We start from the raw sequence: 57,671 nt of genomic DNA, 5'->3' as shown, positions 1-57,671 counted from the left end.
CTCACCGCCATAGAGGCCGAGCTGTTCCGGCGAAACGTAATTGTATTTGCCAGCGAACTTCCCGCCGATCAGCGTTTCACCGCCTGCGGCCGCCGATCGAGCGATGCCGAAATCGATGATCTTGGCGCGTTCCACCCGCCCGCCAGGCAGGATGATGTTGTCCGGCGAAAGATCGCGGTGAACCGCGCCCGCCTGGTGCACCGCGGCGAGCCCCGACGTCAGGCGATGGCAAAGCCGCCGCACATCTTCCCCCGGCATCGGTCCGCGACGCATCACGTCGAATAGTGATTGGCCGTCCACGAACTCCATCGCGAGATAGGGCCGGCCGATCCTCGGATCGATGGTGAAGACGTGATAGCGCACCACCGCGTCGTGCGACAGATGGTTGAGGATCGAGGCTTCCTTGCGGAACAGCGACAGGATCGTCTGGTCGCGGGCGAATTCGGGCAATACGATCTTGATCGCCACATGGTCGCCGGTTTGGATGTTGTGGCCGCGGTAGACTTCTCCCATGCCGCCGGATGCGATCCTCTCGTCGAGTTCGTAAATGCCGCTGAGCTGCGTGCCGACGCCAGCATAGGTGACGTCTGTCGATATCCGGGTCTTGTCGTCGTCGCTCATCTCGCCAGGCTCTCCGCTCCGGACCGATCCGAATGGGGCGCATCGCTGCGCCCGCCGCCGATCTTCACGAGTACGATGGTCACATTGTCGGTTCCGCCGCGTGCCAGCACAGTCTCCAACAGGTGCCGGCACGCCGCCTGCGGTGTTGCGGATCTCACCGCGGCTTCGATCTCGGCGTCGCTGACATGCGCCGTCAGTCCGTCGGTGCTCAGAACGAAAACATCCCCCGACATCAACTCGCCCTGCTGGAAATCGATCTCGAGCTCATCGCTGACGCCGACGGCATGGGTGATGACATGGCGGCGCGGCCAGGTAAGTGCTTCCTCAGCGCTGATCATGCCGCGGTCCAGAAGTTCCTGGACCTCGGTGTGATCCTTCGAGACCTGAAGGATCACGCCGTTGCGGACCAGATAGATGCGGCTGTCGCCGGCCCACAGGCCGGCGAACCGTCCGTCCATGGCAAGCAAGGCCGCGAAGGTGGAGCCGATGGTGATGCCGCGTGAGCGAGAGATGTTGCGGATCTCGGAATTGGCGCGGCTCAGCCGGTCTTCGAAGCGCGCGCGAAGGTCCGGTGCCGAGCTCGCGATGCCGATCGTCGCCAGATGATCGACGATGCTGGCCGATGCGACCTCGCCGGCCTCATGCCCGCCCATGCCATCGGCCACCACCCAGAGACCGGTCTGCGGCTCTATCAGGTAGTTGTCCTCGTTGTGGTCGCGCACGCAGCCCTTATGGCTCACGCCGAAGCTTTCGATGGGAAGGACGGCAGTGCTCAATTTGCCACCAAGCGCTTCGCGAGCGTCCTCTGCGACCAAGCATGGGCAGCGCGCCCAGGCTACTTTGCCACAAGCGCATAGATTAGAGTACCGAAATGAAGGCTGAAGCCGGCGGTGCGCTGGAACACAGGCATGTCAGAACGCCTTCGGACAGCTGAAGCTGGACAGGGCTGGCAGCAGGAAGGGATTGGTCCCCGGTCCGGCCTGGATCGTGTAGGCGACATCTCGTCCGCCGATCACGAAGCGGGCTTCGGTGTTGGCGCCATTGGCGGTGACGGTCGCCTTATCCAGCAGACGCTTCAAGGCCCACGGTCCCTCGAATTTAAGAGCGGAGTCGCGGCCCGGCATTTCCGGCAGCAGGGTGAGGCTGGCGGAAGCCGAGTCCGTGCTGTTCGGCCACGTCACCGTTCTTGGCGCGTTCCCCGTCTGGCTGCTCTGGACGGTCTGGCCGTCAATATCGAGAACCGCGTTGTCTGCGTCGCCATTCAGCGAAAAAGGCGTGATGGTGATCGAAACCGACGGCACCGAGCCGCCGGAAGGGAAGAAGGCGCTGCGGATTTCGGCTGCCGACTCAAATGATTTCAAGGTCGACTTCGCCAGGTCGCGGCTGGCGCGGGCATCCTGTCTCCAGGTCCATTCCTGGCCGGTCATATCGATCAGCGGCGCAAGGTTCTGCGCAAAGAAGCGGTCCATCAGCCCGCCCGGCGCGAAAAGCTTGGCGAAATTCGCTATCGATATCTCTTCCGGGCCGTCGCTGGCGAAGGGATAGCGACCGTTGACCACCTGCTCGCAGGCTTGCGTGACCGTCTGGTCGAGGGTCTTGTTGAGGTTGGCCACCGAGGCTTCGGCGACATTGCCCTCAAACTCGTCCGCTGCCGCATTGATCATGTGCGCAAGCGGCTTCGGAAGGCGCGAGACATTGGCGCGCAGCGTGGAGATCTGCAGCTGCAGGTTGGCGTTGAAGCGTTCGGTCTGTGAAGGGACATCGGCCGAAAGCTTCAGACTTTGAAAGATGTCGCGGAAATTCCGCGTCAACGCGTCGAGCGGCCGCCGTCCGCTGGCGCCGCTGACCAGGGACTGGAAGGATCGAAACTGTGCCTCGACGCTCGCGCCGGCATTCTGCGCAACAGCCGAGCCAGAGCCGGCACGGCTCTGTGACTTGCCGCCGGCGATCTGCAGGCCGATGCGTGCCAGACCCTTGGCCATGCTGGCGGGGTCCTCCCGCGCCGCGCTGCTCTCGCCTTCGGCCATGGTGCTGTCCTTCGTCAATGCGGTCTCATTGGCGACCGCCGTGAAGAGCTGATCGAGAGGCGAGTCCGGCGCGGCGAGGGCGGAAAGCGCCAGATATTGAGGCCTGTCCTTGAGCAACGCCTTGAACTTCAGCTGGTCGAGTACGCCGTTCCATGCGGAGGAGAATTCCTTGCCGTAGCGGTCGATCAGTTCGGGACCGAGCTTGGGCAGGTCCTGGTCGATGCCGCCCTGCTCGCCGCCGCCGCCTAGCACCCACTGGTCGTTGACGAGCATCTGCGCGATGCGCGAGAGCTGTGGCAGGAAGAAGCGGTTGAAGCCGGCGCGCGTGTAAAGCCCGGGAACGTTGAGTTCAGCGAGATCGCCGCCATCCATGCGTTCGAATAGGAGCCGCGCCTCAGGGCCGGCTTTCGCTTCGACGGAAAAGTTCTCCAGCCTTGCGGCGTAGACCGCCGACTTGATCAGCGCCGAAGCGCGGTCGGCAAGGCTCATGCGCCCAAGCGAGCGTTGCGCGGCTTCGATCAGCGGCTGGTTGAGTTCGAAGACGGGGTCATAGGCGTCGTCAAGCGCGAGCATTGCGCGCAGATGCTTTTCAAGCTGTAAGCGGCCCTCGCGGTTGTTCTCGCCGGGATAGCGGTTCTCTTCCCAATCCTGCCTCATCCAGGAAACGATCAGCTCTTCATCGACCTTCGGAGCCTTGCCGCCCAGCATCAGGTAAATCTTCAACGGCTCGTAGAGCGCGATTGGATCGGTCATCCTGGCTTGGATGGTCCGCTCGGCCTGCACTAGGAGCCGGGAGCGGAATGTCCGCTCGAGCGCTTGCCGATAGGCAGCCCTGGAGGCCGACAGCAGCCTCTCGCGCTGGCTAAGCCCGAACGTCTCCTCGATAGGCCTTCCCTGATCGCCGTTCTCGAACCCGGCCGGCAGGTTGCGCAGCTGGTCGAGCGGGCCGATGACGTTTTCCAGGTCGACATCGGTCACCGTCGTGCTCTTGAGCAGCGAATCCGCGCTGTCGCGATAGTGCGCCATGGCCTGCCTGGTGGAGGCGATCAGAGATTTGTTGGCAAAGAAGCTGAGGCCGAGCACGCCGAGCGCCGCCAGGGCCGCCAGCGTAATCGCGGCGAGACCGCCAAATCTGGCAAGCCTGGCGCGCCGTTCGGCCGTCCGGTCGAAGGATACCCAGCCCGATTCCGCGAAGATCACATTGGTCAGGAGATCGTGCAGGAAGAAGCTCTTGCCGGTGCCGGAAAGATGCGCCTGCGAGGCGCTGCCAAAGCTGCGGCCGATTGTGCCCAGCACCTGGTCGAACGGTGTTCCTTCCTGAGTACCGGAGGAGAAATAGAAACCCCGCAGGCTGACATTCACCCGCAATCGAGAGGCATCGAACAAACTGCCGATGAAATGCGTTATCCGGTTCCTGAGTACGCCAAACTGCGCCGGGAAGCCGAAGATGGCGATGCGCGCCACAGGGTCGGCCTCTTCCTGCAGGCGATCGACAACTTCTTCTGCCAAGCGCTTCGCCAGCCCGTCGAATTCGGCCGGTGCCTCGCCGGCCATGTTCCTTGTGCGATCGGCGGTCTGAAACGTCGCGCCCCACACCTTGCGCCTGCGCGCCTCGTCGAATTCACCGAAATAATCCATGAAGCCGGAGACGAGATCGGCCTTGGTGAAAAGCAGATAGACGGGAAACTGGATCTTCAGCATCTCGTGCAATTCGCGCAGGCGGTTTCTTATCTCGGCGACATGCGCGTCGATTTGCTGGTCGTCGAGGCCAATGAGATCAGCGAGGCTGATGGCGAGGATCACCCCGTTGATCGGTTGCCTGGCGCGGTTCTTCTTGAGCAATCCGAGGAAAGCAAGCCAGCTTGCCTTGTCGCGCTCGCGGTCCGATTCCTGCGTCGTGTAGCGGCCGGCCGTGTCGATCAGCACCGCCTCATCGGTAAACCACCAATCGCATGACCGTGTGCCGCCGACGCCAGCCACCGGCTGGGCATTGCCGGAGCCCGCAAGCGGAAATTTCAGCCCGGAATTGACCAGGGCCGTCGTCTTGCCGGCGCCTGGCGGGCCGATGATGATGTACCAGGGAATATCATAGAGGAAGTTGCGCCTGCCACTCGTCCGCTTCAGCGTCGCGATGGCTTCGCTCATGCGCGCTTCGAGCACCTGTGAATCGTCGTTCCGCTCGTCGCCGCGCACAATGGCCGTTTCGAGCGCCTTTTGCGCCTTGCGCCTTTGCCAGAAGCGAATGCCATAGAACAGCGCCAGCACCGCAATGGTCACGCCGATGATGACCGCCCTGAGCCACATGGGTCCAAACGGGCGGGTATCGGCGAAGCGGATCAGCGGTCCGGCATACCAGACGGCGGCCGAGAAGCCGGCCAAGGCAAGCATGCTGAATATCCGCAGCGCCCAGCGGATCACCCGCTCCTCGCCGCGTCCGCTCACAACGTCTCGTCCTTTGGGATCATCACGTCGACGCGGCGGTTCCTGGCGCGGCCATCCGCCGTCGCATTGTCGGCAATGGGCTCGTCTTCGCCCCTGCCGTCGACGCTCAGACGCGATGGATCCTTCAACTGCTTGGCCATCATGGCCTGCACCGCTTTCGCGCGCGCGACGGAGAGATCGAAATTCGATTTGAACGTGCTCGACTTCTTCGGCTTTACATTGTCGGTGTGGCCGACAATCCTGATAGGTCCGGGTTCGGCGTCGAGCGCCGTGGCGATATCCGCCGCGATGGGCTGGAACTGGGCCTTCAACTCAGCCTGGCCGGATGCGAACAAAAGCTGGTTGCTGATCTCGACAACGATAAAGTCGCCCTTCGTGCCGACGCTCAGTCCGCCAGCGGCGATCTCGTTGGCGAGTGCCGTGCGGATGCGGTCGATCTGCGTGGTGTTTGGAGGAACTGGTGGCGGCGGGTTGGCTTGCACCGGTTCAGCGGGTGCCGCCACACTGGCGCGTTCAATGGTAACTGGGGTGGAAGGATTGAGCGCCAGCAACTCGCCGGCGGTTGCATCGCCTTCATCGGTGATCAATATCCGTAGCCCGAAAAAGGCCGCCGTCACCAGGGTGGCCGCGGCAGCAGCGATCGCCCAGAGCGGCAGCCGCCTTCCTGGCTTGGCAATCGCCGCCGCCATGCCTTGCCAGCGCGGAGAAATGTCTTCGGCGGGGCGCTGCCTGAAATAGCGCAGCGTGTCGTAGACGTCGCGCCGGACGCGCTCGAGCATGTTCTGTCCGCCAGGCAATCCCCGATACTGGCCTTGGAATCCCAGCGACAGGCAGGCATGCATCAATTCGAGCAGGTCGTAATGCGCCTCAGGCTTGGCAAGGATATTGTTCAGCGCTTCGTAGAAGCCGGCTCCTGTCGGTTGCGTGTGGAAGAACTGCACCAGCAGACTGTGCTGGATCCAGCTTTCCTTGTTCGGCCAAGGGAGGTTGCCGACGAGATCGTCGGCGGTTTCGCAAAGCGCAAATTTCGCGATCCGCGCATCTTCTTCCTCGATGCCGGCTTTGGCCATGCTCCGGTCGAAGGTCTCGATCACGTCCGCGATATGCTCCGCCAAGGCTGCCGCTTGCCGTTCGACCGGGATCAGCCGCAACTGACCGAAAAGCAGGAGCAAAGGGCCCGCAGCGGCAAGGAGAGGATTTGCGGCGGCATACTCCACGCCAGCAGTGGCGTCGAGCAAGGCGTCCTGCTGCACTGCCGGTGCTGCGGGCACCATTCCGTGCTTGGCCTCCTGGACGACCACGGTTCGGGACGACCAGCCGGGCGGCACCTGCCGGCCGACGCCGGGGTCGAATACGGTCGATTCCCTGGCGGGCGGTGGAAGAGGTCGCACGCTTTGCGGACCGGAACCATCGGGAGACACCAGCGGCTTTTGCCTTGGCCGCGGCGCGCGGATGACGGTTTTGCCCGGCGGCTCGGAGGGGTCGTCCTTCGAGCTCATCGGCGCACCATCGTCGAGGTCCAACGAGCTTCTTTCAGGCCCGATGAAAGATGGGCACCGGGCTGAGTATCAACAACGAGCCGCACGGAAAGACTGATCTTGCCGAAACATGACATTCCTGCACACGCTCCAAGCCACGCCGCTTTGCCAGCCAGGCAAGCTCCCACGTGCTATCCTAGTCGCACGGCAAGCCGATTGAAATCGGAAAGCAGGATGACCAAAGAGGCGGATTTCCCACGAGGCCGGTCGCACAGCCTGCAAGAGCCGTGTTCGCGTCGTTTGCCGAGCACGACTATTTCTGCTTGCCGGCCTTGGCATAGGCGTCGGCGAAATAGGCAAGGAAGACATCCAGCATGCCGTTTTCGTGCTTGTCCTCCATCGTCCGCCACGTTGCGACGAGCGCATCCCAGGCTTGGCTTTTCCTGGATGAAAAGGATGCCGGCGGGATTCTTTTGGCGGTCGCCTCCGGCGACAGGTCGTCGAGCAATCGCGAGAGCGCGGCCTGCATGGCGGCGTAGGTCGCGATTTCGTGGGTCTTGAGGTCGCGGAAAGCGTCCTCGATGCTATGCCTGGCATCGAGATAGCCGGCCCGGCGCTTGGCAAACATGATCTCCAGTATGTCGTCGGTGCCCGGCACGAATTTCAGCGGGTTGTTGTCCTCGGCGCCGATCATCGTGCGGTGCGCGCTTTTGGCGAGCACCTTGGCCGCCGCGCGCGCCTTGAGCAGCAAGGACAGTTGCTCGACTGTCGTTCTCAAGACCGCGCCGATTTCGGCGGCAACGTCATGCGGGTCACGCGACTGCAACAACTCCGGCGATAAGCCGGCTGCCTTGGCGATATCGCGAAGTATCCCGTCCGCTTCCACTGGCTGCATGGCCGGGACAGCCGGGCTGGGCTGCAGTGCCGAAGACGTCGACAGCGGCGCTGCCTCGACGGGGCGCTGCCGCGCCGGATTGGGGAATTGCAGACTGCCGGGTTCAAGCGGCCTTCCCGTCGACGGTGGCAACTCGTGTTGCGTCGAACCGGTCCTGGCTTGCGGACGACCGGTGGTAACGCTCTCTTCGTCAATGGAAACGACGATGACATAACGGCCGATCAGCAGCCGGTCGCCTTGGGTTAGCCGGTGCGGCGCATTCATGCGCTGGCTGGAGCCGTTGACGAAAGTGCCGTTGCGCGAGACGTCAAAAAGCCAGAACGAGCCCGCCTGGTAGCGGACTTCGCAATGCCGGCCCGAGATGAACTTGTCGGGGTCGGACAGCGTCCAGTCGCAATTTTCGCGCCCGATTTCGAAGCCGCGGTCGCGGGCGCCGTAGCTCTTCGCGATGCCTGGCGGCAGCCTGTCAACATTGCTGATCTGGAGCGAAATGAACATTCGAAGCCACTGGCAATCCTGAATCCTGGACATTCTAGCAGCTTGCCAGCGCAGTGGGACAGGTGCGTTTCACATGAACGCACGCCATGGTTTAGCCCTTGCTCTTATTTGGCCTTCATCAAACATATGCTACGCTTGCAGCGATCCGATGCGGTGAATTCGAAAACCTTCCGAACGTGAGGGCGGGGCTTCAATCCATCACACTGGCCGCGTCGAGGAGGGGCACGACCCATGCCGAACGAACGTGCCACGGTTGTACAGACGCCCGTCGGCGCCGATGTGCTGACCTTTACACATCTCGTCGGTCGTGATGAGATCAGCCGATGTTTCGCCTATACCGTCGGGTTCGTCAGCAAGAGCCGTGACGTCGATCCGCTGAAGATGCTGGGCGGCGTCGTTTCCGTCGAAGGTGAATCCGATCCGAAGCGCTGGTTCAGCGGGCTGGTGTCGGATTTCAAGCTAACGCGCATAGAGGATCGGTTGGCCTATTACGAGGCCAGCGTCAGGCCATGGCTCTGGTTCCTCGGCAACACCACCGACTGCCGCATTTTCCAGAACATGACCGCTGTCGAGATCGTCGAAAAGATCTTTGCGAAATACGGCATCGCAAAGTTCGAGAAGCGACTGCAGGGTTCCTATCCGTCGCGCGAATACTGCGTCCAATATGACGAGAGCGACCTCGATTTCGTGCAGCGATTGTTCGAGCACGAAGGCATTTTCTATTTCTTCGAGCATGATGAGGGCAAGCACACGCTCGTGCTGTGCGATGCGATGAACAAGCTGAAGCCAGCGCCAGGCTACGAGAAGGTGCTTTATAATTTCGAGGGCCATGGCTCGCGACGCGATGTCGAATACATCACCGAATGGATTCCAGGCAGTGCGGTGCGTCCGGGCGCCTACGCTCATACGGATTATGACTTCGAGAAGCCTGGCGCCGACCTGATGGCGAAGTCCTCCCAACCCTTCAGCCACAAGGAGGCTTTGGGCGAGAACTATCGGCAGCCCGGAGCGCATCTGGATGTCGGGCGCGGCGACACGATCGCCGGCATCCGGCGTGAGGAACTGCAGGCCGTTCACCAGCACAACACAGCGGTTGGCACTGTGCGCGGCCTTTTTTCCGGCTGCAAATTCACGCTGGAAAGTTTTCCGCGCGACGACCAGAACCAGGAATATCTGGTGGTCAGCGCCGAATACCGGCTGTTCGATCCGGGTTACCGGACACAGAATGAGGCCCATAGCGAGAACTTCAAGGTGGTGCTCGGCGTTGCGCCGACCTCTCTGCCCTACCGGCCAGCGCGCATCACACCGCGACCGATCATGCGCGGCCCGCAGACGGCAACGGTGGTGGGCCCTTCGGGCGAGGAGATATTCACCGACAAATATGCGCGGGTGAAGGTACAATTCCATTGGGACCGCCTCGGCAAGAAGGACCAGAACTCGTCCTGCTTCGTGCGCGTGTCGCAGACCTGGGCTGGCAGCGGGTGGGGCTTCATCCAGATCCCGCGCATCGGCCAGGAGGTCATCGTCGATTTCATCGAGGGCGATCCGGACCTGCCGATCGTCACCGGCCGCGTCTACAATGCTTCCGAGATGCCGCCTTACGCGCTGCCGGGCAACGCGACGCAATCTGGCTGGAAGTCCAATTCCTCGAAAGGCGGCGGCGGCTACAACGAGCTGATGTTCGAGGACAAGGCTGGTTCCGAACTGGTCAATTTCCAGGCTCAGAAGGATCACCATCTGCTGATCAAGCACGACCGTAACAAGACTGTGCAGCACGACCAGTCCGATCGCATCGACCACGACGCCAAGCACTCTGTCGGCCATAACCTCGACGAGGACGTCGGCAACAACAAGACCGTCAAGGTCGGCGTCGACCAGACCACCCATATCGGCAGCAATGACACCGAAACGGTGGGCGCGAACCGCTCGCTGACCGTCGGCGCCAACGAGACGATCCATATCGGTGCGAACTCGACGGAAAATATCGACGCCAACCATTCCCAGACCGTGGCGATCGTCCAGACCATCACGGTGGGTGCCGCGCGCGTCGACACGGTGGGGGCTTCCGAGACGCGAAGTGTCGGAGCGGTGCAGACGAACACGATCGGGGCCTCGCGGAGCGTGACCGTTGGTGCGGGACAGAGCCACAGCATTGGCACATCGGACAGCTGGACGGTGGGGGCAAACCAATCGGTCGATGTTGGCGCAAACCAGAGCTTCAACATAGGTGGAGCGCATGCCTCCCAGATCGGCAAGGGACGGGACGCCAAGATCGCCGAGGACGATGCGACCGATGTCGGCGGTTCGCGGGCGTTGAAAATAGCCAAAGGCAGTCTGGTAGAGGTCGGCCAGGACGGAGCCATAAAGGTCGGCAAGACCCTGATCATTGAAGCTGGCGATGCCATCACAATTACATGCGGCTCGGCTGCGATCGCTATGAAGAAGGACGGCACGATCAACATTTCCGGCAAGGATATTACCGTCAATGGGTCGGGTAAGATCAATGTGAAGGCATCGAGCGACATCACCATGAAAGGCTCGGAGATAAAGCAGAACTGAGGGGCCTCGATGACAAAGATCGTAGAGCGAATTGAAGGCGTGGTGATTGGCATATTCCTGGGCTTCGGCGAGGACGCGCCCCTTGTCGTCTTCCCGGGAAACCCTCGAGAAACAGCAGCGGCCGCGCGCAGCCTCACTGAGCTCACGTCGGACATGATCGGCGCGGAGGTGGCGCTGTTGTTCCAGGACGGAGATCCCGGTCGACCGTTGATTGTCGGGCGCATCATCGATCCCGCGCACCGGCCAAATGTTCCCCACGTCATCAGAGACGGTGAGAAAATGAGGATCACTGCGAATGAACGTCTCGAACTGCGGTGCGGCAAAGCTACGATCATCATGGAAAAGGATGGGCACATCACCATCCGCGGCACCTATGTGACCAGCCACGCAAGTGCCACCAACCGCCTCCGCGGTGGCTCGGTCAATCTGAACTGATGCCAGCGCCCGTTCTTCACGAGATTGTCCGCCAACACGCTGAGATGGCTGCGTTCCTCTGGACTGTTTACGACTACAACCTGCTCAACCCCGGCAAGAATCCGGACATGGATGAGGAGCGGCTTGCCCGACTCGTCGAGCGTTTGGAAGCACATCTTGACGGATTGCGAGTGGCTGGCGAGGTCGGCATCGAGATCGCGAGCGAGCGCTACGCCGAATATCCCGAAGCCGGGGAGTTATTCGTCGTGCGCATGCTGTCGATCAAAGAGGCGTTGCGCATTGCCGATCTCGACCTCAGAAGGGTGCGGGCTTATCTGGCTGCGAAGCCCAACCCAGACACGCCGGCCGTCTCAGGCCGTCAGGTGTAGTCAGGCCCGACCCATTCCGAGCCGTCATATCTTATGGCTGAGTTCCCGCCGGCCACCGTTAGATACGAGCCGTTCGACGAAAGACGGTAGACGGGAAAACCGTCCTTCAGGTTGGAAACCGTTGCCCCGTCGAACGTGAACACCCCCTGTCCGCCGCCGGCAATGTGGATTGTCTTCCGGTAGAATGCCATTTTGTAGAAATCCCGACCGTGTTGCGAGACGTCGGTCCAGGCAAGGCCCGCCCCGCGAAACAGGGTCCCTGCGCTGCCTGAGACCAGGACATCCGTCGACGACAATCCCAGCAGTCCAACCAGGATCGCGTTGGTCGGCAACTGGATTTGAGTCCACTGTCTGCCGTCATAGTGCCAGAAAAGCGCTCCTTCGCCGGATACATAAAGGTCACTCGGCGACGACCCTGCAATGCAAAGAATGGTGTTGCCGAGCGCTGGGCTAACGGCGGCCCAGCGTGCGCCATCCCAGCGATAGACAACCTCCTCCGATCCTCCGGCGTAGACGGTGTTGTCGTCAAAGCCCCAGACGGTATTCAAGTGGCGAGGCGAAACTTGGCTTGACGTCCATTCGCTCCCCGAGCCCGAATGCACCATGCCGTTGTCGTCGCACACATAGAGACGACCGGAACCGGAGCGCCATATGTCGGTGAACCAACATGGTTTTTCGTAAATTCGTTCAGTCTGATTGTCGTCGTTGGCCACGTCGGATTCCGAAATGACGAATGAGTAAAAACTCTCTCCGTCGTAATACGCGACGGCGGAGAAAATGGTCCCGTCATCCGCTGCAACCGTGCCATTTACCGTTACGCTATAATCAGCCATGTTATCTCTCCTAGCGTCTGCGAACCGTGCTCGATGGGGTTGGTTTGAACTTGCCGGTTGCTGGTGCACGCGCCTCGGTGCTGTCTTTCTTTTTCTCCGGTCCGCTCATCATCTCCTTGAAGTGAATGTCGCAAATCATCCTCAGGCATTCGATGGCGGGGTGCTCCTTGCCTCGTGGTCCATCCGGGATGTTCTTGGCCTTTTTCATGGCCTCCATATTGGCTTCCCGAACTTCCTCGTAGCTTGGGTTCGTGCCTTTCGCGCGCTGTGCCTTTGCCCATTCGCCTTGTGCGGCTGTTTTGCGGCCATGCTCGGTGTTGGGATCGGTGGCGTCTTGGAGGCAGACGCAGGGCGCATCGTTCATCGTATAGCTCGGCGTCGTGCCGATGGCCTGGCCGCCGCGCGAATTCTGGAAACAGGCATTCTGCAGGATGTGGTCCGATTGCTGATTGGACGAGCATTCCTTGCTGGCGTCGCCGTAGCGGTGCACCTTCATGCCGAGCTTTGCCAGAATTGACGCGCAGGACTGCTTGCCGACCTTCAATTTTCCGATCTTTGGCCAAGGCGGCGCGTTGCCGGTCGGAGAAGCATGATTGTTGGTCGACAGGTCAGTCATGCGGCTGACGGGTTCGCCATCGGCTTTCACGTCGCTCGACCAGGCGACAGCATATTCCTTGCCGGTATTGACCGAAGTGATCACGCCTTTCTTGGCGGCGCATCCGGCCTCTGTGCCGCTGGTCTTGGTGTAGTACGACTTATTCTTCTGGGTAATGGTCTCGCCACCGATCTTGACGGTGCCGGTGCCGTTGTCGGTATCGGAATCAAGTCCGAACGAGGGATAGGGAATGGGGACGCCCGGCGGCGTCGCGGGGTTCTCGGGCGGTGTGAAGCAGACGTCCGGAAAGGCGGCGATCACCTTGTTGGCCTGTGCCTTGCAGGCAACTTCGAGACCGTTCGCGTAGACAGTCATCAGGCTGCCCTCGCGGCGAGGATTGCCGCCCCGCAGGCACCCGCATCGTTCGACGCTTCGATCAGCACTGGATTGCCGGCGGCGTATCCCTTGCGGGCCGCCATCCAGGCCATGCCGATCATCAGCGGGACCACGGCCGCGCCGACATTGCCGAGGGATTCGCCGGGCGACCAGATGTCCTGAAAATCGTGACGGCCGCGTAGCAACCTCAGGCTCGCCAGGGCGCTCTGTTTGAACCAATATTGTTCGCCGATGAGATCGGCGATGCGGTAGCCAAGCCGGTTCATCTCGATGCCGGTTTCCTTGAATGCAGCGCTGTAAGCGGACGTCATGCCGTCGGCACGCAGCGGCAGATCCTCGGCATTGTAGATCGTTGCGGATTCACGCGCCAAACCCAGTCCGAAGAGGCGGAGGCCGTCGCCACGCGAGCCCGTGCATAGAACGGCGGCGGCAGCCTCGCCTGGAATGAAGCCATTCGGATTGTCAGCGGCAAGCAGGCGATTTTCGCCGAGATAATAAGCGATGGCAGGCGCCGTCAGATAGCTGTCTACGCCCGCGATCATCACATAGGGAACCTCACCCGAAGCGATCATCCTGCGCGCCTGATCAAGTGCTATGTGTCCGGAAGTCCGGCCATGCGCGACGATACGTGAGCGCATGTTGGGTTCGATTTCGGTAATCTCCGAAACATTGCGGAGCAGGCGCACGCTATCGCCGGCCGGACGGCCCGGGCGATCTTCCTCGGCGAGGCAAAGGATGAGCGCGGTCTGGCCACGCGCATGAGGGATAGTCTCGAACGCCTCGCAGATCGCGGCTGCGGCTAGGTGCGCCATACGTTTTTCGCCGATCCAGTCCCGTGGCAGCGGCACGGGCGCGCCGATCAGCAGATCGGTTCCCGAACCGACGAATCTCGTCTCTTGGAAGCCGTCGAGGCGCGCACGCATTGCAGCGCAGGCCGAGGGTGCATCGAGGCCGACGGCGGTCACCATGCCGACAGAGGCTATGTCGAGCCTCGTACTCATGCGTCTTCCACCTCCTCGGACGCGGCTCCCTCGCTTCGGACATAGTCCCTGCCGGTTGCACGGGCACGCAGCATCGACTCCGTCGGCGGACCGACCCAACATTCCGAGAAATCGAGGATAGTCTTCTGGATGCGCTGCGAAACACGCCACACGAGCGAGAATCGACGGTTCTCGGGATCGAGCAGGATAGTGTCCGGGTGAATGCTCGCCTCAAACGACTTCTCGTTGCCCTTGAACAAGGTGATCGGCACTGCCGTCGAGGGTAGCCGGAAGCCAACACGTCCCTCTGGAGTCAAATTCACGAGCACCACCTCCTCCCCGCCTCTTGGATGGTCGATCTGCTGGTCGGGCGGCGCCATCTGGAAATAGCGTTCGTCGAAATCCTGGGGCAGGAAGGGAAAAACGTTGTCGATCCAGTTCTGATCGTAGGTGCCGCCATATTCGATGCGGCCCGGCCAGCCTCGGCCCATTGGCCCGAAGCTCATCGGCTTGTACTCGCCGAACGGCGAGCGGATCTCTTCGCCAACGGCCTGGGTGTTCGGCAACCGCAGGCCCGGAACGAAACGCTGGTTCTTCGAGCGCGACCAGCCCGTGCCGACGGGATTGTACTTGTAGCTGGCGGGAAGCTTGTCTTCCGGGTCCAGCCGGTCGACGCCACCCCACGCGACGTCGTAGGAGATCGGCAGTTTCAGGAAGGGCTGCGGCGCGGTTGCGGTGAAGACCGGCCCAATCGAACGCCACTCGCGATGGCCGACAACCTCGAACAGCTTCGACCAGTTGCCTACCTTGATGCCGACCGGCACGCGCTCCGCCGGACGTCCTCCCGGCGCATAGGCGCAACCGTTGGCGATCACGTCGCAGCGCGGTTTGCGGAAGGCGAAATCAGTCTCCCAGAGCGTCGCCGAATAGCCGGGCGCGCCGGTCTGCGTATCGGCCATGACGAGCGGGACCTGCTGCGCCGATTTCTGCACCAGGCCGCCAGGCTTCGCCGGAAAATCGAACGTGCCTTTCACCACAATGACAATCCACTCATGGCCGGCCTTGTCCATGCCCATGGTGAACTGATGCGGATAGCCCATCTGGTTCCAGATCTGCATCAACTGGTCTCCCAGTTCGCGGCGAAGATCTGCTCCAAGGTCGGTCGAGGCGCCCGCGGATCGACATCGAAAATATCCGAACGCGCTGTCCAAAAGACCAAGTCGTCAACGATATCGTCATCGGGTTCGACACCCGGCACCGGCAGGGCGGACAAGGCGGCATCCAGTTCGTCCAGCGTCAGTTCGCCCCGTTGCGCGGCGAAGGCGACAGTTTCGACGCGATCGAACCAGGCGTCGGCATATGCAAGCTTGAGCGGTGGTGCCTCTGACAGCCGCGCGACAACGCTCAGCGGAAACTGCCTGCCGACCCTGTCGGCGCTCCGCAGCACGATGCCGGCCGAGGCGCCGAAGGTGGTGGGGCCAGCCAGAAAGCGCAGCGCCATGCCCTGGGGCCAGGCTTCGAGCTCGAACAGCGGCACGATGTGCTGGGCCAGCCAGCGGTCCCATGTGCGCACGAAGTCTCCAGGCAGCCGCCGGGTCACGAAATCGCCGGTGGCGGGCATCTTGCCGTAGAAGCCGGGCACGATCAGATCTGCGGCGGACATGTGAACTTCTTGAACATTTCGAGCGTGTATGGATTCTCGACGCTGGCGGCCTTGAGTTCGAAATCGGCCCACATTCCCTTCGTGCCGAGCCGCAGGCTGTAGACGTCGGTGAGCTTGGTCGCGGCGAAGCGGCCGCCGCGCAGCATTCTGAGCCACGCCCAGCTGCCGGTCTCGTTGAGCATCACTTCGGGCGAACCATCGATCGGTTGGAAGGCGAGCGAGATCACCCCGGTGCCATCCTTTCCGGGCCACGTCATCGGCTGCGGCCTTGTCGCATTGTTGTAGTAGACGAGGTTCTGGCCATCGAGGTTGAGCGTGACCCGTGCAACGTTGGGTGAGAGGTCCTTGGGCTCAAGCGTAAAGTTCATCACCGGGCCGGTGCCGCCGGGAAACAGGTCGTCGCGAATATGCCTCGCCTGCTCGAACGCGGCGAGCGCCGCGGGATCGAGGCCGAAATCGGCCCGCCATTTCCACGGCTCGCTGGCGGTGTCGACATAGTTGATCAGATGGTCGTTGGTGAAGGCATCGATCATGCCGGTCGGTCCGAACAGACGTTGAAAGTCGCGCACATTGACGTCGACCGCACTGTCCGGGCTGAATGGATAACGGTTGTTGAGCGCCGCCTGGCAGAAGGGGAGTATGTCGGCCCGCCAGATGGCGTTGAGCTCGTTGGTCACGGCCTTCTGCGAGAGGCCGCTGGTGTCGCCGGCAATGCCGCCCAGCCAGTCATTGATCGGCGAAGGCAGGATCTGCGCCTGCCTGGCGACCGCGCCGGTCAGTTCGGCAAGGCCGCCCTGCTTCTTAATCGCATCCTGCGGGTTGGGATTGGCGGTCACCGTCTGCAGCACATTCGAGAGCGCCGTCAGCGCCACAATGGCGGCGTCCAGCGCTGGGGGCTGGCCGTCGACCTGGGCGATGGTGCCCTTGAGCGGCTTGAAATGCTCGGCAACGAGGCTGCCGGTCATGTCCACCTGGCTGGCGGAGCCGGCGCGCGGCAGGAGCTTCGCGCCCGTGGTCACCACCTTGCCCAGCTTGCCGAGTTTGCTGAGCAGCTTCGAGCCGGTCGTGACGGCAGCGCCATTTTTGTCAGCCGACGTGTCGTCGGAGCGGGTGAGGTCGGTCTCCTGCACCACTGCCGTCAACAATCGCTTCAGCGCGGAATCGGCGCTTGAAAGATCCTTGAGGTTCTCACTGGCGATGTTGAGATCGGTAAGCGGCGCAAGCCGCATATCGCGCAGGAAAGAGTCCCATTGGGCGATATAGTCGTCATAGTAGAGCTTCAATATGTCCTCGGAGAGCGCCGAAACCGAGGTCTCCGAATTCTCCGAGCAGCCGCCGGCAAACACCGCGCGATCGAGGGCCGCCTGTCCCGCTACATCCTCGACCCGGTCGAGGATCGCGTCGTGGAAGCCCGCATAGGTATAAGGGCCAGGAACACCGACGCGCAACGTCTTGTCGGAGCGGCGCGCGAACACCTTGGCGCCGTTTGGCCCAGCGAAATTGGCCGGCACCCATTCCTTGAGGGCTGCCACTTCCGGGTCCGCCAGCAGCTGCTTGTAGGCGCGCTCCGGCAGCGAGATCGTGCATACAGTCTTCAGTGCCTCCGCGACCAGTTGCTTGTCCGGGGCGATGTAGCTGTCGTCGACGGCCATGCGGCGGATAGCGGCGAGCTGATGCTCTTCGGCGTCGGCAGTGGGGAAGGGCGGAGCCGCCGCGAATTGCGGCAGGCTGTTCACCCACCAGTTCTGGGCGAAATCGGCGTCCATCTGCGAAAGGCCGGTCATCATCCGGTAGGTCTTCAGCGCGCCGAGCATGAAATCCGGATCGCGGATTTGCCGCCACATCGTGGCCTCGAGCAGGGCGACCATATGCGGCTCGAGCACATTGCGCAGCGCATGGTCGTAAGTATCGGTCTGTGCGCGCACCAGCTCCGCCGAAGCGGTCGGGCCGAGCAGGTTATGGACGGCGTCCGGTGGCGGCGTTCGAGCCGTCGTCACTGCGTCGATCGCCGCCAGCGCGCCATCCATGGTCGGCTGCTCGACCGCGGCCGGCATGGCGGCGACATCGGTGAGCGGCCCCTGCAGGGCTTCGAACTGGCCGGCCTGTTCGGTGATCGCATTGCGGTTGTCGAGGTAAGACCAGGTGAACAGTCCGCCGGCCAGCAGAGCCGCGAGCGCACAGGCGGCGGCAGCGCCACGCCAGATCCAGGCGCGGCGACGCTGCGCCAGCGGATCGAATGTACCAAGGCCAGCCTCCTTGAAGATCACTTCGATGAGAAGGTTCCTGAGGAAGAAGCTGCGTTTCTCGACGCGCGCCGTCGGCATGGCGCGGCGCGGCGGCAGTCCGAAGGAGGACGACAACGCCGCGGTCAGGCGGTCGATGGGCGCGCCTTCCTGTGTCGCCGATGTCAGATAAAGGCCACGCAGCCAGGCGGCTTCCTCGTAGCGGCTTTCGCCGAACATCGCCTCGATCAGCACTTGGATCGGCTGGCAAAGGCTCGCCAGCTGCGCCGGAAACCGGAATATCTCGGCGCGCGAGCCGAGCTTGTCTTCGTCTTCCAGGCGCGGCACCAACCTCCGCTCCAGCTCGGTGGCAAGCCTGGCTAGCTCCGCCTGGATGATGTCGGCGTTGACGCGGGCATCCAGCGGAAAAGTGGTTCCCCACACCTGCTCGCGCGCGCTTGTCGACAAGCCGCCGAAGAAGGCTTCGAACCCTTTGATCAGGTCGGCCTTCGTCAGCATCAGGTAGACAGGAAGACGGATTTCCAGCCGATCGTTCAGCTCCGCCAGCCGGCGGCGGATCTTGCGGCCGTGCGCCTTGATCGCCTCGTCGCCCTCCGAGAGCGCATCGATCGATAGCGCTACAATGACGCCGTTGAGCGCGCGGCGACCCCGGTGCTTCTTCAAAAGGTCCAAGAAGCCCAGCCATTCCGCGGCGTCGACGTCCGGCTGGCTCTCCTGTTGGACATAGCGGCCCGCGGTGTCGATCAGCACCGCCTTTTCGGAGAAGAACCAGTCGCAATTGCGTGTGCCGCCGACGCCTTGCAGATCGTCGGTGAGATCGATTGGAAAATTGAGGCCCGATTGGCGCAATGCCGTGGTCTTGCCGGTGGCCGGAGGACCGACGATCACATACCATGGCATTTCGCGCAGGAATTTCCGTCCGCCGAGCTTGCGCCGCTTGAGTTCGGCCATCACCTCGCCGAACTTGGCGCCGACGGCCGCGACACTCTCCTCGCCGGGGGTGAGCCGCTTTTCGGCCACGGGTGCCGCGATCTCGGCGACGAACATGCGGTTGGCGCGGATCGCGCGCCGTTGCGCGATGATCAGCCAGATCAGCCACAGGATGATCAGCCCCGCGATGATGGCGATGCGCACATTGTCGGATTCGAATGGCACGTAGCGGCCGACCTGCACGATGGGGCCGAACACCCAGATCAAAAGCGAAAGCAGCGCAATGCCAATCAGCGTCCACAGAAACCGCGAGGTGATGACCGCCCAGAGGAAGCGCAGGATGAACATCTCAGAGCCTCTTCTCGACCAGGACTTCGACGCGCCGGTTGAGCGCGCGGCCCTCGCGCGTCGAGTTGTCGGCCACCGGATCAGAGTCGGCGCGGCCTTCGGAATGGATGCGCTCCTGAGGCACTCCCGCCTGCACCAGGATCTCCGCTATGGTTTGAGCACGTGCCTCCGAAAGCCGCTGATTGCTCGCGAGCGGATTGGACCGTTGCAGGCGCACATTGTCGGTATGACCGACGATTGTGATGTTTCCGATCAGCTCCTGATTGGCGAGGATTACCTTGGCGATCGACTCGATCAGCGGCTCATAGCCTTGGGACAATGTCGGCCGCGAGGATTGGAAGAGCTCGGGGTTGGAGGACTGGATGATCAGCTTGGCCAGCGAGACGCTCTCGGTGCCGCTGAGCGCGCCCTTGAGGTTCGCCGGCGCTTCGGCCTTGAACTCGGGCAGCAGCGCGAAATCCACCGGCTGTGGCGGTTCAGGTTCGGGAGCATCCTGCTTGGGTGCGGCGCGGGTGACGTCGCCACGTGAGGCCGGCGGCAGCGTGCGCACGAGCGCGGAGAGTTCGACCGCCTGGCCGCTCAAGCCCATCGACAGACCGATATAAGCGGCGGCGGCGACGACAACCGCGGCAAGCGGCATCACCCAGATCGGAACGATGAAGCGCTGCGGCTCGTCTGAAGCGCTGACGCCTTTCCAGTTTGGCGACAGCGGCGCGTCCTCGGCGTCCGCATTGCGCAGGAAGCGCGCGGCTGCCACACGCACGGCATTAAGCGAGCGGTCACCGGCGCGGCCGGGCACCCGGTACTTGCCGCGGAAGCCGAGCGCCAGACAGTAGTATTGAAGCTCCAGCATCTCGCGGTCACGGTTCGGATGACGCTCGAGCTCGTCAAGGCGGGTGAAGAACTGGGTGCCGGCATCGACGTCGCCGCGCAGCATGACCACCAGAGGCTGGCGCGGCCAGGCGCTGGCGCCGCCCCATGGCGTGTTGAGCGCGAGATCGTCGAGCAAGGCCGCCACGGCCCAGGCCGCCTGGTCCGCGCGCTCCAGCGAGGAGCCCGCTGCCATCGCGGCGTCGCGCGCCTGAACCAGTTCGTCGAGCAGGCGCGTCCGCATCACTTCCGGGTTCTCCGGCGCCAGCGCGCTTTCGAGCTCGGGCGCGAATTCGAGCAATGGCGCGAAGATGTTGATGAGCGTGTTGGGATGAGCGCGCGCCCTTTTGACCGGCGCGCCCGGTACCAGCGGCGCCATCGGCCGTGGCGCGGCGCCCGACAGCCTGATGCGGGTGCGCTCGCGATCCTCCGACAGTCCGAAAGGATCATCCCGGCTCATGGCCTCACCTGTTCACTGAATAGCAGTCGACCTGCGGCTCGCTCGGCAGGACACCGGAAACGCCAATGACGAAGCCGGGGGCGTCGAGCAACGAGGCCCAATGCTCGCTTTTCTGATCCAGTTCCAGGCACAGCCGGTCGCCATCATAGGGAATCTCGCGGGGCTGCGAATGAAGCGGCTTCAGCGGAATGCCCGGCAGGCGGGACTTCCAGAGCCCTTCGAACTGATCGGCGGCGCCGACTGTCGCCTGGTTGACGAAGATCTTGCGCAGCGCGTCTTCCGACAGTTCCGATCCGACGCGGATGACGATGCGGCTGGCGACCAAAAGCTTCGGGTTGTCGATGCGCACTTTCCAGACGTTGGTCGCGTGCCGCATCACCGGCAGCGCGCGCGATTTCGGCTCGATGTAGCGCAGGCTGAGGATGAGCGAACGCAAGGCGTCCGCCAGCGCCATATAGGGGGGGCCGGGTGCCATGTGGTCGTAGGCCGGCAGTTCGCCGAGCCGCCGCGAACTCGAGCCGTAGGTTGCCATCTCGCCGGCGAGTCCAGCAAGTTCGAGATAGAGTTCGGCAGGATGGAAGACGTCCTGGGCAAGCATATGGGCAAGCCTTGGGCGAGCGGCATTGGCGAGGTGCAGCATCAAAAGGTCTTCGACGCTGCGGCCGGCGCCGCCCATCACCATCTTGCCATGCGCTTCGGCGATCTGGTCGAGGCCGGTGACGACCTCCTGCAGCAATTGCCGGTACCAGTGGACCGCGCCGGTGATCAGCGTCGGCGGCAGGAACGTCTCGTCGAGCGAGACGCCGCCGTCGGCGCGCACACCTTTTATGTCGGCGATCGGCAAGGCGGTATAACCGCCGACCGATTTGCCGGGCGCAATCAGGGTCGCTTGCGGCCGGGCGATCTCGATCTCTTCCGGATCGGCGCCGCTCTGGACGGCGTCGCGCACTGAAACGACCTTGCCGTGATAACGCGCGCCCGTCGATGCCGCATGCGCCGGGTCGAATCCGACGCCACCGGGCGGCTCGAGCGGCAGTGCGATCAACACCGGACCGGCACCGGTGTCGGCCGTGACCGGCAACGGCTTCGGCGCATCCATCAGTTCGGGGATGGAGAAAGGCGTGCCGTCCGGGAAAATGCCGCGGGCGGACACGATCGAGACCTGGCCGGCGTCGAGCAGCGATTGGTCGAGGGTCAGTTGCTGGAAGCCGAAAGTATGGAGCTGGCCGGCCTGCAATGCGCCGCGCACCATGCCCTCGAAGAACCGATCCTGCTGCTGGAAGTGCTGGGTTCTGAGAAACAGGCCCTCCGACCACAGCACCCTGTTTGCATCGCTCATGCCGCTACTCTCTGCACGCAACCATCTGCTGCTTTGCCGCTAGGCGGAAATGCCGCCCTTGCCGAGGCTGACGTTGATGGTGAATTTCGACCCAGGCGACACCGACTTGGTCGTGCGCCAGTTGCGTCCGCCGGGCTCTCGGATCAGCGCCACAAAGCCAAGCGCCGTCGCGTTCGGCTCGACGGTGATGGTCTTGGCCGCGGTCTTGCCAGGCGCGACCGAGATCGCGTCGGAGCCGATGAGGTCGGCGCCGAGCGCCGAGCCCGCGTTGCCCTGCAGCGCGAAATAGTCGGCCGAGTTGAACTTGCCGGTGCTGGCAAGCCGCATCACCAGAACCGTCACCGGCCGGTCGCCGCCGCCCGGTCCCGGATTCATGCCGGCGCCGCCGGTCACGTTGACCGAAATAACCGATGGTTTCGGCGGGCCGCTCTGGCAAGCCGCAAGCAGCCCCGTAGCGCCGAGGGCAACGACGAATTCACGCCTGTCGATCATGTCCTACTCCTCTTCATATGCGTCCCTGAAGTCCGCGCCGATCTCGCCCAGGAAACTCGATTCCGCACTCTGGGCGATGTCGCGATGTCGTTTCCGGTAGAGCTCCCACAGCTTGGCGTTGCGCCCGCCGGAGAGCAGATTGCCGATGGCGGAATTCGATTTGAGCTCTTCCTCGATCACGGCCGGATCAAAACGGTCGATCATGCGCCGAAGTGCGGCCTGAACGCCGCGCCAGGCGCGTACGTGATGCTGTGCAAGGTCCCTTACCGCGTCGCTGATCGCCGCCTCGCCGGAGAGAAAGCCCGGACTGCGTTCAGAGATGATGGTGACGATGACATCCTCCACCGTCGGCAGGAATTTAAGCGGGTTGACCTCGGAAGCACCGACCACCGTCTGGGCGACGCGGGCGCTTCCCTTCTCCTCGGCGCGCTTGCGCAGGAGTTGCATCAAGCCATCCAGCATCAGCCGGTATTCGCGCCCGAACTTTTCCATTTCGGCGATCGCATCGCGGCCGGGAAAATCGGCCTCGTCGACGCCCATCCCGCGTAAGAATGCGGCACGAAGCGCCATATCGGCGGAAGCAGGCCGTGCGGGGTGCGCCGGCTTTGACGCTGGAACGGCGCGGCGCGGCGGCGGTGACGCGGCTTCCTGCGCCGGCATATCCCAGGGATGCGCGGCTCGCGGCTTTTCAACCTGATGGTGCGCACGTCCTGCCAGGTGGGCGCCGTTGGTGAGAGGCGGCGTCACGCCCGGTCCAAAGCTGAAATCGTCATCGAGGCTGGCCGGCTTTGCCGCATGCCCGGGCGCATCGTTGCGCGAAGACATTTCACCAAACCCGAACGGATCTGGCTGACCTGGAGCAGCGGCACCGCTGGAGTCCGGCGTCGCCACCGGGTCGAGGCTGAACGGATCGTCAAAGGCGGGCGAACTGCGTTGGCTCGATGGGCGGTCATAAGCCCCGGGAACAGGCTGCTCGAAGGGGTTCGGCAGATCCGCCGGGCGCGGCGGCCGCGGCTCTTCCTCGACCTTGGCCGAGAAGAAGTCGTCGCCGCCGATGCTGGCCGGCGTTCGCGCTCCCGGCGATGACCACGCAGGCATGGGATGGCTGGCGACCGGGGCAGGGCCGATCGACGTCTGGCTCGCTTTGGATTGGACCTCGACATAGACCACATAGTCGCCCATGCGCAGCCGCATGCCGCTCTGCAGCCGCATCGACCGGCCAACTCCTAGAGGGCTGTCGGAATCGTCGACGAACAATCCGCTGCTCGACGTGTCGGTAACGAAATAGCCATCCCGGTCGCCGCTGATCTTGCAATGCGCGCGCGAGACGAACATGTCCGGGTCGTCGATCTGCCAGCCGGCATCGGCGCCGCGCCCGATCACCAATTCGCCCTCGTCCAGCCGGGTCTGCCTGACCACTTGCGAGCGCGGCCCTTGTTCCAGCGTCAGCAGCAGGCTCATGCGGCCGCCTCCGCCATTTCCGGCCGCCAACCCACGATGGTGCGCAACCTGAGATCGTCGGCGTCACCCTTTTCGGCGGGCCGTGCCAGCCAGGCCGTCCGGCCAAGCTGGACAGTCCCGACCCGTGGCGGCGGCACGGCGTCGCGCGCGAGCACGATGCGCAGATCGACGTCGAGCGTCTCGCCGATCATGTCGTTCACCGCCTTCTTGAAAAGGCCAAGACGCCGTTCGCCGGGCAGGAACGACTTGAAGTCGTCAAGGCTGAGCGGGCCGACGCGCAATTCGATCCTGCTTTGGCGGCTGAAGACCCGCGGCCCAATCGTCGCACCGCGTCCGAGACCAGCATAGGCCTTGCCGAGACGCGTCTGCAGCGCCGTCGGTATGGTGATCCAGGCGGCGACGAATTCCTTGATCTGCACCGGTACCTTGAAGGCGGTGGCGAGAAACAAGGTAAGCCGCTCCACGCCGTCGACCTGGTTGGCGAGCGATCCGGCCTGTCGCAGTCGCACAGTGTCTAGTTCGGGATCCTGCGTGCCGGGGAGGCCGATCCCGGACATTGCCTCCAGCATGCCGCGAACGCGCCCGCCGACGGAACGCTCGACCTGAACCGCCGGATGCGCGTCAGCCCAGGCGCGGTAGTAAAGCGCCATCATGCGGTGCTGCAGGATGTTGACGAAATCGACGAACGTCGTGTCGCTGGTCTGCTCGGCGTCGGCCCCCGTGAACCAGCGCTGCGACAGCCGGTCGAGCACCCAGCGTGTCAGATGCAACGGCATCGGTCCTTCCGGTCCAAGCAGCCCGAGATTGGCGACGGTTACCCGCGCCGGGGCCTTGCCCCCGGCGTCCTGGAGCTTGACGACGTCCCGGGCCGAGAAGCTCAGGCGCACATGCTGGCCAAGTCTCGCCGGCTCTCGGTCGGCCGTTCCGGAATGGCCGAACAATCCACGGCGCTGCTCCAGGCGTCGCAGCAGCTCGAAAAAATCGAAGCCCTCCGACAGCGGTTCGGCTGCGACCGTTGCGGGCTCCTCTAGATCAGGTAGCGATTGCCGGGCGTCATCGGCCATGGCACATCCTCCTGCCTCTGCAACAACCGCGTGCGGGTCCGCACAAATCCGTTTATCCCCGCATGGCGGGCGAACAGCCGCGAAAGCAGGGCCGAAAGCAGCAGCGAGCTTTGACCCGCCAGCACGGACTGGTCGACATGCAGTGTTACCTCGGTGCCGCGTCCGAAACACATTGGCCCGTCGATCTGGAGCCGCTCGATCACCGGGCGCGAATCGATACGGACGATCGAATGCACGTTGCGGGCAAGGCCCGGATCGCCCCGATCGGCATAGAGGTCGAGCAAGGCATGCAGCGGATCGACGCCACGGCCTTCCTGGGCAAGGCTGAGGAAGTTGAGAGAGAGCTGCGCCACCAGCCGCCAGGCGAGGTTGTCGGCGCGGGATTCGCCTTCGGCGCCGGCCGGCAGGGACGCCGGGATTGCCGGCTGCGGCGCCCGTAGTGCCCCGAGCAAGCGTACCGCTTCGACCGGATCGGCCGTCTCCAGCGTCAGCGTCGGCGTATCGTCCAGGATCGGCAGGTCGCGGTTGGTGCAGAGCGCCGTGATGTCTAGACGCTTGAGCGGCCGGTTTGGCGCGCTTCCTGCCGGGCGCGAGACGGCGATAAAGACATCGTCGCCCGTGTAGGAGGTGCGGGTCAGGCCCTCGCGCCGCTCGTCTTCCGTGGCCCGGCGCGGCCGTCGCTCGGTCGAATAGACCCAACCGCTGCCGCTGTTCTGCCCCAGGCTGAACAATTCGGGAATTGTCGCCTCGCCGCTCTCCGCGTCGGCATCCTCGACCCGGGAGACCCGGAAGATCTCGAAATCCCGCGCGCGGGTGCGGTCGGCGTGCAGAACCTGACGCGTTTTGCGCGGATCGATCTCGATGACGTTGCATTCGCGTTCGAAGAGATTGATGACCGGCGTCACGAACAACTCGAAATCGGCGGCCGTCACATCCGCGAGCTCGGGCACGGGACGGCGGAACAGGAAGATGATCTCGATCCCCGCATCGCACTTGCGCACCACCGGCTGGAGGCCGGCGACCCGCACGTAATGGAAGCGCTCCGGGATCATGAAATATTCGCGCAGCAGCCGATAGCCCTCGAAGGTCGGACGGGTGCGCGGCATCAGCGCTTCGTCGTCGCGGATGCCGATCATTTCGGGCTCGGGCAGCGCCGATAACCGATCGGTCTTGCCTTGCGCCCGCGCGCCGACGGCCGAGCAGGCGCCGAAGATTGCATCGAAAAGCAGCGGCGCCTTGGCACGCCCGGCGAAATAAAGGTCGAGACGGTCGAGCGACAGCTCGCTGAGCTTGCCTTTTCCTGTCCGGGCGAGGGTGACGCGAAACGCCGCCTCGCCGCGCACATCACCGATCGGCGCGATTCCGGCGGCGGCGAGCGCGCTGCGATCCTGGAAATAGTTGACCGAGGTGATGGCGATCGGCCACAGCGTGACCTCCTGCGCGGTGGTGAAGGTGGAGCGCGTCGAAAGCCCTGGATGCAGGCCGGAGACCAGTCGTGTGCCGCGCGCGACGGCGTGGCCGGTGATCATCGACTGCACCTGCTGGCCGGGTTTCAGCACAGCCATCGCCGTCGCCGGCGCCGGCGTCACCAGATCCGGGTAAAGCACATCGAGCACGGCGCGCGAGAAGCGCGAGCGCTCCGCGTCGACCTTCAGACGGGTGCGCGCGGCCAGGAAGGCCACGCCGTCAAGCAGGCGTTCCACATAAGGGTCGGGACATGGGACCGTATCGAGGGAAAGATTACGGGCAACCGCCGGATGCATGTCGGCGAATTCCGCGGCTAGCGCCCGGATATGGGTCAGTTCTTCTTCGTAATACTCCACGAAGACCCGATCCATCTCAGGTCTCCCGGAATTCGGTTCGTGCCAGGCCGTTGTCGAGATTGATCGTGGTGCGCAGCCGCATACGCTCCGGTGTCGGGGCCATGATCAGCACCGCGTCGATCTCGATCTTGAGGCCGACGTTTTTGTCGCCGAGCGTGACGTTGACGGTCGTGGCGCTCTCCTTCAGGCGCGGCTCGAAGGTGGCGAGCACCGCCCGGATTTCGCGCGCCAGCGCATCGCGGTCGAAATCCCGCGACGAGCGGCCGGAAAAGGACGGCACGCCATAATTGACCACGCTGCGGCGTACCTCCGGAAAGTCGGCGAGCGACGGCAGCTCGTCCAGGGGCTGTTCATGTTCGGCGTCGGAGAGCATCGGTACGGATTCGAAACGCTCGGTGTTGAACAGGGCCTCGATGTCGCGCCGCACGGCTTCTCTCAATACGCGCGCCGAAACGACCACGCCGCGGCTTTCGACTTCGGCGCGATGCTCGGTCTGAAAGGCCAGCCGGTGCAGGCGCCGTTTCTGCTCGGATGTGAGTTCGGCGTCGGTATCGATGGCGCGCGCGCTACCGACAAGAAAAGCCTCGACGCGCGCGTCGCCGAGTTCCTCATCCAGCAGACGGCGCAGCCCGTCGATCTCCGACGTCAGCCCCGGCAAGTCGTTGACGAGGCGGTCCCAGAGGGAAGGCTGGACCGCCTCGCGCTTTGCCCGCGAACTGCCGGCAAACTGCGCCTTCGCGCCGGGCCGCTTGGCCTCACTTGCCGACATAGACGTCCATTTCGATCTCGTCGTCCTTGTCGTAGACGAACTTGATCTTCTTGTAGGCGAAGCTGACTTCTTCCTCGATAAGGTCCGCCTCGTCGGCGGCCTGCCGCATATCGTATTCCATGATCGAGGCGTCGGAGAGCGTCACGACCAGATAGTCGCTGGTCTCGCCGTCAATAGTGCGGCGTGCCGAAAACACCACCTCGTCGAGTGCCTTGTTCTCGAACAGGGCTTTCTTCAGATATGGCGACGACTTGTCGTAGTGCTTGAAGAATTTGATCATTCCCATCGACACACGGCCGCGTCGCGAAAGCGAATTCGGATCGTAGGGCGCCATCATCTTGTAATCGACGCCATGCACTTCGATCTCATCTTCATGGCCATCGCGCTTGCTCGGGCCCTTGATATCCGGAACTTTCAAAAACCCATCAATCTTCATTGAAGGAGCCTCGCTTCTCTCTGTGGTAGGCATTGTCTTTCTCCACCGCGTTCAAACGACACAAGATGACTTCGCTGCGATTTCAGCCCTTCACCGACGGCAGTTCCGACACCAGCCGGAGGGAGGCGTTGATGCCTTCCAACTGGTAGTGCGGACGCAGATAGAAACGGGCATTGTAGTAACCGGGCCGGCCTTCGACGCTGTCGACCTGAACCTCGGCCGCGGCAAGCGGGCGCTTGGCCCGCGCCTTGTCGTCGGCAAAGGCCGGATTGGCCAGCACGTACCGGTTGATCCATTCGGTCAACCAGATCTCCATGTCGGTGCGTTCCTTGAACGAGCCGATCTTGTCGCGCGCGATCGCCTTGAGGTAATGCGCGAAGCGCGACACCGGGAAGAGGTAGGGCAGGTTGGCGCTCAGCCGTTCGTTCGACTGGGCGTCGGGGTCGACCAGACGCCCGGCGCGCGTCTCGTCATCCTGAAGCGAATGCGCGCCGATGAAGGCTGCGAGATCGGTGTTCTTGCGATGCAAGATCGGCATCAGGCCGAGCTTCGCCAGTTCCGCCTCGCGCCGGTCGTCGATGGCGACCTCGGTCGGGCATTTCATTGCGATCGAACCGTCGTCCGTCGGGAACGCGTGAACCGGCAGGTTGAGCACCGTGCCGCCATTCTCGACGCCGCGGATCTGTGTTCCCCAGCCATACAGCTTGTGGCTGCGGTTGATGTTCACGCCCATCGGGAAAGCGGCGTTCATCCAGACATATTTGTTGTGGTCGCCACCCACCTCTTCCTCGAAGGTGAAGCCCTTCACCGGAACGGTTTCCGAGCCGTAGGGCAGGCGTGCCAGCACGCGCGGCATGGTGAGCCCGATATAGCGTGCGTCCTCGCTCTCGCGCAGCGACTGCCATGAGGCATAGGACGGATTGTTCACGATCATCTGCAGGTCTTGCGGGTTCGGCAGTTCCTGCCAGCTGTCCATGCGGAACAGCCGCGGCGAGGCGGCCGCGATGAACGGCGTATGCGCCGAGGCACAGACCCCGGATATGTTGCGCAGCAGGCCGACGTCGCGCGGATGGTTGGAGAACTCGTAGGCGCCGATGATGCAGCCGATCGGCTCGCCGCCCAGCATCGAATACTCGTCCGTGTAGACTTTCTTGAAGACCGGGCTCTGGTCCCACATCTGGCCTTCATAGTCTTCCAGCGTGTCGGCCAACTGCTCCTTGGAGATGTTCATCACCCGGATCTTCAGCTTGGTATCCGTCTCGGTGTTGTTGATGAGGTACCAAAGACCTCGCCAGGTGCCTTCCATCTCCCGCACTTCCGGGGCATGCAGGATCTCGTTGACCTGCGTCGTCAGCATCTTGTCTATGCCCGCGATCAGCGATTTGATCGATTTGATCGCATTGGACGAGATGCTCGTCGTCTCGGAACGGGACTGAGCGGCCAGCGCCAGGTTGCGCACCAACTGCTGCAGCTTCTCACTGTCGTCCTTCTTGACCTTGAAATCCTTTTCAAGGAGGCCGCTGAACTCGCCAAGATCGATGGCTTCCGCCTCGGCGGTAGCGGCTGCGGTCTTTTGCTGTTCGGCCATGACTTACTCCTCGCCCTTGCCGTCAGATATCGCCTGGCTGGCGATCTTGCTCAGCAGCGGCTCGTTGTTCAGAAGCTGCGCAATACGCTTTTCGGCGTCGACGCGGCCATCCATGAAGCCCAGCAGTTCCTCGAGTTGACGGCGCATCTTGAGGATCTCGGCCAGTTGCGGCACCTGCTCGGCGATCTTGTCCGGCGCGAAATCACCCATTTTGGAGAAGGTGAGATCGATCGCCAGTTCCTCGTCCCGCTCGGCGCCTTCCGCTTGCGGCAACGTGTTCTTCACGCGCGCCTTCACGCGCGGTCCCATCGCTTCCATGAATTTGGGGAAGCGATTGGCGTCGGTTTCGACGAAATTGCGATCCAGAACCGACTTTGACGCTTCCTTGGTCTGCGAGGCGCCGGAAAGGTCGGCCATGACAGCCATGACGAACGGCAACTCGATCGTCGTCGGGCTGCCGTAGGTTTCGACGTCGTAGGCGATCTGCACGCGCGGGGCGCGGTTTCTTTCGATGACCTTCGCTTTGCTCTCTGCTGGCATGCCTGTTACCTTTCATCCTTCTGGGCCGGCTTCTTGGGATCGGGGACACCGGCAAGCAGCCGGAATTCCTTCAGCCCCGACGGGGCGAGATCTTCCATCAGTTCCACGAAATCCATGTGCACCATCCGACGCACGCGCCGGGCGAGATGCGGGATAGGACTTGACGGTTCCGTGCGGTCGTAGAATGCGACCACCAGATCGAGGCATTTGACGACCTCGTCGCGCGAGCTGATCCGGTCAGGCAGGCCGGTGCTGGCTTCCACGGAGCTTGCCGCACTTGCCATCGTCTCGGCTCCATGACCGTTTCGGGGGGGCGTCGATGCCGGTTGAGACGCCTGGGGGGCAGGCTTTGCCTCACCGTTGGCCACGGCGCCGGCGCTGGAATTCCGCTCCAACGTCGTCAGCATGCGCTGCAGGAATTTCTTCAAATCCGGAATGGCCGCGCCATTGCCGTCGATGCGGGCATTGAGCGAGGTATCCACCGCCTCCAGCGCCGAAATCGCGGCGCGCGCATCGGCCAAAAGTGTCATGACGGTGTCCGCGGCCTGATCGATCTGCGCCGCGCATCCTGTGCGAACCCGGTTCAGCATCTGGTTGTGGGCGGCCGTCAGCGCCGCCTTTTCGGCGGTCCCAAGGCCGGAAGCAGCTTCCTGGAGCATGACGCGCTCGTCGAGCGCTGCCTGTTCCAGATCTCGCCCGCTGATCGGCCCGATCGCGCGCGGTGAGAAGAAGACAGTCTGCCTAAGGTTCGCCAGCAGGCCTTCCTGGCCGTTCTGGAGGTCAAGCAAGGCATTGATGCGTCGCAGCGCCGCCTCGCGCGGCGTGGCACCTGTCCGCAAGGCCGGATGCATCGTATCCCAATACTGGTCGAAAGTCCTTGCGATCAGGGTCAGCCCCTGGGCGAGGCCTGCGAGCCTCTCTTCATTGGCCAGAGCGCGCGTGACGATGACCAGAAGGCGCAAATCCCGGCCGCGCGACTGCAATTCTTCCGCTTTTTCGAGGACGGCCGCCCAGTCCACCGAGATGGTCGACTGCGAAGCTTTGTTGCCGCCGTCGTGGATGACCTTGAGCTGGGCTTCCGTGAGCCGCTCCAGCTCGTGGAAAGCCGGGTCGTTGCGTAAATCCTCTCCCGACGGATTCGCACCGTCCAGAGGATTCAGCCAGAGTGCTAGATCAATCACACGTACCCCCAGCAGGCGGCCCCGTGACTCCGATGTGACGCAACGTTATCATCGGTCCCACGCCACGACAATTGAACACATGCTCGAAAACTAACAGAAGCTGAATGCTTCACTTATCTCTCGGCGAAACCCGTTGGGCGACTGGCGGACCAGGCATGTAAAATGGTTCGCATGGTTCGGACCGCAATCGTTGCAGGAGTGTGCAAGGTTTGTGTAACCGTGCGGTGCCGCCCGGATAAGGTCCGAAGAACTCGCTCGTCATACGGCTTTGTCAAGCAGCCGCTTCTATGGCAGGGTATGGCCAGCAGATTTCGGGGGCAGGTCCAGATGGAACAGCGCCGGTCGTCGCAAAGTTTCAAGCGCAAGGAACTCGTTGCGAAGCTCAATCCCACGGGGGTGCGCGCGTTCAAGGCTGCGGCGGACACGGCCAAGCTGCGCGGCAACCCCTATGTCGAGCTCGCCCATTTCGTCCAGCAACTGGTGCTGTCCGAGCGCTCGGATGTGCAGATGATCGTCGCTGATGCCGGGCTGGATGTCAGCCGGCTGACGGCGGATATGACCCGCGCCATCGACAAGCTGCCCTACGGCGCGACCTCGGTGGAGGAATTCTCCGACCATATCTTCCACGCAATACAGGAAGGCTGGAACCTGGCCACGCTGGAATTCGGTGTCGAGGAGGTACGCAGCGCGCATATTCTTCTCGCCTGCCTGAAGACACCGGTGTTGGAAGGGCTGGTTTCGAAGATCAGCGCTGAATTCGACAAGATCGACGCGGACGGGGTCATTGCCCGCTTAGCCGATGTCACTGAAGGCTCGCTCGAAGCTGGCTCGCCTCCCGCCGCCGCTGCCACCGAAACACCGCTGAAACGCGGCTCGGGCGGGGATTCGGCGCTCGCCAAATACGCCACCGACCTTACTCAGCGCGCCCGTGACGGCAAGATCGATCCGGTCGTCGGCCGCGATCCTGAAATCCGCCAGATCGTCGATATCCTGATGCGGCGCCGGCAAAACAATCCGATCCTGACCGGAGAGGCAGGTGTCGGCAAGACGGCGATTGTCGAGGGCTTCGCCTTGCGCATCGCCGAGGGCGACGTGCCGCCGCCGCTTCAGAATGTCAGCGTGCGCATGCTCGATGTCGGGCTGATGCAGGCTGGTGCCAGCGTCAAGGGCGAGTTCGAAAAGCGGCTGAAGGCCGTCATCGACGAGGTGCAGGCTTCAGGGACGCCGATCATCCTTTTCATAGACGAGGCGCACACACTGATCGGCGCGGGCGGCGCGGCGGGAACCGGCGACGCGGCCAATCTCCTGAAGCCCGCCCTGGCGCGCGGCGAGCTTCGCACGATCGCCGCCACGACGTGGGCCGAATACAAGCAGCATATCGAGAAGGACCCGGCGCTGACCCGTCGGTTCCAGACGGTCAAGGTCGAAGAGCCTTCCGAAGCGGTGGCCGTGCTGATGTTGCGCGGTGTCGCCGGCGTTCTCGAGCAGCACCACCAAGTGCAGATTCTTGACGAGGCGATCGAGGCTTCGGTTTCCCTTTCACACCGCTACATCCCGGCCAGGCAGCTGCCGGACAAGGCGGTCAGCCTCCTCGACACCGCCTGCGCCCGCGTTGCCGTCTCGCAGCACGCCACGCCGGCCGAGGTCGAGGACATCCTGCGCCGCCGCCAGGCGCTCGAGGTGGAGAAGGGCATCATTGGCCGCGAGGCGGCGATAGGCATCGACGTGACCGACAGACAGGCTCGCGTGGAAGCCGGGCTGGCGGAAACCGAAACCGCCCTTGCGGCAGCGCAAACACGCTGGGATCGGGAAAAGGCACTTGTGACCGAGATTCTCGACCTGCGCGCCAAACTCCGTGGCGAGGGCATGCCGCTTGACGTTGCGGAGAACGGAGAAACTGCTCCGGGCGAGCCTGTCGACGCGCCAGCGGCCGAAGCGCATGAAAAGAAGGCATCTGGGGCCAAAACGCCGGAGTCCGAGGCGGCTGAACCCAGCGGCTCGAAGACAAGGTCAACGACAACAAAAGCGGCGAAGACGGAGCCCGGTCCTGCTCATGAGCCTGCTTCTTCATCGGATGCCACCGCTGATCTGGCCCGACTGCGCGAACTGATGGCGGAACTTGCCGAGGCGCAGGGCGAGACCCCGTTGATCTTGCCGTCGGTCGACCGCAATGCCGTGGCGGCCGTCGTCCAGGACTGGACCGGCATCCCGACGGGACGGATGCTGTCCAGCCAGACCGAGAAGGCACTCAATCTCGCCGCCACCTTGTCCGAGCGCGTGGTCGGTCAGGACCATGCCATGGAGATGATCGCGAGACGCGTCCAGACCAGCCGCGCCGGCCTCGGCGCGCCGGAAAAGCCGGTCGGCGTCTTCCTGCTTTGCGGCCCGTCCGGCGTCGGCAAGACCGAGACAGCCCTGGCGCTGGCCGAAACGCTTTATGGCGGCGAGCAGAACCTTATTTCGATCAACATGTCCGAATTCCAGGAGGCGCACACGGTCTCGACGCTGAAGGGCGCGCCACCCGGTTATGTCGGCTATGGCAAGGGCGGCATCCTGACCGAGGCCGTGCGGCGCAAGCCCTATTCGGTGATCCTGCTCGATGAGGTCGAGAAGGCGCATCCGGACGTGCACGAGATCTTCTTCCAGGTCTTCGACAAGGGTATGATGGATGACAGCGAAGGCCGTCGGATCGACTTCAAGAACACGCTGATCCTGCTCACGTCGAATGTCGGCTCCGAGGTCATCATGGACCGCACGAAGAACGGCACCTTGCGCACCGGCATCGACGATCTGGACAGCGCCTTGCGTGGTCCGCTGCTGAAAGTGTTTCCTGCCGCTTTCCTTGGCCGCGTCGTGACAATCCCTTACTATCCGCTTTCCGATGCGATGATCGAGGCGATCACCAGACACCAGTTCGGCAAGATCGCGCGGCGCCTCAAGGCAAGCAACGACGCCGAGCTTGTAATCGGCGACGGTGTCATGGACATGGTCAAGGCGCGCTGCACCGAGATAGAATCTGGCGGGCGCATGATCGACGCCATCCTCACCAACACGCTGCTGCCGGAACTCAGCCGCGGCGTGCTCAATCGCTCGCTCGAGGGCAAAGTGACAAAAGTTGTCGTCGGAGCCTCGGCGGAAGGATTCACCTACTCTTTCGAATAGACTTCGATTGGGTTGGCCGTTCGTGCATTCGCACCGACAAAGCGCATTCCTATGGCTGGCCAGACTGACCATCGGTGCACAATGCGTTCATCTCGATGGCGCTTCGTCCAACGCACTCAGCTTATTGCCGTGGACGGTCGGCCCAAAAGCAGTCGACCATCAGTCGGGCAGCTATTGCTGACATTTATGGTCAATTGCACGACGCCTTCGGAGTCGGGTCACGAACCGGCTGCTTTATCCTTGACGCTTCCGGAAGGCTGCGGAGCTATCTCCTTGCGGACGTTCTTCCATATTAGTCCGGAGCCGTGATGCTTGTCGCCGGCGTGCGTCAATCTCAGGATGCTGCGCGCATTCGCCGGCTGCTTAAGAACTCCATGATCTCTCGTGCGCTCATCGGTCGGCTAAGCGCGTAGCCTTGCAAGATGTCGCAGCCCAAATCCTTGAGGATCTTGGCCTGCTGCATTGTCTCGACACCTTCGGCGATGACCTCGACCCCCAAGGACCTGCCAATCTGCACAATCGATTCCACGACCTCGCGCTGCGGGGCTGACTCGGCGATCGGACTAATTAGCTGGCGTGCAATTTTCAGCCGTCGCGGTTGAAGTTTGAGCAAGCTGACAATCGAGGCATGCCCGGTGCCAAAATCGTCAATTTCAATGTCGATTCCAAGTTCCTTGATCTGGTTGACGTTCCAAACCACAAGCTCATCATTATCGTCGAGGAAGATCGATTCAAGAAGCTCGAAAGAAACGGTTCCTGGTTTTATCGAGAGTGACGCAAGACTGTTGATCAGCTCCTCGTCCTGCAGCCGTTTCGCAGAGACGTTCACCGAAGCGCGCGGGACCAACAGCCGGGCTCTCTGCCACTGATCAAAGTCGCGGAGAGTTTGTTCGAGTATCAGTCGGTCAATAATCGAAACGACATTCAACTCGTCCGCAATTTTTAGGAACCGGCCTGGTGGCTGGAGGCCGTCGATCGGATGGTTCCAGCGCGCCAGCGCCTCAACGCCGGCAACCTCTAACGTTTTGGCGTCGAACTGCAGCTGATAGTGCGGAACAAATTCGTTGCGTTCCAACCCTCCGAGGATCTCATCGGCCACCCGTTTGGTCCGAACGATCTCGGACTGGAGATCTTTGGTGAAGAACTCATACCGATTGCGTCCCCGCCCCTTGGCTCGATAGAGAGCTATGTCCGCGTTGACCATCATGCGTGGGCCGTCGATAGGACCGACCGCATCGACCGCGATCCCGATGCTGACCCCAATACGGCACTGGTGGTCCTGATAGGGAACCGGCTGCCGCAATCTCTGTATGATCCGGTCGGCCAACTGCTTGAGTTGGTCTATCGAGATGTCGCGGCTGCAGACTACGACAAACTCATCGCCTCCGACTCTGGCAACGAAATCCGCCGACCCAACAGTCGATGTCAGCACCTTCGCGGTATGGATCAGCACGGCGTCGCCGACGGCATGGCCAAGCGTGTCGTTGATCTGTGTAAAGCGATCGAGATCAAGATGCAGAAGCGCGGCGCCGCTGCCAGCCGTCGACACGGTGGCGTGGGCATCAAGCACGGTGTCGAGGTGGCGGCGATTTGGAAGGCCGGTCAGCGAATCATGAAGCGCTGCGTGCTCGTTGCGCGCCGTCGCCGCCTCCAGCTGTGCATTCCTCGTTTCGGCGAGGTTCTTTGCCCGTTCCAACTCCCGCGTCAGGGCCACGTCCGCCGTCACGTCCCATTCCGCTCCGACCATTTTGTGGTCGGTACCGTCCTTGTAACTCCTGGCACGCGCGCGAAGATGTCGAGTAACTCCATTGGGAAGCATCACACGATATTCCGAAGAGTATATGCCGGTCGCGACCCCCTGTGCGAAATCCCGCTTAGCCCGCTCGAAATCGTCGGGATGGATCGATCTCGACCACTCTTCGAAGGTCCTCGGTTTGCCATCTGCCGGCTTTCCATAGATTTCGTTCAGGCGGTCGTCCCAGTATATGATGTCGGAGTCGAGATCCTGTTCCCAAACGCCAATTTGCGAAGCATCGAGCGCAAGCTCCAGCCTCTCTGAAAGCTGGGCAAGCCGTCGTTCGCTGCGGCGCAGATCGGCGTAATGCTTATGTCGTTGCTCGAAAAGCCGCCCCGCAATGACAATCGGAACCACGACCAGAGCGCCGCCGATGAGCATTGCCAATCGCAAAATCCAAGCGTTCCGGGGCGTGGCGTTCCAGCCCCCCTTGGGAATGGCGGAAATCTGCCACGATCCTGTCGGCAACCGCACCTCGGCGGTGACGGGATTGTCTTCCGCCACGCGCGCGGGACCAAAAAATCGCGCGCCGCTTCGGCCCAGGGCGTCCTTGCCCGTCAGAGCGATCTCGATCGACCGTTTCTTGTCTAAAAGACCGCTGTCCTCGTACAGCTTCTGAATGTCGATTGCGGCGGTCACTATGCCCCAGAATGCCTCGGTAGGGCGGTCACGATCAAGGAATACCGGGAATCGGCCGACAAACGCCTGACCTCCTTGCTTCAGCTGCACGGGGCCGGCCAACACCAGTTGTTTGGTATCGCGTGCCCGAAGTACCGCTTCCCGCATGTCTTCATCCTTGCGAAAGTCCAATCCAACGGCCTTTTCATTGCCCTCCATTGGATACATCAAAGAGATGACCAGGCCGGGGGCAGCGGCAATGTTTCTGAGGCGTGTCTTCTCGCGAAAGAGGCTCTCTGCCAGTTCGGCAAAGCGGGCTTGGCTCATATTCGGTTCGGTAACGATCGTCGCGATCAGACCACGCGCCAGTTGAAGGTCTCCATTGACATTGCCCTCGAGATTGGCGCGAACGAGGTTCATCTCCTTCGCCACGTCAACCCGCAATGCCTGTTCGGCAACAATGCTGTTTTGATGGTCGGCAAAAACTCCCGCGATCAACAGCACGACAAGGGCTATCACTGCCGGAAGACTGGTCCAGCTCATGAAGGCGCGGAAGCGCTGATGAATGGCAAATGACAAGGTGGAATCTCAGCCGGCGTAACTTCCGATCGGTGCACGATAAAGGACCAGACTTAATCGAATCTTGGTGTCCCTGCGCAAAGTTTAGAAAAGGCACACCTTGGAGACCAACGCTTATCTGGCAGTCCGGACGATGGATCGACGAGGAAAGCAATCGGTCGAAAGCCCAAGATCGCGAATACGGTTCGTTATCTTGGTGTGAATGTCGAAGATGCGCTCAGCCTAGCAGAGGCAACGGAGATCTGATCTTGGCAGCCACTCGGCCCTACCAAGAGGCTGTCATGCGCCTCGATATCGAACGTGAGCCAACCACCTCCTGGTGTCAAAAGCTGTCATCTCGCGATCAATTGAGGCGGTTGGTTTGCACCAGAAGCAGACGATGCGAAGTCGAATCCCGCGATCTGCATTGGTCAGATCTGCATTGGTCAGCATCGGGCAATCCCGCCAGCCTCAGTGCTCGGTTCGGGCCACTGCCAACTACTGGGCGCCGGGCGTCCATTCGGGCAGCGGCGCCAGGCTGCGGTTGAACTGCTTCCACCACATGGCCTCATCTATCTCGCAGCAGGCGCGAAGCATGGTGTGCGCCTTCTCGAAAGCCTGGGTGGCGAGATCGTCGAACGTCATCTGCGCATCGTACGGCACCGACACCACCAGTTCCTGACCTGTCTGTGTACCGCCTTCGTCGACCTGAAGATAAAGCCAAACGACGAAATGCGCGCTTTGGCCGCTTGCGTCCGCATTGCCAATCTTAATGCGGTCGATGCCTGCTGCGGTGACTTTCATGCGGGACCTCTTCATTCGATTCGCAGTGAATCCCAGAAGTCCGCAGCAATCAGGAAGGTTCCGTAGCCGCTGTCCCTATGGTGAAGTATTGATGAAGAGCTGGTTAGGCACTGTCGGCTTTCTATGAACCTCACCAGGGTAGGCGAACCATCCAGAACCAGGAGCAAGTCGCAAAGACGTCTCCTTGGCGCCCACAGGCGGACACCCATCTCGTTTCCAGGGGCTAACGTTCAACGGAGGCTCCGGATGGCTTTGTTGGTGGGTTTTGGCGGTCGACAGCCTCTGTCGAGCGATCCTCGACGTGATTACTTCCAAATCCCCGGTTGGAAAGGGTTCCATCTTGTCGGCCAGCGGGCAGTCAATTTCGCGCTTTAATTCCAGGCGAAGAACGCTTGCTGACGCTTTCGGCGATCCAGTCCGCAAGGCTGCGCGCAAAGCTTCGCGGCACGATCATGTCGCAGCCAGTCTCGCCGGTGCGCAGGACGAGCACCGGCACGTGATGAAAGGCCGTTTGCAGCGCGCGGCCCGGAGCCGAGACAGGCGAGCACCAGTCGACGGCCATGCAAGTGGAGAGAATATCCAGGACGTGTGCGCCACCCAATCTGAAGCGCACCCGTCCGTCGTCGAGGTCGACGGAACAACCCAGCCCGGCATCGATCTTCAGGGGCGGTGGTTTTGCACCCGCCTCGCTCACTAGCCAGAGGCGGCGCGGAGAGACCCGGACGATGAGCGTGTCGGCACAACGGGCCGTCTCGCCGACGGAGACGGGCAGGGCGGTGCCCAGCAATTGCGAAACACTCAACTCAAATCGGGCCTGCATCCCATCCCAGGATTCGATCTGAACGATCGGGCAATCGGCCACCGACAGATTGACTTCATTCAATGCCAAGGCCTCAGCCATGCAGCCGCTCCCCCTTCGGATCCAGAAAGACGGGCGAGACGACGCGCGCGCGAACGATTTCGGCTTTCATCGGATAGGCGGCGAGGATTTCGCTCCCCTCGACCGCGACGTCGCCGGCAAGCAGGGCCAGGCCGACATAGCGGCCGAGTTCCGGACTGAAGGTCACCGACGTTATCCGGCCGCGCCCATGGCCGGCGATGGTGTCGTCAGGCATGAACAAAATGGCGCCGCCCCGCAGGCGCTTGCCCTCCTCGGCACATTCCAAACCAACCAGACGCTGGCGATCGGGAGCCTGAAACGCCGGGCGATGCCGCAGGACCTCACCTACGAAGCCGGTGCGCTTGCTCGCCATGCGGCCAAGGCCAAGATCATCGAGCGTGGTGCGGCCATCGATCTCCGGCCCGGCGACGTGACCTTTCTCGACGCGCAGCGCGCCGAGCGCTTCGACACCGTAGGGTTTCAGGCCAAACGGCCCACCCACTTCCAGCAGCCGGCTCCAGAGCCGTTCGCCATGGCTCGCGGCGACATAGATTTCATAGGCGCGCTCGCCGGAGTAACTGAGGCGGATGATACGCAGCGTCCGTCCCTCGGACACGGCCTTGATGACGCCCATATGCGGCAGCGCATCGTTCGAAACGTCGAGCTCCGGAAAGGCGGCGGTGAGGATATCCCGGCTCTTCGGGCCGGCAAGGGACATCGCCGCCCATTCGTCGCTGACCGAGGTGACGGCGACACGCAACTCCCGCCATGCGGTGTCGAGCAGGAATTCGAGCCGCGACTGCACATCGGCCGCCTTGGCGGTCGAGGTGGTCATGAAGAAGCGCGTTTCCGAGAGCCGCGTGGTCGTGCCGTCGTCGAAGACGATGCCGTCATCGCGCAGCATGACACCGTAGCGGGCGCGGCCGACCGGCAGCTTGGCAAAGCCGTTGGCATAGACCCGGTCGAGGAAAATGGCCGCGTCCGGGCCTTGCACGTCGACCTTGCCGAGGGTGGAAATATCCATCAGACCCGCGGCGCCGCGCACCATGCGCATCTCGGCGACGTAGGCCTCATTCACGTCGCGGCCGGCGGCGCGATAGAAATACGGACGCATCCACAGCCCCACCTCGAGCATCTCTGCGCCATTCGCCATATGCCAGTCGTGCATCGGCGTGCGGCGAACCGGCTTGAAATGGTGACCGACGGCGCGGCCGGCGAGCGCACCGATGGCGACCGGTGCATATGGCGGACGAAAGGTCGTGGTTCCGGTTTGCGGGATCGTCTCTTGGCGTAACGCCGCCATCGCTGAAAGTGCGGCAAAATTACTGGTCTTGCCCTGGTCGGTGCCCATGCCGAGCGTGGTGTAGCGCTTCAGGTGCTCGACCGATTCATAACCCTCGCGATGAGCAAGCTCGATGTCCTTGGTGGTGACATCCATTTGGAAATCGATGAAGGCTTTCCCGCGCCCAACGAAGGAGATCGCAGGGAACGCGTCGGCTGCGGTTTCGCCGAGATCGAGCCTCGCGGAGGGCGGTGGCGTTGTAGATTTTCCGCAGAAGATTGCCGCATCGGTGCCGGCGCGGTGTCCATCCTCGATGGCATTGGTGGTCGAGAAGCGGCCAATCATCGCGCCCGCGCCAAAATGCCCTGCCGGAAAGCCGCCGGGAATGAAGCCGTCCAAATCGTCGCGATAGACGGGTTTGACACCGAGATGCGCGGTAAGATGCACGGTCGGTGACCAACCGCCGGACATGCAGACGAGATCGCAAGGGATCTCCGTATTGCCGTCCGGCCCGGTAAGCTTCGCGCCCCTGACCGCATGGCCGCCACGCAGATCGGCGATTCGGGTCCCGGATCGGATCGCGATGTTCAGGCGCTTCGCTTCCGCGATCAGACCGGCAGGCGAGGCGCTGCGCTGATCTGCGACTGTCACTTGCGCACCGGCGGCGGCAAGGTCGATGGCAGTGCGATAGGCGCCGTCATTGGTGGTGGCAACGAGGATACGTCTCCCAGGCAGAACGGCGAACCGGTTGAGGTAGGTCCGCGCGGCCGATGCCAGCATGACACCCGGCCGGTCGTTGTTGGAGAACACCAGCGGCCGCTCGATGGCACCGGCCGCCAAGACGATGGAGCCTGCACGAAGCATGGTGAAGGCCTGCCGTGCGTCGCCTTCCACCGCCGGATCGTCGTTTCGTTCGATCAGACCCAAGGTGTTGCCGTCATAGGTGCCGAACGCCATCGTCTTGCGCAACACGGTGACGTTGGACAGGCCTGCCAGTTCGGTCACGATTATCTTCAGCCAGGCTGCCGCTTCGCCATCGGAGCGCTCCGACAGCAGCTGGCCGCCGAGCAGGAAATCCTGCTCGATCAGGGCGACGCTCGCGCCAGCGCTTGCCGCTGCGCGCGCCGCCGAAAGGCCAGCAGGGCCGCCGCCGACGATCGCCACGTCGGCAAATGCGTGGCGCATCTCGTAACGGCCGGGATCGGGCTCGGTGCCAGCCCGGCCCAGGCCTGCCGCCCTGCGGATGAAATGCTCATAGAACATCCAGGCGCGCCGCGTCGGTCCCATGAAGGTCTTGTAGTAGAAGCCGGCGGAAAGGAACGGCGCCAACAGCCCGTTGATGCTCTGCAGGTCGAAGGCAAGTGACGGCCAGCGGTTCTGGCTTTCGGCAGACATGCCTTCCGCCAGTTCGAGCGTGGTGGCCGGCAGGTTCGGTTCGCGCCGTCCCCCACTCCCGAGGGTGACCAGAGCGTTCGGTTCTTCGGGGCCGGCCGAGAAGATGCCGCGCGGCCGGTGATATTTGAAGCTACGTCCGGTGAGTGTGATCCCGTTGGCCAGCAAAGCCGAAGCCAGCGTGTCGCCTTGGTAGCCGTTCAGCGTGCGGCCATCGAAGCTGAAGCCAATCGGTTGCGCACGATCGATGCGGCCGCCTGCTGGCAAACGTCTGTCATTCGAGTTCATGCTTCTATGTCCTGGCGAAGCCGACGGAGAGGATGGAATGGTCGCGGGTGTCGCGGTTGACGACGAGCCATTGCCGGCAGCCGGCGACATGTTGCCAGAACTCGCTGTGCGGCCCGGGCGGGTTTTTGCGGACATAGACATAGCGATACCAGGTCTCCGGGTCCGGATCGTCATGACCTGGACGCGTGACCGAAGCGTCCCCGCCATAGCGGAACTCGTCATGGTCGCGCGGGCCACAGCACGGACATTCGATGCGAAGCATTTGTCTTGCCCTTTATTGAAGCCAGGCGGAGGGGCCGGCGCCAGCCTCGTCGAGTGTGTGGCCGGAACGGAAACGGTCGAGCCCGTAGGCGGCGATCAATGGATGCGGCTTGCCGGTCGCCAGCGTATGCGCAAAGCACCAGCCCGAAGCCGGCGTCGCCTTGAAGCCGCCATAGCACCAGCCGCCGTTGAGATAGAGCCCGTCGATCGGTGTCGGGCAGATGATCGGGCTGGCGTCGGGCGTCATGTCCATTACGCCGCCCCAATGGCGCAGCATCCTGACGCGTGAGATGCAGGGCATCAGCGCGATCGCGGCCTCGGCCACCTCGCGCACGACGCCGAGATTGCCGCGCTGGGCGTAGGAGTTGTAGCCGTCGAGATTGCCGCCGAAAACCAATCCACCCTTGTCGGACTGGCTGACATAGAAATGATCAGCGCCATAGGCGACGACATGGTCGACCAGCGGCTTCAGCGGCTCGGTGACGAAAGCCTGCAGCACGTGGCTTTCGATCGGCAGTTCCAAGCCGGCCTTCTGTCCGAGCACGGAGGTATGGCCGGCCACAGCGAGACCGACCTTGCCGGCGCCGATCCGGCCCTTGCTCGTCTCCACGCCGACTATCCTGTCGCCGTCCCGGACAAAACCGGTCACTTCGCAGTTCTGGATGATGTCGACGCCATGGCCGTCGGCGGCACGTGCATAGCCCCAGGCGACAGCATCGTGACGGGCCGTGCCGGCGCGGCCCTGCAGGATCGCGCCATGGATCGGAAATCGCGCCGTTTCGGAAAAATCGAGATAAGGGACCAGCCGCCGCACTGCGTCGCGATCGAGTATGTCGGCATCGATGCCGTTTAGCCGCATGACGTTGGCACGGTGGCTGAAAGTATCGAGCTGGTCCGCCGAATGGGCGGTGACGATCTGGCCGCGTTGCGAGAACATGACGTTGAAATTCAGCGCCTGCGACAGGCCTTCCCACAGCTTGACCGAGAATTCGTAGAACTGGGTGTTGCCGTCGAGCAGGTAATTGGAGCGGATGACGGTGGTGTTGCGGCCGACATTGCCGCCGCCGATATAGCCCTTCTCCAGCACGGCGACATTGCGGATGCCGTGATTCTCCGCGAGATAGAAGGCCGTGGCCAGCCCGTGTCCGCCACCGCCGACGACGATCACATCGTAAGCCGGCTTCGGCTCTGCGGCGCGCCAGGCGCGCTGCCAGTTCTTCTGGCCGGACAAGCCGTTGCGGAAAATCGAGAACGCAGAATAGCGCGACATGTTCATGGTCTAGCGGACGATCGAGCCGGCCGGGGTGCGGGTCAGCACTTCAGCGCCTGCGTCGGTCAGCAGCACCGTGTTTGACATGAAATGGTCGCCGCGGCCGGTGCCCATCAGCCAGGACAGGATGTGGAAGCTCATGCCAGTCTCGATTTCGAGATCGGAATCGTGCCTGAGGCCGGTCACCGAATTGCCGCCGGTCCAGGATGGCGGCTGGCCAATGCCGACCAGATACCCGCAATGATGGCGGCGATAGTGCGAGAGACCGGCTTCGTCGGCGACGCCTTGCCAGGCGGCATAGACGTCGCGCGCTCTGACGCCAGGTCTGAGCGCCTTGACGACGGCATCGAATGCCTTGGCCGTCACCTCGGCCATCGCCGCGTCTTGATCCTTGGTGCTGCCAATACGGATCAGCCGGCCAAGCGGCGCATGATAGCGCGAGACGCAGCCGGAGAGTTCGACGAAGACAGGCTCGCCGGTGCGGTAGATGCCGTCGCCCCAGGTCGTGTGTTCTTCCCCGAGCCTGGTGGCGGGACGAATGAACGGGCCGAAACCCGGCGCGTGGCCCCCGGCGCGGATCATCGCCGCCACGCATTGGGCGGCGACCTCCTGCTCGGCGGCGCCGGCGGAGATTGCCGCGATCGCCGCACCTGCGGCAGCGTCCGTAACCTTGGCGGCGCGGCGCATCAGCACCTGTTCCTCGGCACTCTTCACCAGCCGCATCTTGTCGACGAGCCCGGAAACGTCGCTCCATTTGGCGTCGGCCTGCGCCTCGAGCCTCAAGGCGAGGCCATGGCTCAGACCGGAGGTCCAGTGTTCGAGGCCGATCTGTTTGCCTGCCAGGCCAAGCTCGAAAATGAGGCGCGCGGCCAGATCGGCAGCGGTTTCGCTGTCGGAATGACCGCGGAAATCCGCCGCCTTCACCTGGTTCTCTATCGTCACCTTTTCCATTGACCGAGTGACCAGAACCGGTCGACCGTCGAGTGGGACAATCAAGAGGTGTGGCGCGAAATAGCCCCAATGGTCGAGGCCGGTGAGGTAGAAGATATTCTCAGGGGAAGCGAAGATAGCGGCATCAAGCCCGCGTTCTGCCAGGGCCGTGGACACCTTCGACAGGCGGCCGGCGATTTCGGCTTCGGAAAAGGGATTGCGGTCCATTGGGTATCCTTGAGGTTACCGGCTCTTGGGCTGGTGGTCAGTCAATGACGATGAGATCGCGGGTCACGTCGCAAAGCCGTTCGCCGCCGCCTTCGGTAACGACGAAGGATTCGGAAATGGCGACGCCGAAATCGTCGAGCCATACGCCGGCCATGAAGTGGAAGCACATACCGGGCTGCAGTTCGGTCTTGTCGCCAGGCCTCAGGCTTGCGGTGCGTTCGCCCCAATCCGGCGGATAGGCGAGGCCGACAGGATAGCCGACGCGGCTTTCCTTCTTCAGCCCGTTTCTGCGCAGCACCGCCTGCCAGGCGGCCTCGACCTCTTCGGCGGTGTTGCCGGGCCGTGCCAGATCGAGGCCCGCATCGACCCCTTCGACGATCGCCTTTGCCATATCGGAGAGGGCGGTCGGCGGCTTGCCGAAATGCACCGTCCGGGTTAACGCCGCGTGATAGCGCCGTCGCACACCGGCGATCTCGATGATGGCCAGTCCGCTGTCCGGAAGAGGCGCGTCCGACCAGGTCAGATGCGGTGTGCTCGTGCCTTCGCCTACCGGCATCAGCGGGCAGATTGCTGCGTAGTCGCCGCCGACGCCTGGCAGGCCCATGATCTGGGCATGATAGATTTCCGCGATCACTTGGTTCTGCGGCACGCCCGGTCGCATCTTTTCGACCGCGCGGTTCATGGCATTGTCGCAGATCGCGCCGGCTTCACGGATCAGCACCAGTTCGGCCTCCGATTTTACCAGCCGCGCCCAGTTGACGAGGTCGTGATTGTTGCCGAAACGCGCCGCGGGCAGGCCGCCGACAAGATGGGCATGACAGCGCGCCGTGTAGTAGTGCGCGTCCATCTCGACGCCGATGCGCGCCTGTTCCCATCCGCGTGCCCGGATCAGGCTGGCGAGTTCGTCATACGGATGCTCGATAGGCTGCTGTACCAGCCGCTCGGAGAACGCGACGATGTTTTCTTCGGGCAGGCCGGTGGTCAAGCGGGCGCTCCTGGCGTCCTGCGCCCTGCCGAACCAGATCGGCAGATTTTCCTCCAGATGGACGAGCACGCATTGCGGCACGTAGAAGGACCATCCGTCGTAGCCAGTAAGCCAGCACATGTTTGCGGGATCCTGGCAGACGATGAGATCGAAGCCGGCCTTCTCCATGCGCCGCTTCACGCCCGTCAGGCGCTGCGCGTATTCCGTCTTCGTGAAATTGGCCGACCTGCTCAAAACTCGTCCCCGTGACCATCGTGATCGATTGCAAGTCCGCCGCTACATTTCGAGGCAGATACCTCTAATTGTGCACAACTAGCAATCGATCCAGCCGCGCATTCGGGCTGATATCAACGATTTTCCAGATTCGTACAGGGTGTCTTGCGATATGTCCAGATGAGTTGTATACGTCTTACATGTTCGATGCGACGATGGAGAAACGTCCTTCGAGCCGGTAAGCTCATCCAAAAAGAAAAGGGGAATGCATGCTCATGTCACAGATATCTCGCCGCACGGCCATGAAGACGGCTGCCTGCCTTGCGCTCGTCGCGACTATGTTGACGGCGCTTCCGGCTCAGGCCGAAACGACCCTCGAACGCGCCAAGAAGGACGGCTACATCCGCGTCGGTTTCGCCAATGAGGCGCCGTTCGGGTTCGCAACGCCTGACGGCAAATTGACCGGCGAAGCGCCCGAGGTCGCCAAGGCCGTGCTCGCCAAGATGGGCATTTCGCAGGTGGACGGCGTGCTGACCGAATTCGGGTCGCTCATACCTGGTCTGAAGGCTGGGAGATTTGACATCATCGCTGCCGGCATGTTCATCAATCCAAAGCGTTGCGCGGAGATCAATTTCTCCGAACCGTCCTATGGTATCGGTCAGGCCATGCTGGTGGCGAAGGGCAACCCGAAGGGCATAAAGGATTATTCAAGCGTCAAGGACAATCCCGATCTCAAGCTCGCCGTGATGGCGGGCGCGGTCGAGGGTGGATACGCCAAGGATGCAGGTGTCGCGCCAGGGCAGATCGTCGCTTTGCCTGACCAGTCCAGTCTCGTTGCCGCCGTCCAGGCAGGGCGCGCCGACGCCGCCGCGCTTACCGCATTGTCGATCGCCGATATGGCCAAGAAGGCCGATGGCGTCGAATCGACCAAGCCCTTCGGCGAGGTTGCCGGCAAGTCGGTGAAGGGGCACGGCGGCTTCGGCTTCCGCAAGGAGGACACCGATCTCCAGGAAGCGTTCAATGCCGAACTGAAGAAATTCATCGGCTCACCGGAGCACATTGCGCTGGTCGAGCCACTCGGCTTCGGTAAGGATTATCTGCCGAACAAGACCACCGCGCAGCTCTGCAAGGGCGAATAAGTTCCCAACTGCTGGGCGGCGTGAAAGCGCCGCCCCTTTTTTGCTCGGAGAAGCAGATGGGAATCCGCACGCTCGTTGCCATGCTGTTTGTCTCGCTGGCCGTGATCGCCGTGCTTGCAACGCAGGCAACATACAGGCTGTTCCTGCCGGGGCTGCTGCAGGGCGCCGTCCTGACAATGGAGATCGCCATCCTGGGCAGCCTGCTGGCGGTCATCATGGGCGTGCTCGCCGCCTTGGCACGTATGTATGGCCCGGCGCCGCTTAGATGGCTGGCGACGGTCTATGTCGAGATCTTTCGCGGCACCTCGGCGCTGGTGCAATTGTTCTGGCTGTTTTTTGTGCTGCCGCAATTCGGCGTCACGCTAGACGCATTTCTCGTTGCCGTACTGGCGCTCGGCCTGAATGTCGGGGCTTACGGATCCGAATGCGTGCGGGGGGCCATCCAGTCAGTCGCGCGCGGCCAGTGGGAAGCGGGAACTGCGCTCAACATGAGCCGCGCGCAGATGCTGCGCCGGATCATCCTGCCGCAGGCCTTCATCGCCATGATCCCGCCTTGGGGCAATCTGTTCATCGAGTTGCTGAAGTCGACCGCGCTGGTCTCGCTGATCACCCTGTCGGACCTTGCCTTCAAGGCGCAGCAGATGAACCAGAACACGTTCAAGACCATTCCAATCTTCACGCTGGTGCTGCTGATGTATCTCGCCATGTCGCTCACCGTCTCCATCGGCATGCGGCTGCTCGAAAAGCGGGCCTCGCTCGGCTTGGCGCGAGGGAAGGCAGCATGATCTGGGATTGGAGTTTTGCCCTCGAGATCCTGCCGGTGCTGGCGCGCGCCGCGGTCATCTCGATAGAGGCGACGCTGCTCGGTTTCGCCATCGCGGCCTCGCTCGGCCTGGTCCTGGCGGTGATCCGTATCGCCGTGCCGTGGACGGGTTGGACGATCTCGGTGCTGGTCGAGCTGATCCGCTCGACGCCATTGCTCATCCAGATATTCTTCCTCTATTTCGTCTTTCCGAAATTCGGCCTTGTGCTCGACGCGTTCACGGCTGGTGTCATGGCGATTGGCATTCACTATGCCGCCTACTGCTCGGAGGTCTATCGCGCCGGCTTCGACAACATCCATCGTGGTCAATGGGAAGCCTCGATCGCGCTGAATCTCTCGTCCTGGACGACCTTTCGCGACATCATTATCCCGCAGGCCATTCCGCCGATCGTGCCGGCGCTCGGCAACTATCTCGTCGCGCTGTTCAAGGAAACGCCGCTGCTTTCGGCTATCGCCGTGCTGGAACTCATGCAGACAGCCAAGATTATCGGCTCCGAGACTTTCCGCTACACCGAGCCGATTACCCTGGTCGGCCTGTTCTTCCTTGCGATGAGCCTGGTTTCTGCCGCGCTCATTCGTGCCCTCGAACGCCTGCTCAACCGGAGGAACACGCGATGACGGAACAACCGATGGTCCGTTTCGACAATGTTTCCAAACGCTACGGCGCGTTGACCGTTCTCAACGGCTTGAACCTCGAAATCGCGCGCGGCGAGAAGGTTTCCGTCATTGGCCCGTCCGGTTCGGGCAAGACCACCGTGCTGCGCATGCTGATGACGCTGGAGACGATCAATGACGGTGTCATCTGGGTCGAAGGCGAGCCGCTGACGCACATGCAGCAGGGCGGAACGCTTGTGCCTGCCAACCTTGCTCACATCCGTCGCATCCGGGCAAAGATCGGTATGGTCTTCCAGTCCTTCAATCTGTTCCCCCACATGACGGCGATGGCAAATTGCATCGAGGCGCCGATAACCGTGCTTGGCATGAAAAGGGCGGATGCCGAGGCGCGGGCGGCCGAGCTTCTCGACATGGTTGGGCTGTCGCAGAAGAAGGATCATTACCCTTCCCAGCTTTCCGGTGGCCAGCAACAGCGCGTCGCCATCGCCAGGGCGTTGGCGATGCGACCCAAGATAATGCTGTTCGACGAGGTGACCTCGGCGCTTGATCCGGAACTTGTCGGCGAAGTGCTGCAAGTGATAAGGCAAATCGGCCGCGAGCATGATTTGACGATGCTCATGGTCACGCACCAGATGGGCTTCGCCAAGGAATTTTCCGATCGCGTCTGCTTCTTCTACCAGGGCAAGATATGCGAGCAGGGACCGCCAGGCGAGCTGTTCGGTGCCCCTAAGAACGAGCGGACACGGCAATTCCTGCATGCTGTCCTGGAGGCTGGATGACACTGGAGACGGATGCCTCGGTCACCACGGCGATCCTGGAGGCGCCGCGGCCGCTTTCGGCGCGGGAACGGTTCGAGCGTATCTACCGGATCCTGCGAGACCGCATCTGCCTGCTCGACTACCCGCCGGGAAGCCGGCTCTCCGAGGAAGAACTCGCCCAGGAATTCCAGATCAGCCGCACGCCGGTCCGCCGCGTGCTGGCACGTCTTGAATCCGAAGGTCTGGTTCAATCCGTGCACGGCGTCGGCACCATAGTCACCGATGTCGACATCGAGGAACTGCAGCAGGTCTATCACTTGCGCCTCGAATTGGCGCTTCTGGTCGGCAAGCTTTCGCCGATCCCGCGGACGGCGGCCGACCTGGATCGAATCCGGACGCTCATCGCGCGCTGTGATTCCGACATGCTCGATCCGGATCAGCGGGCTTTCCTGCAGCTGAACATGGACTTCTTTTCTGAACTGACCGCCATGACCGGGAACCAGCCCCTGCGCGAGATCAGCGAGAGACTTTATTTCCAGGTGGCGCGTGTCGTCCTGAAGATGATGCCTCAACTAGGGCTTGTGGAAGAGTTCACCGCGTTTCGACGTGAGATGGAGGAAGTCCTGGCCGCAGCGGAGATCGGCGACTGGGAGTCGATCGGGCACATCAGGCGCGCGCATATCTCCATGAGCTTTCGACGCATGATGCGGCATGGGGATCATGCCAAGGACACGAGCAGCGATCGCTTGGTACGGCAAGAAGAATAGTTTCTTTGCCCGAAGTTCGAAACGCCATTGGCGGATATCGTTGAAGAGGCGGCCAGCACCAGGCCGGTTGGGCCGGCGCCTACGATCAGAACGTCACTGCGGGTCATGGCTTTCTCCCTGGCGGCGATTGCAGTCGGGCGGTTTCAGATCAGCAACAGCCAAATATGGCCCCAGGAGTCACGGACAATGGCGCTGGATGGTTTTCTGCCTTCCCATCGAAGGCATAGGCTGGCGGGGGAACTCGTCCCGACGCGCATCGACCTGCTTGCCGATCAGGGAACATGCCTCCAAATAAACGGCCTGAAGAATCAAAGCCCGTGCTATAAAAACAGAGACGGCAAAACTCCCAGGAGGAGCGCGCATTGGCGCTGAAGAACAAACCGGTCCCGCGTGAGCCATTGCCTGACGCCGACGTCCATTCGGAAGGGTTCCGACAGACGCGCGAAGCGCGCCGCAGCGCACTTGTCGAGGACTATGTCGAACTGATCGCCGACCTGATCGAGGACGGCAATGAGGCGCGCCAGGTCGATATCGCCGCTAGGCTCGGCGTCGCCCAGCCGACAGTGGCCAAGATGCTGACCAGGTTGTGCGCCGACGGGCTGGTGTCGAGAAAACCCTATCGCGGTGTGTTCCTGACCGAAGCCGGCCGCAAGGTTGCCGAGGAGAGCCGCATCCGCCACCACACGGTGGAAGCCTTCCTGCGCTCGCTCGGCGTCAGCGCCGAGACGGCGCGCATCGATGCCGAGGGCATCGAGCATCATGTCAGCGCCGAGACGCTGGAGGCGTTTCGCAAGGCGATGACGGTGCGCTGAGCGTCCGGGTGACTTCCTCGGGCGGACCAGCGATCGGAACCGCCTGATCATACGCACGTTGCTTCCGAGATCGCGCGATTGTCGCGCCAGGGAGAAGACGATGGGCGTCGAACAAGCACCGACCGGGAAGGGCAAACAGGCCGCGAAAGGATTGCGGCAGGCCGCGGCCAGGGATGAGCGCAAGACGGAAGCCGAGACAGGCCACCCCTTGAAGAAGGGAGCGGAGCGGTTCGAGGAACGTTCGAAAAGCTCCGACGGCAAGAGCGCCGGCGCCAAACAGAAAGACTGAGCACTCTTCTGTCAACGGCTATACCGATTGCGCGGGCGGAGACCAAGTGCAGGTCCGAGCAGGCGACTGAAGGGCAGGCCGCCACGCTCCGGTGCCTTCAAAGTGGCCTGATCGGTGACGGCAATGCTGGACCCGAGCGTCACCTCGCCTGCGGCTCTCCAAGCAACTCGAGACCAGCGTAAGCGGTATTCGGACGATCATTCGTAAAAGTCCTCGCATCCCTCCTTGGGGGCGATGCCATAGGCCTTGGCTGGTCTCGGCCAGAGCGGTGAAGCCGGCATGCCGGCGCTGCGCCAGCCACGAAAAATGCTGTGACTTGGCGCAACCATTGGGATAATTGTTTGTTGGGTTGGGCCGGCCATACCGGAACAACGCGAAGTTCGCAGCGCTAGGAGTTGCCATGCTCTGGAGAGGCCGTCGTCAGAGTGACAATGTCGAGGACGACCGCGGCGACAGCGGCTCCGGCGGTGGGCTCGACGGCGGCGGCCCCGGCCAGTTCCGCATCCCCATCGGCGGCGGCGCGGGCGGTGGCGGCATGTCGCTCTCGGGCCTCATCATCTTCGCGGTCGTCGCGCTCATTGCCTGGGGTGTTTTCGGCATCAATCCCCTGCAACTCCTGAACGGGGACGGCGGCGCGCTGCTGCCGGGCGGCGGTGGCCAGATATCGGACAACAGCGGCGGCCAGGGCAACGGCGCCGCGCCCGCCAATGATGAGATGAAGCAGTTCGTGGCGACCGTCTTGGCCGAGACCGAAGACACCTGGACCGGCATCTTCAAGTCGCAAGGCCTGACCTATGAGGATCCCAAGCTGGTGCTGTTTTCCGGCCAGATCCGCTCGGCCTGCGGCTTCGCTTCCTCGGCGGCTGGTCCGTTCTACTGCCCCGGCGACCACAAGGTCTATCTCGACATGACCTTCTTCCAGCAGCTCGACCAGCAGTTCGGCGCCTCCGGCGAATTCGCCCGCGCCTATGTGATCGCGCATGAGGTCGGCCACCATGTGCAGAACCTCACCGGCATCATGTCCAAGTTCAACCAGATGCGGCAAGGCATGAGCGAAGCCGATGCCAACCAGCTGTCGGTGCGCATCGAGCTGCAGGCCGACTGCTTCGCCGGCGTGTGGGCCCACTACACCGCGCAGAAGGGCATTCTGGAACCGGGCGATTTCGAAAGCGCACTGAATGCCGCCAAGCAGATCGGCGACGACACGCTGCAGAAGAAGATGCAGGGCTATGTCGTGCCGGAGAGCTTCAACCACGGCACCTCGCAACAGCGGCAGACCTGGCTGGCGCGCGGCTACAAGAGCGGCAAGCTGTCGGACTGCAACACGATGAGCGGCCCGCTCTGAGCACTGATTCCACGGCGATACCCTGACGGAAACGATGCCGTCAGGAAGTGTCAGGATCAGGGCCTCCTACGTGTTCCCTCATTGTTCCTTTCGGCGGGCTCGCCTATAAGGTGCGTCCGCCTGTGCCCCGGGCGGCCAGAGGAGCTTGACCCATATGATCGACCCCAAAACCGCCAGGCGGGGCCTTGCGCTCGTTTTCACCACGCTGCTGCTCGATATTGTCGGCTTCGGTATCATCATGCCGGTGCTGCCGGCCTATCTGCAGGAGCTGTCCGGCGTCAGCATCAGCGGCGCGGCGATCGAGGGCGGCTGGCTGTTCTTCGTCTATGCCGCCATGCAGTTCTTCTTCGCACCCATCATGGGCGGTCTGAGCGACCGGTTCGGCCGGAGGCCGATCCTGCTCGCCTCGGTGCTGACCTTCTCCATCGACAATCTGATCTGCGCGGTCGCCTGGTCCTATCCGATGCTGTTCATCGGCCGCGTGCTGGCCGGCATTTCGGGCGCCAGCTATTCGACGACGTCGGCCTTCATCGCCGACATCTCCAACGATGAGAACCGGGCCAAGAATTTCGGCTTGCTCGGCATCGCCTTCGGCGTCGGCTTCGTCATCGGACCGGTGCTGGGCGGGTTGCTCGGCACGTTCGGGCCGCGCGTGCCGTTCTATTTCGCCGCCGGGCTCGCCTTCGTCAATTTCCTGATCGCGATGTTCTTCCTGCCGGAAACGCTCGATGAAAAGCACCGCCGCCGCTTCGAGTGGAAGCGCGCCAACCCGGTCGGCACGCTGCTGCAGATGCGCCAGTACCAGGGCATCGGCTGGATCGGGCTCGTCTTCTTCCTGATGACGCTCGGCCACATGATGTACCCGGCGGTCTGGTCGTTCGTGTCCAACTATCGTTATGGCTGGAGTGAGCAACAGATCGGCTTCTCGCTTGGTGCCTTCGGCCTGTGCGGTGCGATCATCATGGGCACCGTTCTGCCGCGCGTGATCGCCAGACTTGGCGAGTGGAAGACAGCAGTGATCGGCCTGACCTTCACGGCGGCCAGCGCCTTCGGCTATGCCTTCGCCACGCAGGGCTGGATGATCTATGCGGTGATCGTAGCCGGTTGCCTTGAAGCCTTGGCCGATCCGCCGCTCAGGAGCCTCGCCGCTGCCAAGGTGCCACCTTCGGCACAAGGCGAACTGCAGGGCGCGATGACCTCGATCTTCTCGATCACCTCGATCATCACGCCACTGCTCTACACGGCCATCTTCTCGTGGTTCACCGGGCCCAGCGCACCCGTGACTTTCGGCGGCGCGCCCTATCTGGTCGGAGCGTGCTTCCTGGTGCTGGCGCTCATCGTCTTTGTCACCAAGGTGGCGAGGACGGCAGCGGCCAGGACCGTTACGACCGACGTCGCCGAAGACGGAGCGCAGGTATGAGCCATGACAGCCGCATCGCGCTGACCAGGATGGAGTGTCGCCGTCGCGGCTGGTCTTCGGCGCCTGGCGCCTGCTCGATGGCGGCCCCCGCCCGGATGCCGATCAGGTGGCCCGGCTGATCGGCACCTCCGTCGATGCCGGCGATCTCGCCACCGTCGCCATCGCTTGGCTGCTGCTCTCCGGCCCGGCTGGTGCCGGTGCCCGGTTCAATGAGCCGGAACGGCTGACGGCCATGGTCAAGGCGCTGGAGATCAGCCTCGACCGCGAGCAATGGTTTGTCACGCTGGAGGCGAGTGAAGACCGGCCGGTGGCGTGAGTTTGGGCGGTTTGCGATGCGAAATTGTGGGCGTTTGCGCCGCCCCTCATTGCCCTGCCGGGCATTTCTCCCCGTATAGTGACGGGGAGAAAGACGCTGTCATCGGCCGTTCGCCAATTGCCTTCGTTGGAAAAGGGCCGGCGTTCGGTCAGCAGGCTTCTCCCCGTATACGGGGAGAAGGTGCCGGCAGGCGGATGAGGGCAGCGCTGACGGATCGAGTCAGGCTCGTTCTACCAGCAACTCCTCGCCGCGCTTTTCGCGGATCAGGTTGACGAAGCGGCGGAACAGATAGTGCGAGTCCTGCGGGCCGGGCGAGGCTTCGGGATGATGCTGGACAGAGAACACCGGGCGGCCGGTGAGCGCGATGCCGCAGTTCGAGCCGTCGAACAGCGAGACATGGGTTTCCTCGACGCCTGATGGCAGCGAGTCGGCGTCGACGGCGAAGCCGTGGTTCATCGAGACGATCTCGACCTTGCCGGTGGTGTGGTCCTTGACCGGATGATTGGCGCCGTGATGGCCCTGGTGCATCTTGGCGGTCTTGCCGCCCAGCGCCAGTGCCAGCATCTGATGGCCGAGACAGATGCCGAACACCGGAATGTCGGTCTTCAGCAAGTCCTGGATGACCGGCACGGCATAGTCGCCGGTGGCTTCCGGGTCGCCGGGACCGTTGGAAAGGAAGATGCCATCCGGCTGCATGGCCAGGATTTCTTCCGAACCAGTCTTGGCCGGAACCACCGTGACCTTGGCGCCGAGACCCGCGAGCAGGCGCAATATGTTGCGCTTGACGCCGTAGTCGATGGCAACGACATGCATGGTCGGCGCGTCCTGCTCGGCAAAACCCTCGTTCCACACCCAAGGCGTCTCGCGCCAGACCGAGGACTGGCCCGAGGTGACCTCCTTGGCGAGATCGAGCCCGATCAGGCCCGACCATGCGGCGGCGCGCCGCTTCAGATCGTCGAGGTCGAAGACGCCGTCGGGCGCATGCGCGATGACGGCGTTGGGCATGCCCTTTTCGCGGATCAGCGCGGTGAGCGCCCTCGTGTCGATGCCCGACAGCGCGACGATGCCGCGCTTCTTCAGCCATTGGTCGAGGTGGCCGGCGGCGCGGTAGTTGGACGGGTTGGTGACATCGGCCTTGAACACGGCGCCGACGGCGCCGGCGCGCGCGGCCGGATTGAGGTCCTCGATGTCCTCGCCATTGGTGCCGATATTGCCGATATGCGGGAAGGTGAAGGTGACGATCTGGCCGGCATAGGAGGGGTCGGTGAGGATCTCCTCATAGCCGGTGAGCGCCGTGTTGAAGCAGACTTCGGCGACGGCGGAGCCGGTGGCGCCGAGACCGCGGCCCTCGATGACGGTGCCGTCGGCCAGCACCAGAAGGGCGGTCGGCTTTTCGGTTGCCCAGGCGGGCGTCATCTCGGCCATGTCGGCACTCCTATCAGGCTGCGCGCTTCCACAGGCCCAGCCGGCCATCCGCGCAGCAAATGGCGCGGAGCGGCGAATTCGCGGCCTCCACGCACCCAAGCTTCAGTTCATGCAAGGCCCAGTACATAGGGGAAGGGGGCAGGCCGGTCAATGACGATGCGAAATGCGGCTTCGAATTATTTCATTGAGGAATATCATAGGCTTGCCCCGCCATATCAGGGTTTGCGTTGGCTTGCCCCCGGCGTTATTGTCCACGCCGACCGAAGGAGAAAGCACGATGCGCGCGAAAATCGCCGAATCCCTGAAGAGCGCGATGAAGGCGCAGGACAAGCACCGGCTGCCGACATTGCGGCTGATCCAGGCCGCCATCCACGATCGCGATATCGCCAATCGCGGCGCCGGCAAGGAACCGGCCAGCGACGAGGAAATCCTGCAGATACTGGCCAAGATGGTGAAGCAGCGCGAGGAATCGGCCAAGGCGTTCGAGGACGGCAAGCGGCCGGAACTGGCCGCTCAGGAGCGCGGCGAAATGGAGATCATCCGCGACTTCCTGCCGACGCAGCTCGACGATGCGGCGATCACGGCCGCGGCGCGCGAAGCGATTGCCGCGACCGGTGCCGCCAGCCAGAAGGACATGGGCAAGGTGATCGCCGCGCTGAAGCAGAAATATGCCGGCCAGATGGATTTCGGCAAGGCGAGCGGCATCGTCAAGGGCTTGTTGCAATAGCCTTTCCCGCCACGAGCAGCCGTCAAGCAGGCATCACGGCTCCTTGCAGATCGGCAGCGGCTGCGCGGGCGGTGCGGGATGATCCTTCTTGTACTGGGCGATGATCGGCTCGAGGGTTTTGCGCGGCCAGAATTTCGGCGCGCCGATTTCCTTCAGGCAGGATGCGTTCCAATAAGGCCCGTCGTTGGATGACGAATGGCCCTTTGCCGCCGCCTGCGCGACGGCGGCGATGTCGCGCGATTCCGGATAGATGTAGAGTGTCGTCGGGTTGTCCTTCACCATCGAAATGATCTGCCGCGCGTCCGCTGGCGACCAGCTGGTGCAGCCATTGCTGCGGCCGCCGGCATATTCCACCAGCTTGCCGAACGGCACCAGACCATCATGGTCGGCATAGGAGCTGTTGGGGGTTTTGCGCATGCACATGGTGCGCAGCACCTGCGCCGCGTGGCCGCCGATCACGCGTTGCCTGGCGTTGGCGGCTTCGCCCTCGCCATCGAACTGTATGAAGGTGCGCAGGAAGGCGGCATCCTGTTTGGCGCCGGCGCGATAAAAACCCTTGAAGGACGTCTTCGCCTCGCGGGTCATATAGGCGCCGCCGGCGGTCAACTCCGAATCCATGGCGTTGCCGAAGTTCTTGGAGCACCGCCTGCCGTTTGAAAAATCGACCGTGCCTTTCAGATTCCGGCCGCCGCCATGACCCGATGCGATGGCGCGAAAGGACTGGCTGGCTTCGCAGATGACATAATAGCGGCGCCCCAGCACGCCATTGCCGAGATCGCCCGGACGCGTGGCATCCATGGCAAAATAACAGGGGTTCGCGACCGCGCCCTGGGCCACCTTCTTCAGGTAGAGCGCGCGTGCCCGCTCCAGCACCACTTGCGAGATCTGGCCGTCGCTGTCGCCGACATGAGCCTGCAGCCAGGCCGGGACGGAGGAGGGCGCGGCGAAGGACCGGACCGACGCCGTCAGGGCGATGATGACAAGGAGGCTGAGGGTGATGACGACACCACCCAAGGGGACAGATCTCAACCGCACCAGACCCATTCTCCTGCCGAACCGTTTTTACTTCCCCGGTGAATCATTCGAGCCATCATAAAATGCCCTGTGCCAATCGGCGAAACACATCTTGTTTAGCGCACCGGCAAACCTGCACGAAGAAACAGGTCGGCGCACAAAATGTCCATAGGCCGGGATGCTGGCCTCAAGGCTTGCGGCGCGCGTCCTCGCATCGGCTG

At 62.8% G+C, this 57,671-nt stretch carries 47 protein-coding genes and 1 pseudogene (1 of these 48 cut by a window edge); 16 read left to right on the top strand and 32 right to left on the bottom strand.

What is annotated here, in order from left to right; genetic code table 11:
- The 5 genes from FJ930_RS12390 to tagH (FJ930_RS12370) form a co-directional block, all read right to left on the bottom strand.
- A protein-coding gene (locus FJ930_RS12390; protein ID WP_141837888.1) for a serine/threonine-protein kinase crosses the window boundary here: on the bottom strand, window positions 1-621 show its start. 2,025 nt of this gene lie to the left of the window's left edge; only the first 621 of its 2,646 coding nucleotides appear in the window; the start codon lies at window positions 619-621; its stop codon lies beyond the left edge, outside the window.
- A complete protein-coding gene (locus FJ930_RS12385) occupies window positions 618-1,397 on the bottom strand; it encodes a protein phosphatase 2C domain-containing protein (protein WP_140744454.1) in 780 nt (259 codons plus the stop codon). The genes FJ930_RS12390 and FJ930_RS12385 overlap by 4 nt, the downstream gene beginning before the upstream one ends.
- A 135-nt stretch (window positions 1,398-1,532) precedes the next feature.
- On the bottom strand, window positions 1,533-5,036 hold the full coding sequence (gene tssM, locus FJ930_RS12380) for a type VI secretion system membrane subunit TssM (protein WP_246676893.1): 3,504 nt from the start codon (window positions 5,034-5,036) through the stop codon (window positions 1,533-1,535).
- A 50-nt stretch (window positions 5,037-5,086) separates the two neighbouring features.
- Window positions 5,087-6,589, bottom strand: a complete 1,503-nt coding sequence (tssL, locus tag FJ930_RS12375; RefSeq protein WP_141838001.1) for a type VI secretion system protein TssL, long form — start codon at window positions 6,587-6,589, stop codon at window positions 5,087-5,089.
- A 292-nt stretch (window positions 6,590-6,881) separates the two neighbouring features.
- Window positions 6,882-7,961, bottom strand: a complete 1,080-nt coding sequence (gene tagH / locus FJ930_RS12370) for a type VI secretion system-associated FHA domain protein TagH (protein ID WP_141837886.1) — start codon at window positions 7,959-7,961, stop codon at window positions 6,882-6,884.
- A gap of 231 nt (window positions 7,962-8,192) precedes the next feature.
- Between tagH (FJ930_RS12370) and tssI the strand changes: the two genes are divergently transcribed.
- Genes tssI through FJ930_RS12355 form a run of 3 tightly spaced genes read left to right on the top strand, consistent with a single transcriptional unit; the run spans window position 8,193 to window position 11,323 of the window.
- Window positions 8,193-10,520 (top strand): type VI secretion system tip protein TssI/VgrG, encoded by a 2,328-nt coding sequence (tssI, locus tag FJ930_RS12365; protein WP_141837883.1) that lies wholly within the window; start codon window positions 8,193-8,195, stop codon window positions 10,518-10,520.
- A 9-nt stretch (window positions 10,521-10,529) separates the two neighbouring features.
- On the top strand, window positions 10,530-10,955 hold the full coding sequence (locus FJ930_RS12360; protein ID WP_140763836.1) for a DUF6484 domain-containing protein: 426 nt from the start codon (window positions 10,530-10,532) through the stop codon (window positions 10,953-10,955).
- The gene (locus FJ930_RS12355; protein WP_140776243.1) at window positions 10,955-11,323 is read left to right on the top strand and encodes a hypothetical protein; all 369 of its coding nucleotides are present in this window, start codon (window positions 10,955-10,957) and stop codon (window positions 11,321-11,323) included. Before FJ930_RS12360 ends, FJ930_RS12355 begins: the two co-directional genes overlap by 1 nt.
- On the opposite strand, the gene FJ930_RS12350 is transcribed toward FJ930_RS12355, so the two are convergent.
- The 17 genes from FJ930_RS12350 to tssA form a co-directional block, all read right to left on the bottom strand.
- Window positions 11,314-12,156 (bottom strand): hypothetical protein, encoded by an 843-nt coding sequence (locus tag FJ930_RS12350; RefSeq protein WP_141837881.1) that lies wholly within the window; start codon window positions 12,154-12,156, stop codon window positions 11,314-11,316. The genes FJ930_RS12355 and FJ930_RS12350 overlap by 10 nt on opposite strands.
- Window positions 12,157-12,166: 10 nt before the next feature.
- Entirely contained in the window at window positions 12,167-13,126 is a 960-nt protein-coding gene (locus FJ930_RS30415; protein WP_246676885.1) for a DUF4150 domain-containing protein, read from the bottom strand.
- Window positions 13,126-14,148: a 3-oxoacyl-ACP synthase gene (locus tag FJ930_RS12340; protein ID WP_141837879.1), complete on the bottom strand. Its 1,023-nt coding sequence runs from the start codon at window positions 14,146-14,148 to the stop codon at window positions 13,126-13,128. Before FJ930_RS12340 ends, FJ930_RS30415 begins: the two co-directional genes overlap by 1 nt.
- Window positions 14,145-15,245 carry a DUF2169 domain-containing protein gene (locus FJ930_RS12335; RefSeq protein WP_141837877.1) on the bottom strand — a complete coding sequence of 367 codons (1,101 nt, stop codon included), beginning with the start codon at window positions 15,243-15,245 and terminating at the stop codon, window positions 14,145-14,147. Before FJ930_RS12335 ends, FJ930_RS12340 begins: the two co-directional genes overlap by 4 nt.
- Window positions 15,245-15,790, bottom strand: a complete 546-nt coding sequence (gene tagF, locus FJ930_RS12330; RefSeq protein WP_141837875.1) for a type VI secretion system-associated protein TagF — start codon at window positions 15,788-15,790, stop codon at window positions 15,245-15,247. The genes FJ930_RS12335 and tagF overlap by 1 nt, the downstream gene beginning before the upstream one ends.
- Window positions 15,772-19,311, bottom strand: a complete 3,540-nt coding sequence (tssM, locus tag FJ930_RS12325; RefSeq protein ID WP_141837873.1) for a type VI secretion system membrane subunit TssM — start codon at window positions 19,309-19,311, stop codon at window positions 15,772-15,774. The genes tagF and tssM (FJ930_RS12325) overlap by 19 nt, the downstream gene beginning before the upstream one ends.
- 1 nt (window position 19,312) lies before the next feature.
- On the bottom strand, window positions 19,313-20,641 hold the full coding sequence (tssL, locus tag FJ930_RS12320) for a type VI secretion system protein TssL, long form (RefSeq protein ID WP_141837871.1): 1,329 nt from the start codon (window positions 20,639-20,641) through the stop codon (window positions 19,313-19,315).
- 4 nt (window positions 20,642-20,645) lie between these two features.
- Window positions 20,646-21,980, bottom strand: a complete 1,335-nt coding sequence (gene tssK / locus FJ930_RS12315; protein WP_141837868.1) for a type VI secretion system baseplate subunit TssK — start codon at window positions 21,978-21,980, stop codon at window positions 20,646-20,648.
- A gap of 39 nt (window positions 21,981-22,019) precedes the next feature.
- The gene (gene tssJ / locus FJ930_RS12310) at window positions 22,020-22,472 is read right to left on the bottom strand and encodes a type VI secretion system lipoprotein TssJ (RefSeq protein ID WP_140744467.1); all 453 of its coding nucleotides are present in this window, start codon (window positions 22,470-22,472) and stop codon (window positions 22,020-22,022) included.
- 3 nt (window positions 22,473-22,475) lie between these two features.
- Entirely contained in the window at window positions 22,476-23,933 is a 1,458-nt protein-coding gene (tagH, locus tag FJ930_RS12305) for a type VI secretion system-associated FHA domain protein TagH (protein ID WP_141837866.1), read from the bottom strand.
- On the bottom strand, window positions 23,930-24,997 hold the full coding sequence (gene tssG / locus FJ930_RS12300) for a type VI secretion system baseplate subunit TssG (RefSeq protein WP_141837864.1): 1,068 nt from the start codon (window positions 24,995-24,997) through the stop codon (window positions 23,930-23,932). Before tssG ends, tagH (FJ930_RS12305) begins: the two co-directional genes overlap by 4 nt.
- The gene (gene tssF, locus FJ930_RS12295) at window positions 24,961-26,835 is read right to left on the bottom strand and encodes a type VI secretion system baseplate subunit TssF (protein ID WP_140744470.1); all 1,875 of its coding nucleotides are present in this window, start codon (window positions 26,833-26,835) and stop codon (window positions 24,961-24,963) included. The genes tssG and tssF overlap by 37 nt, the downstream gene beginning before the upstream one ends.
- Window position 26,836: 1 nt before the next feature.
- Window positions 26,837-27,589, bottom strand: coding sequence for a type VI secretion system baseplate subunit TssE (tssE, locus tag FJ930_RS12290; protein WP_141837862.1), 753 nt, complete (start codon window positions 27,587-27,589; stop codon window positions 26,837-26,839).
- The gene (locus tag FJ930_RS12285) at window positions 27,576-28,025 is read right to left on the bottom strand and encodes an Hcp family type VI secretion system effector (protein WP_181176420.1); all 450 of its coding nucleotides are present in this window, start codon (window positions 28,023-28,025) and stop codon (window positions 27,576-27,578) included. The genes tssE and FJ930_RS12285 overlap by 14 nt, the downstream gene beginning before the upstream one ends.
- A gap of 82 nt (window positions 28,026-28,107) precedes the next feature.
- A complete protein-coding gene (tssC, locus tag FJ930_RS12280) occupies window positions 28,108-29,613 on the bottom strand; it encodes a type VI secretion system contractile sheath large subunit (RefSeq protein ID WP_140744473.1) in 1,506 nt (501 codons plus the stop codon).
- Window positions 29,614-29,616: 3 nt separating this feature from the next.
- Entirely contained in the window at window positions 29,617-30,153 is a 537-nt protein-coding gene (gene tssB / locus FJ930_RS12275) for a type VI secretion system contractile sheath small subunit (protein ID WP_140744474.1), read from the bottom strand.
- Between the two features lie 5 nt (window positions 30,154-30,158).
- Entirely contained in the window at window positions 30,159-31,334 is a 1,176-nt protein-coding gene (gene tssA / locus FJ930_RS12270; RefSeq protein WP_140744475.1) for a type VI secretion system protein TssA, read from the bottom strand.
- A 327-nt stretch (window positions 31,335-31,661) separates the two neighbouring features.
- Here tssA and tssH point away from each other — a divergent pair, with 327 nt between their 5' ends.
- On the top strand, window positions 31,662-34,496 hold the full coding sequence (gene tssH, locus FJ930_RS12265) for a type VI secretion system ATPase TssH (RefSeq protein WP_141837860.1): 2,835 nt from the start codon (window positions 31,662-31,664) through the stop codon (window positions 34,494-34,496).
- Between the two features lie 334 nt (window positions 34,497-34,830).
- Here tssH and FJ930_RS12260 read toward each other — a convergent pair whose 3' ends face one another.
- The gene (locus FJ930_RS12260; RefSeq protein ID WP_141837999.1) at window positions 34,831-37,452 is read right to left on the bottom strand and encodes an EAL domain-containing protein; all 2,622 of its coding nucleotides are present in this window, start codon (window positions 37,450-37,452) and stop codon (window positions 34,831-34,833) included.
- A gap of 204 nt (window positions 37,453-37,656) precedes the next feature.
- Here FJ930_RS12260 and FJ930_RS30825 point away from each other — a divergent pair.
- Window positions 37,657-37,734, top strand: a pseudogene (locus tag FJ930_RS30825) (integrase); the annotation flags it as partial.
- A gap of 231 nt (window positions 37,735-37,965) precedes the next feature.
- Here FJ930_RS30825 and FJ930_RS12255 read toward each other — a convergent pair.
- From FJ930_RS12255 to FJ930_RS12225, 7 genes are all read right to left on the bottom strand, one after another.
- Window positions 37,966-38,271, bottom strand: a complete 306-nt coding sequence (locus FJ930_RS12255) for a hypothetical protein (RefSeq protein WP_140744477.1) — start codon at window positions 38,269-38,271, stop codon at window positions 37,966-37,968.
- A 358-nt stretch (window positions 38,272-38,629) separates the two neighbouring features.
- Entirely contained in the window at window positions 38,630-39,172 is a 543-nt protein-coding gene (locus tag FJ930_RS12250; protein ID WP_181763358.1) for a sarcosine oxidase subunit gamma family protein, read from the bottom strand.
- Entirely contained in the window at window positions 39,165-42,113 is a 2,949-nt protein-coding gene (locus tag FJ930_RS12245) for a sarcosine oxidase subunit alpha family protein (RefSeq protein WP_141837858.1), read from the bottom strand. The genes FJ930_RS12250 and FJ930_RS12245 overlap by 8 nt, the downstream gene beginning before the upstream one ends.
- A gap of 4 nt (window positions 42,114-42,117) precedes the next feature.
- Window positions 42,118-42,375: a sarcosine oxidase subunit delta gene (locus FJ930_RS12240; protein ID WP_141837856.1), complete on the bottom strand. Its 258-nt coding sequence runs from the start codon at window positions 42,373-42,375 to the stop codon at window positions 42,118-42,120.
- Window positions 42,376-42,387: 12 nt separating this feature from the next.
- Window positions 42,388-43,644, bottom strand: coding sequence for a sarcosine oxidase subunit beta family protein (locus FJ930_RS12235; protein ID WP_141837853.1), 1,257 nt, complete (start codon window positions 43,642-43,644; stop codon window positions 42,388-42,390).
- Between the two features lie 9 nt (window positions 43,645-43,653).
- A complete protein-coding gene (locus tag FJ930_RS12230; protein WP_141837851.1) occupies window positions 43,654-44,802 on the bottom strand; it encodes a Xaa-Pro peptidase family protein in 1,149 nt (382 codons plus the stop codon).
- A gap of 37 nt (window positions 44,803-44,839) precedes the next feature.
- Window positions 44,840-46,021 (bottom strand): M24 family metallopeptidase, encoded by a 1,182-nt coding sequence (locus FJ930_RS12225; protein ID WP_140611637.1) that lies wholly within the window; start codon window positions 46,019-46,021, stop codon window positions 44,840-44,842.
- Window positions 46,022-46,275: 254 nt separating this feature from the next.
- On the opposite strand from FJ930_RS12225, the gene ehuB reads away from it, so the two are divergent.
- From ehuB to FJ930_RS12175, 10 genes are all read left to right on the top strand, one after another.
- Entirely contained in the window at window positions 46,276-47,139 is an 864-nt protein-coding gene (gene ehuB, locus FJ930_RS12220) for an ectoine/hydroxyectoine ABC transporter substrate-binding protein EhuB (RefSeq protein ID WP_246676884.1), read from the top strand.
- A gap of 56 nt (window positions 47,140-47,195) precedes the next feature.
- A complete protein-coding gene (ehuC, locus tag FJ930_RS12215; protein WP_141837847.1) occupies window positions 47,196-47,924 on the top strand; it encodes an ectoine/hydroxyectoine ABC transporter permease subunit EhuC in 729 nt (242 codons plus the stop codon).
- The gene (ehuD, locus tag FJ930_RS12210; RefSeq protein ID WP_140692361.1) at window positions 47,921-48,580 is read left to right on the top strand and encodes an ectoine/hydroxyectoine ABC transporter permease subunit EhuD; all 660 of its coding nucleotides are present in this window, start codon (window positions 47,921-47,923) and stop codon (window positions 48,578-48,580) included. Before ehuC ends, ehuD begins: the two co-directional genes overlap by 4 nt.
- Entirely contained in the window at window positions 48,577-49,356 is a 780-nt protein-coding gene (gene ehuA / locus FJ930_RS12205) for an ectoine/hydroxyectoine ABC transporter ATP-binding protein EhuA (protein WP_141837845.1), read from the top strand. Before ehuD ends, ehuA begins: the two co-directional genes overlap by 4 nt.
- The gene (locus FJ930_RS12200; RefSeq protein WP_141837843.1) at window positions 49,353-50,102 is read left to right on the top strand and encodes a GntR family transcriptional regulator; all 750 of its coding nucleotides are present in this window, start codon (window positions 49,353-49,355) and stop codon (window positions 50,100-50,102) included. The genes ehuA and FJ930_RS12200 overlap by 4 nt, the downstream gene beginning before the upstream one ends.
- Before the next feature lie 362 nt (window positions 50,103-50,464).
- Window positions 50,465-50,914 (top strand): manganese-binding transcriptional regulator MntR, encoded by a 450-nt coding sequence (mntR, locus tag FJ930_RS12195; RefSeq protein ID WP_140744485.1) that lies wholly within the window; start codon window positions 50,465-50,467, stop codon window positions 50,912-50,914.
- A 100-nt stretch (window positions 50,915-51,014) separates the two neighbouring features.
- The gene (locus FJ930_RS12190) at window positions 51,015-51,203 is read left to right on the top strand and encodes a hypothetical protein (protein ID WP_140744486.1); all 189 of its coding nucleotides are present in this window, start codon (window positions 51,015-51,017) and stop codon (window positions 51,201-51,203) included.
- Between the two features lie 400 nt (window positions 51,204-51,603).
- Complete coding sequence (locus tag FJ930_RS12185; RefSeq protein ID WP_140744487.1) at window positions 51,604-52,548, top strand: neutral zinc metallopeptidase; 945 nt, start codon at window positions 51,604-51,606, stop codon at window positions 52,546-52,548.
- A 154-nt stretch (window positions 52,549-52,702) separates the two neighbouring features.
- Window positions 52,703-53,968, top strand: coding sequence for a TCR/Tet family MFS transporter (locus tag FJ930_RS12180; RefSeq protein WP_141837840.1), 1,266 nt, complete (start codon window positions 52,703-52,705; stop codon window positions 53,966-53,968).
- Between the two features lie 34 nt (window positions 53,969-54,002).
- Window positions 54,003-54,284 carry a hypothetical protein gene (locus FJ930_RS12175; RefSeq protein WP_246676883.1) on the top strand — a complete coding sequence of 94 codons (282 nt, stop codon included), beginning with the start codon at window positions 54,003-54,005 and terminating at the stop codon, window positions 54,282-54,284.
- A 219-nt stretch (window positions 54,285-54,503) separates the two neighbouring features.
- On the opposite strand, the gene carA is transcribed toward FJ930_RS12175, so the two are convergent.
- Entirely contained in the window at window positions 54,504-55,709 is a 1,206-nt protein-coding gene (gene carA / locus FJ930_RS12165) for a glutamine-hydrolyzing carbamoyl-phosphate synthase small subunit (protein WP_141837838.1), read from the bottom strand.
- Between the two features lie 277 nt (window positions 55,710-55,986).
- Here carA and FJ930_RS12160 point away from each other — a divergent pair, with 277 nt between their 5' ends.
- Window positions 55,987-56,436: a GatB/YqeY domain-containing protein gene (locus FJ930_RS12160; RefSeq protein ID WP_140763519.1), complete on the top strand. Its 450-nt coding sequence runs from the start codon at window positions 55,987-55,989 to the stop codon at window positions 56,434-56,436.
- 33 nt (window positions 56,437-56,469) lie between these two features.
- Here FJ930_RS12160 and FJ930_RS12155 read toward each other — a convergent pair whose 3' ends face one another.
- Window positions 56,470-57,471: a hypothetical protein gene (locus tag FJ930_RS12155; RefSeq protein WP_141837836.1), complete on the bottom strand. Its 1,002-nt coding sequence runs from the start codon at window positions 57,469-57,471 to the stop codon at window positions 56,470-56,472.
- Between the last annotated feature and the right edge of the window lie 200 nt (window positions 57,472-57,671).

Origin of the sequence: Mesorhizobium sp. B2-4-15 (assembly GCF_006658505.1) — a bacterium.
In the GTDB taxonomy this organism is placed as follows: domain Bacteria; phylum Pseudomonadota; class Alphaproteobacteria; order Rhizobiales; family Rhizobiaceae; genus Mesorhizobium.
The sequence above is the reverse complement of the archived record's forward strand: the minus strand, read 5'-3'. Positions and strand labels throughout refer to the sequence as shown.

Excerpts from the sequence above, each read along its gene's own strand:
- FJ930_RS12235 (WP_141837853.1), bottom strand. The coding sequence starts at position 43,644 with ATGTCGCGCTATTCTGCGTTCTCGATTTTCCGCAACGGCTTGTCCGGC.
- FJ930_RS12355 (WP_140776243.1), top strand. The coding sequence starts at position 10,955 with ATGCCAGCGCCCGTTCTTCACGAGATTGTCCGCCAACACGCTGAGATG.
- tssL (WP_141838001.1), bottom strand. The coding sequence starts at position 6,589 with ATGAGCTCGAAGGACGACCCCTCCGAGCCGCCGGGCAAAACCGTCATC.
- tagH (WP_141837886.1), bottom strand. The coding sequence starts at position 7,961 with ATGTTCATTTCGCTCCAGATCAGCAATGTTGACAGGCTGCCGCCAGGC.
- FJ930_RS12230 (WP_141837851.1), bottom strand. The coding sequence starts at position 44,802 with ATGGACCGCAATCCCTTTTCCGAAGCCGAAATCGCCGGCCGCCTGTCG.
- tssM (WP_246676893.1), bottom strand. The coding sequence starts at position 5,036 with ATGCTTGCCTTGGCCGGCTTCTCGGCCGCCGTCTGGTATGCCGGACCG.
- FJ930_RS12260 (WP_141837999.1), bottom strand. The coding sequence starts at position 37,452 with ATGAGCTGGACCAGTCTTCCGGCAGTGATAGCCCTTGTCGTGCTGTTG.
- ehuA (WP_141837845.1), top strand. The coding sequence starts at position 48,577 with ATGACGGAACAACCGATGGTCCGTTTCGACAATGTTTCCAAACGCTAC.
- FJ930_RS12180 (WP_141837840.1), top strand. The coding sequence starts at position 52,703 with ATGATCGACCCCAAAACCGCCAGGCGGGGCCTTGCGCTCGTTTTCACC.
- ehuC (WP_141837847.1), top strand. The coding sequence starts at position 47,196 with ATGGGAATCCGCACGCTCGTTGCCATGCTGTTTGTCTCGCTGGCCGTG.
- tagF (WP_141837875.1), bottom strand. The coding sequence starts at position 15,790 with ATGTCCGCCGCAGATCTGATCGTGCCCGGCTTCTACGGCAAGATGCCC.
- tagH (WP_141837866.1), bottom strand. The coding sequence starts at position 23,933 with ATGAGCCTGCTGCTGACGCTGGAACAAGGGCCGCGCTCGCAAGTGGTC.
- FJ930_RS12285 (WP_181176420.1), bottom strand. The coding sequence starts at position 28,025 with ATGAAGATTGATGGGTTTTTGAAAGTTCCGGATATCAAGGGCCCGAGC.
- tssL (WP_141837871.1), bottom strand. The coding sequence starts at position 20,641 with ATGAGCCGGGATGATCCTTTCGGACTGTCGGAGGATCGCGAGCGCACC.
- FJ930_RS12335 (WP_141837877.1), bottom strand. The coding sequence starts at position 15,245 with ATGCAGATCTGGAACCAGATGGGCTATCCGCATCAGTTCACCATGGGC.
- FJ930_RS12350 (WP_141837881.1), bottom strand. The coding sequence starts at position 12,156 with ATGGCTGATTATAGCGTAACGGTAAATGGCACGGTTGCAGCGGATGAC.
- ehuD (WP_140692361.1), top strand. The coding sequence starts at position 47,921 with ATGATCTGGGATTGGAGTTTTGCCCTCGAGATCCTGCCGGTGCTGGCG.
- tssH (WP_141837860.1), top strand. The coding sequence starts at position 31,662 with ATGGAACAGCGCCGGTCGTCGCAAAGTTTCAAGCGCAAGGAACTCGTT.
- FJ930_RS12360 (WP_140763836.1), top strand. The coding sequence starts at position 10,530 with ATGACAAAGATCGTAGAGCGAATTGAAGGCGTGGTGATTGGCATATTC.
- FJ930_RS12250 (WP_181763358.1), bottom strand. The coding sequence starts at position 39,172 with ATGGCTGAGGCCTTGGCATTGAATGAAGTCAATCTGTCGGTGGCCGAT.
- tssJ (WP_140744467.1), bottom strand. The coding sequence starts at position 22,472 with ATGATCGACAGGCGTGAATTCGTCGTTGCCCTCGGCGCTACGGGGCTG.
- tssB (WP_140744474.1), bottom strand. The coding sequence starts at position 30,153 with ATGCCAGCAGAGAGCAAAGCGAAGGTCATCGAAAGAAACCGCGCCCCG.
- FJ930_RS12190 (WP_140744486.1), top strand. The coding sequence starts at position 51,015 with ATGGGCGTCGAACAAGCACCGACCGGGAAGGGCAAACAGGCCGCGAAA.
- FJ930_RS12255 (WP_140744477.1), bottom strand. The coding sequence starts at position 38,271 with ATGAAAGTCACCGCAGCAGGCATCGACCGCATTAAGATTGGCAATGCG.
- carA (WP_141837838.1), bottom strand. The coding sequence starts at position 55,709 with ATGGCCGAGATGACGCCCGCCTGGGCAACCGAAAAGCCGACCGCCCTT.
- tssF (WP_140744470.1), bottom strand. The coding sequence starts at position 26,835 with ATGGATCGGGTCTTCGTGGAGTATTACGAAGAAGAACTGACCCATATC.
- tssG (WP_141837864.1), bottom strand. The coding sequence starts at position 24,997 with ATGGCCGATGACGCCCGGCAATCGCTACCTGATCTAGAGGAGCCCGCA.
- FJ930_RS12245 (WP_141837858.1), bottom strand. The coding sequence starts at position 42,113 with ATGAACTCGAATGACAGACGTTTGCCAGCAGGCGGCCGCATCGATCGT.
- tssM (WP_141837873.1), bottom strand. The coding sequence starts at position 19,311 with ATGTTCATCCTGCGCTTCCTCTGGGCGGTCATCACCTCGCGGTTTCTG.
- FJ930_RS12185 (WP_140744487.1), top strand. The coding sequence starts at position 51,604 with ATGCTCTGGAGAGGCCGTCGTCAGAGTGACAATGTCGAGGACGACCGC.
- FJ930_RS12340 (WP_141837879.1), bottom strand. The coding sequence starts at position 14,148 with ATGAGTACGAGGCTCGACATAGCCTCTGTCGGCATGGTGACCGCCGTC.
- ehuB (WP_246676884.1), top strand. The coding sequence starts at position 46,276 with ATGTCACAGATATCTCGCCGCACGGCCATGAAGACGGCTGCCTGCCTT.
- tssI (WP_141837883.1), top strand. The coding sequence starts at position 8,193 with ATGCCGAACGAACGTGCCACGGTTGTACAGACGCCCGTCGGCGCCGAT.
- FJ930_RS12240 (WP_141837856.1), bottom strand. The coding sequence starts at position 42,375 with ATGCTTCGCATCGAATGTCCGTGCTGTGGCCCGCGCGACCATGACGAG.
- tssC (WP_140744473.1), bottom strand. The coding sequence starts at position 29,613 with ATGGCCGAACAGCAAAAGACCGCAGCCGCTACCGCCGAGGCGGAAGCC.
- tssK (WP_141837868.1), bottom strand. The coding sequence starts at position 21,980 with ATGAGCGATGCAAACAGGGTGCTGTGGTCGGAGGGCCTGTTTCTCAGA.
- tssE (WP_141837862.1), bottom strand. The coding sequence starts at position 27,589 with ATGTCGGCAAGTGAGGCCAAGCGGCCCGGCGCGAAGGCGCAGTTTGCC.
- FJ930_RS30415 (WP_246676885.1), bottom strand. The coding sequence starts at position 13,126 with ATGACTGTCTACGCGAACGGTCTCGAAGTTGCCTGCAAGGCACAGGCC.
- FJ930_RS12160 (WP_140763519.1), top strand. The coding sequence starts at position 55,987 with ATGCGCGCGAAAATCGCCGAATCCCTGAAGAGCGCGATGAAGGCGCAG.
- FJ930_RS12200 (WP_141837843.1), top strand. The coding sequence starts at position 49,353 with ATGACACTGGAGACGGATGCCTCGGTCACCACGGCGATCCTGGAGGCG.